55 protein-coding genes, 1 pseudogene and 1 riboswitch (2 of these 57 running past the window's edge) are annotated in these 57,113 nt (G+C 69.5%); of the genes and pseudogenes, 14 read left to right on the forward strand and 42 right to left on the reverse strand.

Features of this window, described 5'->3' with window-relative positions; genetic code table 11:
• Positions 1-859: the 3' portion of a TDT family transporter gene (locus CA951_RS19435; protein WP_087558398.1), read on the forward strand. It extends 185 nt beyond the left edge of the window; only the last 859 of its 1,044 coding nucleotides appear in the window; the start codon falls outside the window, past its left edge; it ends in the stop codon at positions 857-859.
• Positions 860-892: 33 nt separating this feature from the next.
• Here the strand turns inward: CA951_RS19435 and CA951_RS19440 are convergent, their stop codons facing one another.
• The 7 genes from CA951_RS19440 to CA951_RS19470 form a co-directional block, all read right to left on the reverse strand.
• Positions 893-1,201 (reverse strand): rhodanese-like domain-containing protein, encoded by a 309-nt coding sequence (locus tag CA951_RS19440; protein WP_087558399.1) that lies wholly within the window; start codon positions 1,199-1,201, stop codon positions 893-895.
• Entirely contained in the window at positions 1,198-2,091 is an 894-nt protein-coding gene (locus tag CA951_RS19445; RefSeq protein WP_087558400.1) for a DUF4349 domain-containing protein, read from the reverse strand. Before CA951_RS19445 ends, CA951_RS19440 begins: the two co-directional genes overlap by 4 nt.
• Before the next feature lie 25 nt (positions 2,092-2,116).
• Positions 2,117-5,371, reverse strand: coding sequence for an error-prone DNA polymerase (locus CA951_RS19450; RefSeq protein ID WP_087558401.1), 3,255 nt, complete (start codon positions 5,369-5,371; stop codon positions 2,117-2,119).
• A gap of 148 nt (positions 5,372-5,519) precedes the next feature.
• Positions 5,520-6,263 (reverse strand): (2Fe-2S)-binding protein, encoded by a 744-nt coding sequence (locus tag CA951_RS19455; protein ID WP_087558402.1) that lies wholly within the window; start codon positions 6,261-6,263, stop codon positions 5,520-5,522.
• A complete protein-coding gene (locus tag CA951_RS19460) occupies positions 6,256-7,032 on the reverse strand; it encodes an ABC transporter ATP-binding protein (RefSeq protein WP_087558403.1) in 777 nt (258 codons plus the stop codon). The genes CA951_RS19455 and CA951_RS19460 overlap by 8 nt, the downstream gene beginning before the upstream one ends.
• Positions 7,029-8,117 (reverse strand): iron ABC transporter permease, encoded by a 1,089-nt coding sequence (locus CA951_RS19465; protein ID WP_087558404.1) that lies wholly within the window; start codon positions 8,115-8,117, stop codon positions 7,029-7,031. The genes CA951_RS19460 and CA951_RS19465 overlap by 4 nt, the downstream gene beginning before the upstream one ends.
• Positions 8,114-9,109 carry an ABC transporter substrate-binding protein gene (locus CA951_RS19470; RefSeq protein ID WP_087558553.1) on the reverse strand — a complete coding sequence of 332 codons (996 nt, stop codon included), beginning with the start codon at positions 9,107-9,109 and terminating at the stop codon, positions 8,114-8,116. The genes CA951_RS19465 and CA951_RS19470 overlap by 4 nt, the downstream gene beginning before the upstream one ends.
• A gap of 98 nt (positions 9,110-9,207) precedes the next feature.
• A riboswitch (cobalamin riboswitch) is annotated at positions 9,208-9,350 on the reverse strand.
• Between the two features lie 92 nt (positions 9,351-9,442).
• Between CA951_RS19470 and CA951_RS19475 the strand changes: the two genes are divergently transcribed.
• Positions 9,443-11,563, forward strand: coding sequence for an MMPL family transporter (locus CA951_RS19475; RefSeq protein WP_087558405.1), 2,121 nt, complete (start codon positions 9,443-9,445; stop codon positions 11,561-11,563).
• Positions 11,564-11,595: 32 nt separating this feature from the next.
• Complete coding sequence (locus CA951_RS19480; RefSeq protein WP_087558406.1) at positions 11,596-13,590, forward strand: SDR family oxidoreductase; 1,995 nt, start codon at positions 11,596-11,598, stop codon at positions 13,588-13,590.
• A gap of 5 nt (positions 13,591-13,595) precedes the next feature.
• On the opposite strand, the gene CA951_RS19485 is transcribed toward CA951_RS19480, so the two are convergent.
• The 8 genes from CA951_RS19485 to CA951_RS44345 form a co-directional block, all read right to left on the reverse strand.
• Positions 13,596-14,474 (reverse strand): sucrase ferredoxin, encoded by an 879-nt coding sequence (locus CA951_RS19485; protein ID WP_087558407.1) that lies wholly within the window; start codon positions 14,472-14,474, stop codon positions 13,596-13,598.
• Positions 14,475-14,503: 29 nt separating this feature from the next.
• A complete protein-coding gene (locus CA951_RS19490) occupies positions 14,504-15,082 on the reverse strand; it encodes a YdeI family protein (RefSeq protein ID WP_087558408.1) in 579 nt (192 codons plus the stop codon).
• Positions 15,083-15,092: 10 nt separating this feature from the next.
• Entirely contained in the window at positions 15,093-15,605 is a 513-nt protein-coding gene (locus CA951_RS19495) for a hypothetical protein (protein WP_087558409.1), read from the reverse strand.
• Between the two features lie 35 nt (positions 15,606-15,640).
• Positions 15,641-16,615: a R2-like ligand-binding oxidase gene (locus tag CA951_RS19500; RefSeq protein ID WP_087558410.1), complete on the reverse strand. Its 975-nt coding sequence runs from the start codon at positions 16,613-16,615 to the stop codon at positions 15,641-15,643.
• Positions 16,616-16,707: 92 nt separating this feature from the next.
• Positions 16,708-17,487, reverse strand: coding sequence for an alpha/beta fold hydrolase (locus tag CA951_RS19505; RefSeq protein WP_087558411.1), 780 nt, complete (start codon positions 17,485-17,487; stop codon positions 16,708-16,710).
• Positions 17,488-17,527: 40 nt separating this feature from the next.
• Positions 17,528-17,911: a VOC family protein gene (locus tag CA951_RS19510; RefSeq protein WP_015889979.1), complete on the reverse strand. Its 384-nt coding sequence runs from the start codon at positions 17,909-17,911 to the stop codon at positions 17,528-17,530.
• 137 nt (positions 17,912-18,048) lie between these two features.
• A complete protein-coding gene (locus CA951_RS19515) occupies positions 18,049-19,602 on the reverse strand; it encodes a DNA polymerase Y family protein (RefSeq protein ID WP_087558413.1) in 1,554 nt (517 codons plus the stop codon).
• The gene (locus CA951_RS44345) at positions 19,599-20,438 is read right to left on the reverse strand and encodes a hypothetical protein (RefSeq protein ID WP_256974005.1); all 840 of its coding nucleotides are present in this window, start codon (positions 20,436-20,438) and stop codon (positions 19,599-19,601) included. Before CA951_RS44345 ends, CA951_RS19515 begins: the two co-directional genes overlap by 4 nt.
• Before the next feature lie 211 nt (positions 20,439-20,649).
• On the opposite strand from CA951_RS44345, the gene CA951_RS19525 reads away from it, so the two are divergent.
• On the forward strand, positions 20,650-21,861 hold the full coding sequence (locus CA951_RS19525) for a serine/threonine-protein kinase (protein ID WP_087558415.1): 1,212 nt from the start codon (positions 20,650-20,652) through the stop codon (positions 21,859-21,861).
• A gap of 12 nt (positions 21,862-21,873) precedes the next feature.
• On the opposite strand, the gene CA951_RS19530 is transcribed toward CA951_RS19525, so the two are convergent.
• The 6 genes from CA951_RS19530 to CA951_RS19555 all read right to left on the reverse strand — a co-directional run bounded on the left by CA951_RS19530 (position 21,874) and on the right by CA951_RS19555 (position 26,211).
• A complete protein-coding gene (locus tag CA951_RS19530) occupies positions 21,874-22,533 on the reverse strand; it encodes a response regulator transcription factor (RefSeq protein WP_015889975.1) in 660 nt (219 codons plus the stop codon).
• Positions 22,520-23,017: an RDD family protein gene (locus tag CA951_RS19535; RefSeq protein WP_087558416.1), complete on the reverse strand. Its 498-nt coding sequence runs from the start codon at positions 23,015-23,017 to the stop codon at positions 22,520-22,522. Before CA951_RS19535 ends, CA951_RS19530 begins: the two co-directional genes overlap by 14 nt.
• Entirely contained in the window at positions 23,014-23,871 is an 858-nt protein-coding gene (locus tag CA951_RS19540; RefSeq protein ID WP_087558417.1) for a hypothetical protein, read from the reverse strand. Before CA951_RS19540 ends, CA951_RS19535 begins: the two co-directional genes overlap by 4 nt.
• A complete protein-coding gene (locus CA951_RS19545) occupies positions 23,871-24,185 on the reverse strand; it encodes a WXG100 family type VII secretion target (RefSeq protein WP_087558418.1) in 315 nt (104 codons plus the stop codon). Before CA951_RS19545 ends, CA951_RS19540 begins: the two co-directional genes overlap by 1 nt.
• Positions 24,182-24,685 (reverse strand): YbaB/EbfC family nucleoid-associated protein, encoded by a 504-nt coding sequence (locus tag CA951_RS19550; protein ID WP_087558419.1) that lies wholly within the window; start codon positions 24,683-24,685, stop codon positions 24,182-24,184. The genes CA951_RS19545 and CA951_RS19550 overlap by 4 nt, the downstream gene beginning before the upstream one ends.
• Before the next feature lie 155 nt (positions 24,686-24,840).
• Positions 24,841-26,211, reverse strand: a complete 1,371-nt coding sequence (locus CA951_RS19555; protein WP_087558420.1) for an ATP-binding protein — start codon at positions 26,209-26,211, stop codon at positions 24,841-24,843.
• Positions 26,212-26,315: 104 nt separating this feature from the next.
• On the opposite strand from CA951_RS19555, the gene CA951_RS19560 reads away from it, so the two are divergent.
• Together CA951_RS19560 and CA951_RS19565 are read left to right on the forward strand one after the other, a co-directional pair.
• Positions 26,316-27,746, forward strand: coding sequence for a PspC domain-containing protein (locus tag CA951_RS19560; protein WP_373413962.1), 1,431 nt, complete (start codon positions 26,316-26,318; stop codon positions 27,744-27,746).
• Positions 27,739-27,966: a hypothetical protein gene (locus tag CA951_RS19565; protein ID WP_087558422.1), complete on the forward strand. Its 228-nt coding sequence runs from the start codon at positions 27,739-27,741 to the stop codon at positions 27,964-27,966. The genes CA951_RS19560 and CA951_RS19565 overlap by 8 nt, the downstream gene beginning before the upstream one ends.
• Positions 27,967-28,028: 62 nt before the next feature.
• On the opposite strand, the gene guaA is transcribed toward CA951_RS19565, so the two are convergent.
• The 4 genes from guaA to guaB all read right to left on the reverse strand — a co-directional run bounded on the left by guaA (position 28,029) and on the right by guaB (position 34,313).
• A complete protein-coding gene (gene guaA / locus CA951_RS19570) occupies positions 28,029-29,600 on the reverse strand; it encodes a glutamine-hydrolyzing GMP synthase (protein ID WP_087558423.1) in 1,572 nt (523 codons plus the stop codon).
• Positions 29,601-29,664: 64 nt separating this feature from the next.
• Entirely contained in the window at positions 29,665-31,407 is a 1,743-nt protein-coding gene (locus CA951_RS19575) for a GMC family oxidoreductase N-terminal domain-containing protein (RefSeq protein ID WP_087558424.1), read from the reverse strand.
• A 209-nt stretch (positions 31,408-31,616) separates the two neighbouring features.
• Entirely contained in the window at positions 31,617-32,756 is a 1,140-nt protein-coding gene (locus tag CA951_RS19580) for a GuaB3 family IMP dehydrogenase-related protein (protein WP_087558425.1), read from the reverse strand.
• A gap of 33 nt (positions 32,757-32,789) precedes the next feature.
• Positions 32,790-34,313 (reverse strand): IMP dehydrogenase, encoded by a 1,524-nt coding sequence (guaB, locus tag CA951_RS19585; RefSeq protein WP_005239781.1) that lies wholly within the window; start codon positions 34,311-34,313, stop codon positions 32,790-32,792.
• A gap of 230 nt (positions 34,314-34,543) precedes the next feature.
• Here guaB and CA951_RS19590 point away from each other — a divergent pair, with 230 nt between their 5' ends.
• The gene (locus CA951_RS19590) at positions 34,544-34,948 is read left to right on the forward strand and encodes a DUF5319 domain-containing protein (RefSeq protein WP_005239778.1); all 405 of its coding nucleotides are present in this window, start codon (positions 34,544-34,546) and stop codon (positions 34,946-34,948) included.
• Positions 34,949-35,064: 116 nt separating this feature from the next.
• Here the strand turns inward: CA951_RS19590 and CA951_RS19595 are convergent, their stop codons facing one another.
• The 5 genes and pseudogenes from CA951_RS19595 to CA951_RS44355 form a co-directional block, all read right to left on the reverse strand.
• The gene (locus tag CA951_RS19595; protein WP_087558426.1) at positions 35,065-36,105 is read right to left on the reverse strand and encodes an anti-sigma-D factor RsdA; all 1,041 of its coding nucleotides are present in this window, start codon (positions 36,103-36,105) and stop codon (positions 35,065-35,067) included.
• Positions 36,089-36,667, reverse strand: a complete 579-nt coding sequence (locus CA951_RS19600; protein WP_087558427.1) for a sigma-70 family RNA polymerase sigma factor — start codon at positions 36,665-36,667, stop codon at positions 36,089-36,091. The genes CA951_RS19595 and CA951_RS19600 overlap by 17 nt, the downstream gene beginning before the upstream one ends.
• Before the next feature lie 160 nt (positions 36,668-36,827).
• The gene (locus tag CA951_RS19605) at positions 36,828-37,661 is read right to left on the reverse strand and encodes a hypothetical protein (protein ID WP_087558554.1); all 834 of its coding nucleotides are present in this window, start codon (positions 37,659-37,661) and stop codon (positions 36,828-36,830) included.
• 34 nt (positions 37,662-37,695) lie between these two features.
• A complete protein-coding gene (locus CA951_RS44350) occupies positions 37,696-38,346 on the reverse strand; it encodes a transcriptional regulator (protein ID WP_256974006.1) in 651 nt (216 codons plus the stop codon).
• 120 nt (positions 38,347-38,466) lie between these two features.
• A pseudogene (locus tag CA951_RS44355) lies at positions 38,467-38,652 on the reverse strand (MerR family transcriptional regulator); the annotation flags it as partial.
• A gap of 306 nt (positions 38,653-38,958) precedes the next feature.
• On the opposite strand from CA951_RS44355, the gene CA951_RS19615 reads away from it, so the two are divergent.
• The 3 genes from CA951_RS19615 to CA951_RS19625 all read left to right on the forward strand — a co-directional run bounded on the left by CA951_RS19615 (position 38,959) and on the right by CA951_RS19625 (position 40,773).
• Positions 38,959-39,252: a WhiB family transcriptional regulator gene (locus CA951_RS19615; RefSeq protein ID WP_005239766.1), complete on the forward strand. Its 294-nt coding sequence runs from the start codon at positions 38,959-38,961 to the stop codon at positions 39,250-39,252.
• 130 nt (positions 39,253-39,382) lie between these two features.
• Complete coding sequence (locus tag CA951_RS19620) at positions 39,383-40,051, forward strand: sigma-70 family RNA polymerase sigma factor (RefSeq protein WP_087558429.1); 669 nt, start codon at positions 39,383-39,385, stop codon at positions 40,049-40,051.
• 2 nt (positions 40,052-40,053) lie between these two features.
• Entirely contained in the window at positions 40,054-40,773 is a 720-nt protein-coding gene (locus CA951_RS19625) for an anti-sigma factor domain-containing protein (protein WP_087558430.1), read from the forward strand.
• An 87-nt stretch (positions 40,774-40,860) separates the two neighbouring features.
• Here CA951_RS19625 and groL read toward each other — a convergent pair whose 3' ends face one another.
• Entirely contained in the window at positions 40,861-42,474 is a 1,614-nt protein-coding gene (groL, locus tag CA951_RS19630) for a chaperonin GroEL (protein WP_087558431.1), read from the reverse strand.
• A 92-nt stretch (positions 42,475-42,566) separates the two neighbouring features.
• The gene (gene groES, locus CA951_RS19635; protein WP_003940763.1) at positions 42,567-42,866 is read right to left on the reverse strand and encodes a co-chaperone GroES; all 300 of its coding nucleotides are present in this window, start codon (positions 42,864-42,866) and stop codon (positions 42,567-42,569) included.
• Positions 42,867-43,096: 230 nt separating this feature from the next.
• Between groES and CA951_RS19640 the strand changes: the two genes are divergently transcribed.
• Positions 43,097-44,815 carry a TIGR03767 family metallophosphoesterase gene (locus CA951_RS19640; protein WP_087558432.1) on the forward strand — a complete coding sequence of 573 codons (1,719 nt, stop codon included), beginning with the start codon at positions 43,097-43,099 and terminating at the stop codon, positions 44,813-44,815.
• Here CA951_RS19640 and CA951_RS19645 read toward each other — a convergent pair.
• Positions 44,812-45,348 carry a potassium channel family protein gene (locus CA951_RS19645; protein WP_087558433.1) on the reverse strand — a complete coding sequence of 179 codons (537 nt, stop codon included), beginning with the start codon at positions 45,346-45,348 and terminating at the stop codon, positions 44,812-44,814. The two genes, CA951_RS19640 and CA951_RS19645, sit on opposite strands and share 4 nt — an antisense overlap.
• A 205-nt stretch (positions 45,349-45,553) precedes the next feature.
• Here CA951_RS19645 and CA951_RS19650 point away from each other — a divergent pair, with 205 nt between their 5' ends.
• A complete protein-coding gene (locus CA951_RS19650; RefSeq protein ID WP_087558434.1) occupies positions 45,554-47,170 on the forward strand; it encodes an Hsp70 family protein in 1,617 nt (538 codons plus the stop codon).
• Here the strand turns inward: CA951_RS19650 and tsaD are convergent.
• From tsaD to CA951_RS19685, 7 genes are read right to left on the reverse strand one after another with little or no spacing between them, the layout of a single operon-like run.
• Positions 47,163-48,200 (reverse strand): tRNA (adenosine(37)-N6)-threonylcarbamoyltransferase complex transferase subunit TsaD, encoded by a 1,038-nt coding sequence (tsaD, locus tag CA951_RS19655; protein ID WP_087558435.1) that lies wholly within the window; start codon positions 48,198-48,200, stop codon positions 47,163-47,165. The genes CA951_RS19650 and tsaD overlap by 8 nt on opposite strands.
• Complete coding sequence (gene rimI, locus CA951_RS19660) at positions 48,197-48,676, reverse strand: ribosomal protein S18-alanine N-acetyltransferase (RefSeq protein WP_087558436.1); 480 nt, start codon at positions 48,674-48,676, stop codon at positions 48,197-48,199. The genes tsaD and rimI overlap by 4 nt, the downstream gene beginning before the upstream one ends.
• Positions 48,673-49,332: a tRNA (adenosine(37)-N6)-threonylcarbamoyltransferase complex dimerization subunit type 1 TsaB gene (gene tsaB, locus CA951_RS19665; protein WP_087558437.1), complete on the reverse strand. Its 660-nt coding sequence runs from the start codon at positions 49,330-49,332 to the stop codon at positions 48,673-48,675. Before tsaB ends, rimI begins: the two co-directional genes overlap by 4 nt.
• Positions 49,333-49,381: 49 nt before the next feature.
• Positions 49,382-49,870, reverse strand: a complete 489-nt coding sequence (gene tsaE / locus CA951_RS19670) for a tRNA (adenosine(37)-N6)-threonylcarbamoyltransferase complex ATPase subunit type 1 TsaE (protein WP_087558438.1) — start codon at positions 49,868-49,870, stop codon at positions 49,382-49,384.
• The gene (locus tag CA951_RS19675; protein WP_087558439.1) at positions 49,860-50,924 is read right to left on the reverse strand and encodes an alpha/beta fold hydrolase; all 1,065 of its coding nucleotides are present in this window, start codon (positions 50,922-50,924) and stop codon (positions 49,860-49,862) included. Before CA951_RS19675 ends, tsaE begins: the two co-directional genes overlap by 11 nt.
• 2 nt (positions 50,925-50,926) lie before the next feature.
• Positions 50,927-52,132, reverse strand: coding sequence for an alanine racemase (gene alr, locus CA951_RS19680; protein ID WP_087558440.1), 1,206 nt, complete (start codon positions 52,130-52,132; stop codon positions 50,927-50,929).
• 17 nt (positions 52,133-52,149) lie between these two features.
• Positions 52,150-53,631: an NAD(P)H-hydrate dehydratase gene (locus CA951_RS19685; protein ID WP_087558441.1), complete on the reverse strand. Its 1,482-nt coding sequence runs from the start codon at positions 53,629-53,631 to the stop codon at positions 52,150-52,152.
• 81 nt (positions 53,632-53,712) lie between these two features.
• On the opposite strand from CA951_RS19685, the gene CA951_RS19690 reads away from it, so the two are divergent.
• Positions 53,713-54,087, forward strand: a complete 375-nt coding sequence (locus CA951_RS19690) for a cupredoxin domain-containing protein (protein ID WP_087558442.1) — start codon at positions 53,713-53,715, stop codon at positions 54,085-54,087.
• 34 nt (positions 54,088-54,121) lie between these two features.
• Here CA951_RS19690 and glmS read toward each other — a convergent pair whose 3' ends face one another.
• The gene (gene glmS, locus CA951_RS19695) at positions 54,122-55,984 is read right to left on the reverse strand and encodes a glutamine--fructose-6-phosphate transaminase (isomerizing) (RefSeq protein WP_087558443.1); all 1,863 of its coding nucleotides are present in this window, start codon (positions 55,982-55,984) and stop codon (positions 54,122-54,124) included.
• A gap of 97 nt (positions 55,985-56,081) precedes the next feature.
• Here glmS and CA951_RS19700 point away from each other — a divergent pair, with 97 nt between their 5' ends.
• Positions 56,082-56,918 carry a hypothetical protein gene (locus tag CA951_RS19700; protein ID WP_087558444.1) on the forward strand — a complete coding sequence of 279 codons (837 nt, stop codon included), beginning with the start codon at positions 56,082-56,084 and terminating at the stop codon, positions 56,916-56,918.
• 9 nt (positions 56,919-56,927) lie between these two features.
• Here the strand turns inward: CA951_RS19700 and CA951_RS19705 are convergent, their stop codons facing one another.
• Positions 56,928-57,113, reverse strand: partial view of a hypothetical protein gene (locus CA951_RS19705; RefSeq protein ID WP_087558445.1) — the 3' portion only. 33 nt of this gene lie beyond the right edge of the window; 186 of the gene's 219 nt are visible here — the last part of the coding sequence; its start codon lies beyond the right edge, outside the window; its stop codon occupies positions 56,928-56,930.

Consider the following 57,113-nt stretch of genomic DNA (forward strand, 5'->3'; position numbering starts at 1 on the left):
CCTCGCCGACGCCCGCAGCCACACGATGTTCCCGTTCTACGGCGCCGTGTCGATGGCGGTGCTGACCGTCGGCGCCGGCACCGGATCAGCGGGTCGCGCGCTTCTCGGCGACGTCGCCGTCCCCGCCTCGGCCACGCTGTGGACGATCGGGACCGGCATCGGTCTCGTCACCTACGCCGTCATGGCCCGCAGGCTGACCCGGCCCCACCAGGTGACCCCGGTGCCGTCCTGGCTCATGCCCGTCGTGCCGCCCATGGTGTCGGCCGCCTCCGGAGCCGCACTGGTCAAGCACCTCCCCGAGGGCGCACCGCAGATCGCGATGCTGGTGGTCTGTTACTCGCTGTTCGCGCTGGCGCTGAGCGCCGCACTGACCGTCGCCGTCGTCGTCGGACGCCATCTGCTGAGCAACGGACTCCCCGCCACCCCGCTCGTGCCCACGCTCTGGATTCCGCTCGGCGTGATCGGGCAGTCGGTGGCGGCGATCAATCTGCTCGGCGCGGCGTCCGGCCACGCCTGGCTCCACAGTGTGGGCGTCGTCTACGGGACCACCGTCGGCGCGCTCGGCGTCCTCGCCCTCGCGACCGTGGTCACCGTGACCGCCAGGGCCTTTCGCCGCGGGCTGACGTTCACACCCGCCTGGTGGAGCTTCACGTTCCCCGTCGGCACCTGCGCACTGGGCGCGAACTCGCTCGGCCTGGCGACGGACTCCGTCGTGATCGTCGGCGCAGGCGTGGCCCTGTGGTGCGCGCTGGTCATCGTCTGGGGCACCGTCGCGGTCCACACGCTGCGGCACGCCGCCGGGCAACTGGGCGAACGCGGCACCCGGGACGGCGTCCTCGCCTACAGCGTCAGCCGCTGACCGGAATTACGCGCCGGACACAATAGCCACGAGTCACGCGCCGGACTCGATGGGGCGGCCGGACTGCATCCACGCGGACGTCCCGCCCGCCACCGACACGGCGTTGATCCCCCGCGCATTCAGGTACTCCGCCGCCTGCAGGCTCCGGCCGCCGACCGCGCAGATCACGTAGACGACGTCGGCATCCGGGATCTCGTCGACGCGCGCGACGAACTCGCTGAGCGGAATCAGCGTCACCCCGGGAACCCGGGCCTGGGCGTACTCGTCAGCCTCGCGCACGTCGATGACGGGGGCGCCCGACGCCAATGCGCCGTCCAGGGCATTCAGGTCGACTTCGATCATGGGGTCTTCGCCTCTTCTCGTTCCGGCGCCGGGCCCGACGGGGGGCTGGGCGGCCTGTTGTACATCCGGCGCAGACGGTACGCGCCGTACACGACCAGTGCGATGACGGCCACGAAACCGAACCAGGGAATCAGCGCCCCCACGACCACTGCGCCGGCCGCGATCGCCGACAGCAGGGCGTTCCAGCCCGCGACGACGCCTTCCCAGAAGTTGTCCGGACCGGTGCTCGGCCGTTCGGCATCGGTGGTGGTGACGTCGATCATGATCGTGGCCAGCGCCACCTGGTCGCTCAGCGATCGCTTCTGAGCGGTGAGGCTGTCCAGTTCGCCCTGCCGCTCGGACAACGCCTTCTCGGCCTCGATCAGATCCGCGGTGTTCGCGGCCGACGTGATGAGCCCCTGCAGGCGGGTGACGGACGCCGTCAACGCGCCGATCCGGGCGTCGAGATCCTGCGACTGCATCGTCACGTCGCTCTTCGTGACACTGACGCTGGTGACCTTGCCCAGCTCGCGCAGATCGTCCAGCGTCCGGGTGAGCGAGTCGGCGGGTACCCGGATGGTGAGGGAACTGCTCGCGTCCTGGCCGTCGGAGCCCGGCTGTTCGGTGAGTTGGTCGATGCGCCCGCCCAGATCGTCGACCTTGTCCACAATCTGCCTGCCGACGGCCACCGGGTCGCCCGCGGTGAGCGCGACCTGACCGGTGATGATCTCCTGGCGCTCGGTGGGCGCCTGGTCTTTCGCGGGTTGCTGTACCGCGCCACCGATTTCCATCCGGCTCGAGTCCCCCGGCGAGGGGGCGGGCGACGACTGGGAGGAGCCGCTGTTCGAACCCCCGCACCCCGCGAGCGCCAGCGTGGCCACGACGATCGCCGACAACACGTATCTCCTCATGACCAGATGCTAGCGGTGCGCGCGCTCATCGGAAGTCCCTCGATTTGGCGGACACCCGCAAATCCATCAGCTGCAACCGATCCGCCACCACCGTCACCGCGCCCTCCGCGTTCTGCACCTTGCCCCGGACCAGCAGTGCGGGTGCCGTGTTGGCGAGCTTGCGGTACTTCGCCCACAACCCGACCGAACAGACGACGTTGACCATCCCGGTCTCGTCCTCGAGGTTGATGAACGTGACCCCCGCCGCCGTCGCCGGGCGCTGCCGGTGCGTCACCGCCCCACCCACCAGAACCCGGTCGCCGTCGGGAACGTCGAGCAGGTGCGCCGCCGGAATCACCCCGAGCGCATCGAGTTGCGGGCGCAGGAACTCGGTGGGATACGTGTCCGGTGACACCCCGGTGGCCCACACGTCCGCCGCGGCCAGTTCGAGATCGCTCATCCCCGGCAGGGTCGGCGCGCGGGTGGACGCCCCGATTCCCGGCAACCGGTCGCGGCGCTCCCCCGCCGCGGCGCCCGCCGCCCACAACGCCTCCCGCCGGGACAACCCGAAACTGTCGAGAGCACCTGCGGTGGCCAGCGATTCGGCTTGCACCGTGCTCAGTTCCACCCGGCCGGTGAGGTCGAGGAACGACGTATACGGCCCGCCGTCGCCGCGGGATTCGACGATCCGCTCGGCCAGCGCGGTCCCGATGTGCCGCACCTCCCCGAGCCCGAGCCGCACCTCCGTCCCGCCCGCCTCGACTGTCGCGTGCGCGAGGCTCGCATTGACGTCCGCGCCGTGCACCCGCACCCCGTGCCTGCGGGCGTCCGCCACCAGCGACTGCGGCGAGTAGAACCCCATCGGCTGCGCCCGCAGCAGACCGGCGCAGAACGCCGCCGGGTGATGCAGCTTGAACCACGACGAATAGAACACCAGGGCCGCGAAACTCTGCGAATGACTTTCGGGGAAACCGAAATTCGCGAACGCGTACAGCTTCTCGTAGATCCGGTCGGCGACGTCCTCGCCGATCCCGTGCAGGTCCCGCATGCCCTGGTAGAGCCGCCCCCTCAGCCGTTCCATCTTCTCGGGCGACCGCTTGGACCCCATCGCCCGGCGCAGCTGGTCGGCCTCGGCCGGGCTGAAACCCGCCACGTCGACCGCCATCTGCATCAGCTGTTCCTGGAACAGCGGCACACCCAGCGTCCGCTTCAGCGCCTTCTCCAGGGACGGGTGGTCATAGGTCACCGGTTCGAGCTTGTTGCGGCGGCGGATGTACGGGTGCACCGATCCGCCCTGGATCGGGCCGGGGCGGATGAGCGCCACCTCCACCACCAGGTCGTAGAAGTTCCGCGGTTTCAGCCTCGGCAGGGTGGCCATCTGCGCCCGCGACTCCACCTGGAACACCCCCACCGAGTCCGCCCGCTGCAACATCTCGTAGACGGCCTCCTCGGACAGGTCCAGCTGCGCCAGATCCACCTCGATCCCCTTGTGCTCGGCCACGAGGTCGATCATGTAGTGCAGCGCGGAGAGCATGCCGAGGCCCAGCATGTCGAATTTCACCAGACCCACCGCGGCGCAATCGTCCTTGTCCCACTGCAGAACACTGCGGTTCGCCATGCGCGCCCACTCAACCGGGCACACGTCGGCGATCGGCCGGTCGCAGATCACCATGCCACCCGAGTGGATGCCGAGGTGCCGCGGAAACCCCTCGATCTGAGCGGCCAGTTCGAGGACGGCGGGCGGAATGTCGGTGCCGGCCTCCTTCCCGATCCCACCCCAGCGGCTGACCTGCTTGCTCCACGCGTCCTGCTGCCCCTGCGAGAAACCCAGTGCCCGGGCCATGTCCCGCACCGAGGACTTTCCGCGGTACGTGATGACGTTCGCCACCTGCGCCGCGTACTGGCGTCCGTACTTGGTGTAGACGTGCTGGATGGCCTCCTCCCGGCGGTCGGATTCGATGTCGACGTCGATGTCCGGGGGGCCGTCGCGTTCGGGCGAGAGGAAACGTTCGAACAGCAGCTTGTTGCGGACGGGATCCACGTTGGTGATGCCGATGGCGTAGCAGACGGCGGAGTTGGCCGCCGAACCCCTTCCCTGACAGAGGATGTCGTTGTTCTTGCAGAACGACACGATGTCGTGGACCACCAGGAAGTAGCCCGGGAAGTTCAGTTCGGTGATGATGTCCAGTTCGTGCTCGATCTGCCGGTAGGCCTCCGGCCGGTCCGCAGGCGCGCCGTAGCGGCGGCGGGCCCCGTCCATCGTGAGACTGCGCAGCCAGCTGGCCTCGGTGTGCCCGTCGGGAACGTCGAACGGGGGCAGTTGCGGCGCGATGAGCCGCAGGTCGAACGCACACTCCAGGCCGAGTTCCGCGGCACCGCGGACGGCGTCCGGGTACGCGGCGAACAGGTGCGCCATCTCCTCGCCGGACCGCAGGTGCGCTCCCCCGGCGGGCGCCAGGTGCCCGGCCGCGTCGTCGAGACTCTGCCGAGCCCGGACCGCGGCCATCGCCATGGCCAGCCTCCTTCGCGGCGGCCCCGCGAAGTGCGCCGCCGTGGACGCGATCACCCGAAGTCCGTGCCGCTGTGCGAGTTCGGCGAGGCAGGCGTTGCGCTCGGCGTCCTCCGCGACGCCGTGATGGGTGAGTTCCACCGTGACCCGGTCGGCCCCGAATCGGTCGATCAGTTCCCGGAGCCGGACGGCCGCGGCGTCCGGGCCGCCGCCGGCCAGCGCCTGACGCACATGCCCCTTCCGGCAGCCGGTCAGGATCTGCCAGTGCCCGCCGGCCGCATCGGCGAGGCCGTCGAGGTCGTAGCGCAGCCTGCCCTTCTCCCCTCCCGCGAGATGCGCCGCCGCGATCTCCCGGGAGAGCCGCCGGTACCCCTCCTGGCCTCGCGCCAGCACCAGCAGGTGCGCGTCGTCCAACGTCAGTTCGGACCCGAACACGGTGCGCATGTTCAGTTCCTTCGCCGCCTCGGCGAACCGGACCACACCGTAGAACCCGTCGTGGTCGGTGAGCGCGATGGCCTCCAGACCGAGCCGGACGGCCTCCTCCACCAATTCTTCCGGCGGGGAGGCGCCGTCGAGGAAGCTGAACGCCGAGTGCGCGTGCAGTTCGGCGTACGGCACAGTGGAACCGGGACGCTCCTGACGGCCCGCCCGGTACTCCCCCCGTTTGCGCGACCACGCGGGACTGTCGCCGCCGTCGCCCGGATACATCGACTCCGGGTCGACCCGCCCCGGCCTGCCCGACAGGACGCGTTCCATCTCGGACCACGTCGGCGGACCGTTTCCCCAACCCATCGGGCACACCTCTTCATGTCGTGCACGTGCCGTGCCTGAGCACGCCGTGCCTGAACACAGGGAAGATGCCGCCGGGGAAGACGCATCATTCGAACTGGAGTTCGACTACTTCAGTCTGCCATCCCACTCACGGGCCGGTCAACGCGGCTCACGTCACGAGCGCGGCCAGACCTCTCAGACGGTCCTCGGCAGGCCTGCGCGGGCAGCTCACGCACTTGCCCGAGCCGGGGGTCTCGTAGATCAGGCAGCACGACGCCCGCTGCGTGAACCGGCACGACAGCGTCCCGGCCCGGACGTCGACGAACCGCGGGTCCGGCAGCACGACACCGGCGTGGCGCAGTGCGTCCACCAGACCGCGGGCGAAGATGCTGCCGCGGACGCGGTCGCCGCACGCCGTTCCCGCGTCGAGGGCCCGGTTGGCGATCGAATCCGTCGCGATCGCCCACATCGCGGCGTGCCGCACCCCGGATGCGGCGGCAAGCGCATCGACGATCGGCGTCAGCGCCGCGGCCATCTCCGCCGCGAGTTCGGACAGCCCCTCGGTGACCGGCAGCCCCGACGACGCGGTGATGCCGCCGAGGTACCCATCGTCCCGCAGGAATGCCACGGCGTCGCCGAGCCCCGGGTGAGCGGCGACACCCGTGACGAGCGCGGTCGCGATCGGGATCCCGGTCAGCGTCGAACTGGCCGAGTACCACCACAGGGTGCCGTTGACCCGGGGGTCGTCGCTGCCCCACCGCGCCGCCGTGTCCGCCACCCGGTCCGCGAGCCAGCCGGGATCGGTCAGCAACGCGGCCGGGAACGACGCGGCGCCGGGGTGTGCGATCTGGTCGGCGATCATCGGGACGCGGCGGGCGGTCAGCTCGTACGCGCGCCGCAGTTGCTCATCCATCGGCCAGCCCCAGGATCTCCATCGACAGCCGCGGACTCGACCGCACGACGGCACGAATGCCGAACACCCCGCCGAGCACGGTGTCGTCCAGGACGTCGGCGGGCGGACCGGTGCTGATCACCCGTCCATCGTGCAGCACGGCCAGGGTGTCGCAGTACTCCACCGCCAGCCGGAGGTCGTGCATGGTCACGACGATCGCGAGACCGTCGCACGCGAGGTCGCGCAGCAGGGTCATCACCGTCAGCTGATGCCGCAGGTCGAGGTGGTTGGTGGGTTCGTCGAGCAGCAGGACCCGCGGCTGCTGCGCGAGAGCCCGGGCGATCGACACCCGCTGACGTTCCCCGCCGGACAGCGCCTGCACGTCGCGGCCGGCGAGTTCGGCCAGCCCCACCTGCCGGATGCACGTCTCCACGATCTCGCTGTCGACCCCGTTCGCCCGTTCGAACCAGCCCCGGTGCGGGACGCGTCCGAGCAACACGGATTCGCGCACGGTCAGTCCCGCGGACACCCGCGGTTCCTGGGTACTCGCGCCGATCGTGCGGGCGAGTTCTCGTCTGCCCAGATCGGCGCTGTCCGTTCCGTCGACGACGACGGCGCCCGCGGTCGGGGTGAGCGCGCGGTAGCAGCAGCGCAGCGCCGTGGTCTTCCCGGAACCGTTGGGCCCGACCAGCGCCAGCACCTCACCGGGGCGGACGGCGAGGTCGACGCCGCGCAGCACTTCCCGCGATCCGAGTTCGGCGCGCACCCGGTGCAGGCTCAGCGCGGTCACCGCTCGGCCCTCCCGTACTGCCGGTACAGCATCCACACGAAGATCGGTGCTCCCACCAGGGCGGTGACGACGCCCACGGGGACCTCGACGCTCCGCGCGACCGACCGCGCGGCCGTGTCCGCCGCGACCATCGCGATCGCGCCGAGGAACGCGGCGATCGGCAGCAACCGGACCGCGCGGGCCCCCACGACGTACCCGGCCAGGTGCGGCACGAGCAGGCCGATGAAGCCGATGCCGCCCGCGACGGACACGGCCGCCCCGGCCAGCATCGACACCCCGAGCAACTGCACGACGCGGAAGCGCCGCACGTTCATGCCGAGGGCGGCGGCGCCGTCGTCTCCCGCCTGCAGCAGGTCGATACGGCTCGCGCTCAGCATCATCGCCGCCCCCACCGTCGCGAGTGCGACAGCCGGGAAGATCGCCGTCGCCCAGCGCGAGTCGCCGAAACCGCCCGCCAGCCAGTGCATCACCGAACTCAGTTGGTGCTCGTCCGCGACGACCAGGATCGAGAACGTGATGAGAGCGGAGAACACCTGCGCCGACGCGACACCCACGAGGATGACGGCGGTCGGCTGCGGATACCGGCCGCCGATCGCCAGGGACAGGAACAGCGGCACCATCGCGCCCAGGAACGCCGCGGCGGGAATCGTGAACACGCCGAGCGCTCCCACCCCGAGCCCGAGCACCGTCACCACCACCACGCCGAAACCCGCACCCGAGGACACCCCGAGCAGATACGGGTCGGCCAGTGGATTCCGGGTCACCGCCTGCGCGACGGCGCCGGCCAGGGCGAGCGCCGCCCCGACGACCGCGGCGGTCAGCGCCCGCGGCAGCCGGGAGTCGAGGACGATCGATTCCCGCGCCTGCGACCACCAGGAGTCGAACGCGCCGGGCGCCACCCGGTGCGCGACGATCGCCCAGACGTCGCCGACCGGGATGCGCACCGAACCGAACGACACCGCGAGGCCGAGGACGAACAGCGTCGCCAGCACGAGCAGCATCATCACGCCCGCGAACCCGAGGCGGGCGCGGACCGGGTGCGGCGCCGCTACCGGGGGCGCCGCACGTTCAGCGGTCGTCGTCATCGGGCACCGACGGCGTCCGGATGCAGCGCCCGCGCGATCGTCTCGACCGACCGCACCAGCCGCGGGCTCTCGAAGAAGTCGTCGAGCGGCACCACCACGAAACGACCGGCCTTCACGGCGGGCGTCGTCGACATGATCGGATGCGACGTCAGGAAATCGATCTTCGCCTGCGCGCTCGTCGTGCCGTAGTCGAGGACGACGATCGCCTCCGGGGCGCGCTCACCGATGACCTCCCACGTGGACTGCGAATACGGTTTCTCCCCCTCGGCGAAGAGGTTGGCCGCACCCGCGTGGTCCGCGATGATTTGGCCGACACCCACACCGCCGATCGTCAGCGGAACGTCCTCGCCGGAATCGTAGAAGAACGTCGGAACCGGAGTGGTGCCTGCGATCTGGTCCCGCACGGCCTGCAGTCCGGATGTCACCCGGTCGGTGACGGCGCGGGCCTCGTCCGGGACGCCGAGGATCTCACCGAGCTGCGTGTAGTCGCTGCGCAACAGCCCGATGTCGGGGAAACCCTGCCCGCAGTACTCGGAGAACAGGAACGTCGGAATGCCCTGTTCGCCGAGGGATTCGCGCGAGCGCCCTTCCTTCTCGTCGAATGCGCTGCGCATGCCGCCGACCACCAGGTCGGGGTCGAGGTCGAGGAGCTGTTCCCGGGTCGGGTATTCCTTCCCGAGTTTCGGGATCTTCGCGAAGGCGTCCGCGAACTCCGGCAGCGGAGTCGCGTCGCCGTAACCCGTGCCGACGATGCGATCACCCGCCCCCATCTCGATCAGCACCTCGGTGACGTGATCGTTCATGCTGACGATGCGCTGGGGCGGCGCGTCGAACGTCTCCGTTCGCGCGCAGTTGGTGACGGACACCGGTTGGGCGAAGGATTCGGTGGAAGCGGTCTGCCCCACGGACTCCCCGCGTGAACATCCGGTGACCACCAGCGCGGCCGCGGCGAGCGTGACCAGCGCGGAACTTCGGAACAACTGACTATGCATGTAGACCTCATTGCGGCTCAGAGCCACGAATGAGAAGTCGGCAGACGCCCACGTGGAGGCGCGCCTGCGGGACTCCGCTTCGTAGACCACGACGAAAAGGATGTCGCACACCACACGCCGGGTAATCGGGCTCGCCACCGAAAAGCTCTGGTGGCCTACCGTTGCGGGTCAGCGCCGGATTCGGACCGGCTTCCCCCGTGCGTGTGACTGCAAGTGCACTGCCGAGTATGCACGATTCGCCGGGACCCGCGTCACACCCCCACCGGCATTCCCTCGATCCGCACTACAGTCGGCAGTCGCAGCCGACCGCCCCCGACCACCCGGAGTTGACGCATGACACGTTGGGCCTCGACCGTTGTTTCACGCAAATGGTGGGTCCTGACCCTCGCCGTGCTCGCCGTCCTGGTGAGCGGCGTGTGGGGCACCGGTGTGTTCGCGAAGCTCAGCTCGGGCGGATTCATCGACCCCGGTAGCGAATCCGCCGAGGTGGCGCGAATCGTCGAGGACAATCTGGGTCCGCAGACGCCGGACATCATCGCCATCTACACCGCACCCGACGGGAAGCCCCTCGACGACATCGGCCCCGAGGTCACCGCGAGCCTCGACCGGTTCGCCGCCGAGGTGCCGACGTATTCGGTGACGTCGTACTGGACGGCGGACGCGACGCGGAAGCAACTGATGGTGTCGGAGGACGGCACCAAGGCGTCGGCCGCGATCACCGTCGACCCGGATGCCGGGATCACCGCCGCCACGTTCAACGACCTGCTGCCGAAGCTCGAGGTGGAGGGCGTCGACACCGAGTTCGCGGGCAACTCGGTGGTGGGTGTGGCGTTCAACAACCGGCTGCAGCAGGACCTGGTGCGGGCCGAGGCGATCGCGCTGCCGATCACTCTCGTGTTGCTGGTCTTCATCTTCGGCGGACTGGTCGCCGCCGCCGTGCCGGTGTTCGTCGGGCTGCTCTCGATCTTCAGCGCCCTGGCGACCCTGCGCCTGCTGACCCTGTTCACCGACGTCAGTTCGTTCGCGATCAACGTGGCGTCCCTGCTCGGCCTGGGGCTCGCGATCGACTACGGACTGTTCATCGTCGGCCGTTTCCGCGAGGAACTCGAGTCCGGCGCCGACGTCGCCGAGGCGACCCGGCGGACCGTCCTGACCGCGGGCCGCACCGTACTGTTCTCCGGACTGCTTCTCGTGTGCGCGTTCTCGGGGATGCTGGTGTTTCCGCAGGACGTGATCAAGTCGCTCGGGTTCGGTGCGATGGCCGCCGTCGCGAGTGCGGCGCTGCTGTCCCTCACCGCGGTACCTGCGCTGCTCGCGATCCTCGGTCACCGCATCAACGCGCTGAGCTGGCGCAAGGACGCGGCGCAGCGCGGTGAGGTGCGCGCCCGCAAGTTCTGGGGCTCCGTCGTCACCGCGGTGATGCGGCGGCCGGTCGCCATCGCGGTCGGGATCGTCGCGGGCCTGATGGTCCTGGCCGCGCCTCTGCTCAGCGCCTCGCTCGGCGAGGTCACGTACACGGCGCTGCCCGAGAACGATCCCGCCCGTATCGCCACCGACACCCTCACCACCGAATTTCCCACCACCGGAAACGGCGCCACCCTCATCCTCCGGGGCACCGACGGCACCGCGCCCACCGCCGCCGACGGAGCCGCAGTAGCCCAGGCCGCAGGCCAGGTTCCGGGCATCGGCGCCGCCACCGTCGTCGCGGCGGGCGGCGAACTGGTGGCCGTGCAGGCCGTCTACTCCGAGGGAGTGACCACCGACGACCAGAGCGCGGCGGTGGAGGGTCTCCGCGCCATCTCCACCCCCGAGGGAACCGAACTCCTCGTCGGCGGCGGCCAGGCGACCGTCGACGACGGCAACACCGCGATCGTGCACTGGATGCCGGTCATGATCGCGATCATGGTGGGTTCGACGCTGGTGCTGCTGTTCCTGGCGTTCGGTTCGGTGGTGCTGCCGATCAAGGCGGTCGCGATGGCGGGACTGAGTCTCGCCGCCACGTTCGGGGTGCTGACCTGGATCTTCGAGCTGGGACACGGAGCGGGTCTGCTCGGGGTCAGTCCGGCACCGCTCGAGGCGACGTTCGTGGTCCTCATCCTCGCCGTCGTCTTCGGCCTGTCCACCGACTACGAGGTGTTCCTGATGTCGCGCATGGTCGAGGCGCACGAGGCGGGCGCGACGACGGAGGAGGCGGTGCGTTTCGGCACCGAGCGCACGGGCCGGATCGTGACGGCCGCCGCGCTGCTGCTCGTGGTGGTGACCGGGGCGTTCACCATCTCCGGTCTGTCGATCATGCGATTCCTCGGCGTGGGCATGATCGTCGCACTGCTGGTCGACGCGACAGTGGTCCGGATGCTCCTCGTTCCGTCCCTGGTGAAGCTGATGGGCGAGGCCAACTGGTGGGCTCCGGCCTGGATGAAGAAGGTGCACGCCAAGGTGGGTCTCGGCCACTAGTGCATTATCTTACTTTGGAGTAAGTTCGGGGCATGGCCACCTACCTCGTCACCGGCGGTACCGGATTCCTGGGCCGGCACGTGCTGCCCCTGATCCTCGACCGCGATGCATCAGCCGAGATCCACGTCCTCGTTCGGCGCGCGTCCGTCGCACGACTGGAGGCGCTCGTCGACGGCATGCCCGGCGGCGAACGGGTGCATCCGCTGATCGGTGACCTGACCGAGCCCGGCCTCGGACTCGAGTCCGCCCCCGCGGCCGACCACGTCCTGCACCTCGGCGCGATCTACGACCTCACGGCCGGCGACGAGCAGGCCGCCACGAACGTCGACGGCACCCGTTCCGCCATCGCGCTGGCCCGGGAACTGGATGCGACTCTCCACCACGTCTCCTCGATCGCCGTGGCGGGAGATCACGAAGGCCCGTTCAGGGAAACCGATTTCGATCTCGGCCAGGGCTTCCCCACCCCGTATCATCGCACCAAGTTCGAGGCGGAGAAACTGGTCCGCGACGCCGAGGGCCTGCGCACACGCATCTACCGCCCCGCCGCGGTGGTCGGCAGTTCCGTCACCGGCGAGATGGACAAGATCGACGGCCCGTACTACCTCTTCCCCGCCATCGCGGCACTCGCGAAACTCCCCGCCGCCCTGCCCGTGGCGGTCCCGCGGATCGGGGCGACCAACGTCGTGCCCGTCGACTACGTGGCGGCGGCCGTCGTGGAACTGATGACGGCACCGGGACGGGACGGCCAGACGTTCCACCTCGTCAATCCGCGCCCCCAGCCGGTCCGCGAGATCTACGCCGCGCTCGCCGAGGCGGCAGGCGCACCGCACCCCGCGATCGGCCTGCCTGGCGAACTCGTCCGCCCGTTCCTCACCCCCACCCCCGACTCCGCCCTCGACGCGGGACGCAAGGCCGTGCTCGACGCACTCGGCATCCCGTCGGTGCTCGTCGAGAACCTGACCCTGCCCACGGTGTTCGACGACCGCGACACCCGGGAGGCGCTGCGCGGCACCGGCATCGAGGTGCCCCCCTTCGCCTCGTACGCCGGCAGGCTGTGGACGTATTGGCGCGAGAACCTCGACCCCGACCGGGCTCGCAGGCCCCACCCCGCCGGACCGCTCGTGGGCAGGCACGTCGTGATCACCGGGGCGTCGTCCGGGATCGGCCGGAGTTCCGCGATCGCGACGGCCCGCAAGGGCGCGAAGGTCATCCTCCTCGCCCGGCGCACCGCGGAACTCGACGCCGTGGTCACCGAGATCCGCGCGGCGGGCGGCGAAGCGTACGGCTACCCCTGCGACATCACCGACGACGAGTCGGTCGAACACACCGTCAAAGCCGTTCTCGCCGAACACGATCACGTCGACATGCTCGTCAACAACGCGGGCCGCTCGATTCGCCGGGGCCTGTACCACTCGACGGACCGGTTCCACGACTTCGAACGGACCATGGCCGTCAACTACTTCGGCGCGGTCCGGCTGATTCTCGCCTTCCTCCCGCAGATGCGCGAGCGGCGGTTCGGCCACATCGTCAACATCAGCAGCGCCGGGGTCCAGGGCGCGACCCCGCGGTTCGCCGCCTACGTCGCCAGCAAATCGGCCCTCGACGGATTCACCGACGTCGCGGCATCCGAAACCCTCTCGGACGGAATCACGTTCACCACCATCCACATGCCGCTGGTCGAGACGCCGATGATCGCCCCCACCGGCCGGTACAACATCGGGCCGATCACGTCCCCGGAGAAGGCGGCCGCCATGGTCGTCCGGGCGCTGATCGAACGCCCCAAACGCATCGACGTCCCGACCGGCACGCTCGGTGAACTCGGCCACGTCTTCGCACCGGCGGTCAAGGATCGGGTGATGCACCAGATGTACCGCATGTTCCCCGATTCACCGGCCGCGGAGGGAACCAGCACGGACGACGCGGCACCGGCCCCTCGTCGCACGCCGGAACCCCGGCCCCACACGTCGTCGGTGCTCGGCCGCGCCGCCCGGAAGGTCGGAAGGCTGGTGCCCGGCACCCACTGGTGACCGCCTCAGGGGGCGAGGGCGCGGACTCCGGTGGCGACGACGGGTCGCACCGGCTTCGGCGCCGCCCCGCAACTCGCGGGCCGTGGCGGCAGTTCCCGCTCCTCGAGGTCGACGACCCAGCGACGCCCGTCGCGATGGGTGACAACCGAATTCGCGTCAACCGTCAGCTCGTCGGCGGCGGCGTCGACCAGATCGCGGACGGCGAGTTCCGCCACCTGCTGCGGGGTGTCCCAGCAACTGCGGCCGCGCAGCCCGCTCCGGTACACCTCGCCCCGGGCGGCGGCGCGGACCGCCTCGACGCTCTGCTGCGCCGACAGCCGGCCGTACGTGTAGCCCGTGGGCAGCAGGATCAGCGACGGCGCGAACCGATGCCCGCCCGTGTGCGAGCACTCCCACACCGCGTCGCCGAACTCCGCGGCCAGTCCGGCCGCGACCGGCCGGCCGAGCACGGCGCAGCACTGGTCCCTCTTCCCGTGCGCGCACACCAGGGCGACGGGGTCCGTCACCGGCGTGCCGAGACCGGGTGCCGGTCCCGCGACGAGACCGAAGTCCAGGTCGAGGAGGTCTTCCGGGTAGCCGATCTCCAGGCGCTCGCACCACGACCGCGCGGGATGCGACTGCGCCAGCAGCACCGTTCGCCGATCCGGCGACGCGGTGCCGCGGCCGGGCCGGCGGATGAACATGATCCGCACCCCGGCGGTGTCGGCGCGGACGTCGAGTTCGCGGGCCAGGTCCAGACCGAGCGCGGTGCCGTCAAGCACGTCCCGGCCCCACGCACCGGGGAATTCCAGGCACACCCAGCCCCTGACGTGCGCAGCGGTGCCCGCGAGGGGTTCGTCGGTCGCGGACAGCGCGGAACAGGTGGCGGTGATCGTGTCGGGCACGCTGCCATTGTGTCAGTAGCCGAAATCGGTCAGTCGTGGAACTTCCTGCGCTCGGCCAGCTGCTGGACGAACTTCTCGATGCGGCGGGCACGCGTCTCCGGGCGTTTGGCGTCCTGCAGGCGGTAGTAGACGGCGTACCGGTTGTGGCTGTCGAGTGTCGCGTAGAAGGCCTCGGCCTCGGGATTCCGCGCGAGGGCGTCCAGGAAGTCCTGCGGCATCTCCGCCGCCTTCTGTCCCGCGTACGCGCGGTCCCAGCGGCCGTCGGCCCGGGCCCGCTCGACTTCGGCCATGCCCGCGGGCTCGAGGAGACCGGCCTCGGCGAGTTTCTCCGCGAACTCGCGGTTCCGCTTCGACCACGGACTCCGCGACGAGCGTGGGGTGAACCGCTGCACGAAGAAGTCGTCGTCGACGCGGCGCACCTGGCTGTCTATCCAGCCGTAGCACAGCGCGACCTCCAGCGCCCGGTCGTAGTCGATCGACGAATGCGCCGACCCCTTCTTCGCCATCTTCAGCCAGATACCAGGCGAGGAGGCGTGATGAGCGGCGAGCCACTCCCGGAACTCGGCCTGGCCGGTGAAGTACTCGACGCTCAGCTCGGCAGCACCCATGCGCCTGAATCTAGCGGGAGAACAGCTTTCCCGCCCAGACCCTCACGAATCCCCGGGAAAGGTACCCGAGCGCACCGAGCGCGAGCACCCATTTGGTGACGCTGACCGCGCTGGTGGTCCGTACGGTCGCGTCGGTGATGTGCTCACGGTGGGACAGCAGATGCAGCCCGACGACGTTCTCGGCATAGTCGCCCGCCGCCGAGATCACCGGCGCCACCGCCAGCACCCTCTGCGTTCTCGGCGACAGCGGGGTCAGTTCCGCCAACCGCCGGGCACCCGTGCGCAACGCGACGGCGTAGATCAGCGGGTGGACGAAGTCCGGGTAGTAGTGGCTGCGGTAGCGCGCCGTGTCGGAGGCGGTCATCCCGTCGAGGATCGCCGTGTAGTCCCGCGCGGAGCGGGCAGTCTGGATCTCGGCGAGCCGGGGTGCCACGGGACCGAGCAGGCGGATGATGTTCGCCTGCGAGATCACGAATGCTGCGGACCAGCCGAGGAGTCTGCGGTCGAGTGCGGTGAGCGCCATGAGCAGATCCTGCCATTGCCACCGCGGAGTGTGTCTCAGCCGGCAGCCTCGGACATCGCCTCGGCGTCCTCCTCGCCGAACTTCTCCTCGAGCGCCTCGGGCGAGTAGTCCAGGTCGATCTCCTCGACCGGGCGTCCGCGCGCGGACTCGATCGCGCCCAGCCTGCGCTGCGCCCGGTCCGCGGCGTACGCGATGAACTCCTGTTCGTCGAGCCCGTACGGCTGAACCTCGAATTGCTTGTTGACCCAGTCGATCATGCCCAGTGCCAACGGCATCAACTCCGCCATCCGCTCCTGGACCACGCCCCAGTTGCCGTCGTCGGCGGCGACGTGCCGGCGACACGTGAACGTCCCCCACGCCATGTGGCGTCGTTCGTCGTCGCCGATCCTGCGGACGAGTTCCTGCATTCCCGGCAGGATTCCGCGCGTCGTGCACACCTTCTGCCACGCGTAGTACCCGGTGAGCGCGAGGCTGCCCTCGATGACGTGGTTGTAGGTGACGCTGGCCCGCACCTGATTGGCCGGGCTGGGATCGGTCTCGAGGACCTTCAGCGATCCCGGCAATTCCTCGTAGAACAACTGCCGGTAGAACGGGTTGTCGGCGACGAACGGGTGCAGGTCCCGGGTCAGGCCGACCGCGTCCATCCACAACCGGAACACCTGGGTGTGCTTGGCCTCCTCGAAACAGAACTGCGTCAGGTACATCTCGTCGCCGAAGCGGCCCTCGGCGGCCATCGCCTTCATGAACGGCTGGATGTCTTCGGTGACCGCTTCCTCACCGGCGATGAATTGTGCGACCAGATACGTGGAGTTCCGCTGCTGCTCCGAGTTCAGCCCCTCCCAGTCCTCCGCGTCCCGGCTGAAGTCGAGGTCCGTGGGGTTCCAGAATTTGGCGTTGCCCTTCGTGAACAGCCGCAACGGGAACGCGTCCCAGTTGAGTCCCCCGTCGCGGAGCGAGCTGAACCCTTGCCTGCCGGGCGCGTAGGGACGTCCTGGCGTGAGTGTCGACATCGTGGGTCCTTCTTCCTCGTTCCGAGCCCCCTCTTTCCGCTTCCACGCTAGTCCTGTCGAGGCCGCCGCGGTTTACATTTCCGGACTTTTTGTCAGCTTGCCCGAGGCTGCATCAGAAACGGCAGGACCTCCGCCGCGAACTCGTCGTACCGGTCGCGGTGAATGCTGTGCCCGCCGGGAAACACCACCACCCGGCACCTCGGTATCGCCGCGACCGCGGATTCGAGCTTGCGCGGGTCGACCATCCCGCCCGGTCCGCCGCGCAGGATGAGCGTATCGGCCTCGATGTCCGGCAATCGGTCCCACCACAACGGATCCGGGCGGCGGAACTGCTCGAGCGCGGAGCCCGTCATCGACCGGTCGAAGGCGAACACGGCCCGCGGATGCCGGACGACGCTCGTCGTCGCGTGCCACAGTTCCGGCAGCGACGGCAACCGGTTCGCGAACACCTGTTCCGGGTCACCGGGACGCAACGGGAGCGGGGCCTCCTCGATCACCAGCCGGCGGACCAGCCCCGGTCGGGCCTGCGCCGCGAGCGACGCGGCATGACCACCGAGCGAATGCCCGACGAGATCCACCCTCGTCAGCCCCAGGTTGTCGCACACCTCCACCACGTCGGCGCCGAACTCCTCGAACCGATACGACCCGGCCCGGGCACTGCGACCGTGTCCCCGCAGATCCGGGACGAGCACGCGTCTCCCCTGTGCGACGAGTGCGCGGGCCAACCGGTCCCAGGTGCCGCCGTCACCGCCCATCCCGTGCACCAGCACCACCGGCACGGGACAGACGTCCGCCGACACCGACGGCTCACCGCTGTCCCGATAGGCGATCTCGATGCCGGTACGCGTCGGGGTAGTCCGGGTCGTGTCCACGACAATCCAGACTAGCGAGCACCGGCACCCCGGCCGCGGACTACCGGCCCGACCCGTACGGGCGGGTGATGATCTCCAGGTAGTGGCCGGACGGGTCGAGGAAGTAGACGCCCCGGCCGCCGTCGTTGGTGTTGATGGTGCCCGGCAGCGTCTGCCGCGGATCCGCCCAGTGGTCGAGACCCCACTCGACGATCAGGCCGTAGATCCGGTCGAAGTCGTCTTCCCCGACGAGGAACGCGTAATGCTGCGGCTGGAATTCGATCGGCGGTTCCGCGAAGTCGAGGGACACCCCGTTGTCGAGGGCGACCGCCAGGAAATGTCCGGCGGGCACGGCGTCCGGCAGCCCGAACAGCGTGGTGAAGAACGTCGCCGACTCCTGCTTGTCCTTGGCGGCGACTATCGTGTGGTTGAAGGAAATGGTCACAGTCGACCCTTTCGAGGTATGCCACGAGCCGACGACGCGGCCGTGGCTGGCCTCCATGCCTGACGCTGTCCGCCACCGGCACGCGACCCTCTGCACAGCAAAGCATTTCGGACGGCCGGTCCGCAAGGCGGGGTCCGTCACTCATAGATTCCCTCCACCGACCAGCGGCCTGCCGTGCAGATCACCAGCAGCGCCCGCGACTCCTCCAGCAGCACCTGCGCCCTGGCCGCCGTCCGCGCTGCCGGAGGGTCCCACCACCGCTCGTCCACCGGCCACGGTCCGGCCCATCCGCACACCGCCCACTCTCGACTCCCCCACCGCAGCCGCGCGGGAGGCGCGCTGAACACACCACGTTCCGTGACCGTCACAGCCGTACCCCGCTCGTCCGACATCCACACCTCCGGATACGCGGTCAGCACCGCGGCGGGCGCCGGTTCCGGCAACGTGCCCGGCCACGGCTCCGAGGGATCGTTGCGAGGAATCAACTCGTCGCCCAACGGCAGCAACGTGATGCGCTCCGCCGGTCCCCGACCGCCGCTGAGGACCCCCACCTGCACGGCTTCCCCGCCGAGCAGGCCCTGCACCCGCACCAGGGCCCGCCGGGCCCGTTCGTCCTGATCGCCGACCCCACCCCACAGCCCCAGCTGCAGGGCGCCTGCCGCCACCACTTCCACCGGCTCGAGCCGCAGGACGGCGATACCGGCGGTGGGCCGCTTCTCGCTGCGACCGGTCAGCCACCCGTCCAGCTGCCACCGCACCCGGTCCGCCGTCGCCTCCGGGGTCAGCGGTTCCGCGCACCTCCAGATCCGGGACAGTTGTTCACCGTTGCCGGTGCTCGCCGAGATCGACAGCCGGGTGCAGGCCACCGCGGCATCCGACAGTGTGCGATGAAGCTTCTCCGCCAACGCCCGTCCCGCGAAGGCGGCGGCGTCGACCCGTTCGATGACGGGATCGCACCGTTCCTCGACCTCCAGGTCCGGAGGCAGCGACCGCCCCGACGGCGGACGCTCCGGCTCACCCCGTGCGGCCCGGTGCGCCAGCACCGCATCGGTTCCGAACCGCGACGCCACATCACCCGCCGACAGTGCGGCGAAACTGCCGATCGTGCGCAGCCCGAGCCGGCGCAGCAGGTCGACCAGCTCCCCGCGATGCGGCGCCGCGAGGCTCGGCTCCGCGGCCAATTCCCGCATCGGAAGCGGCGCCAGGAAGGCCGCCCCCTCACCGGGTGGCACGAGAGTTGCTCTGCGCGCGGCGATCACGGCCGTGGACAGCTGATCGGCGATACCGACCTGACATTCCACCCCCACCGCCGACACCTGGTCCACCAGCCGTTCCGCGGCGGCTTCCTCCGAACCGAAATACCGGGCGACGCCGCGAGCGGACAGCACCACGAGACCGGGCCGCAACACCTCGACGCCGGGCGCCACCGCGTCGACGGCGGAGGCGACCGGCTCGAACAGCCGCGCGTCGCGGTCGGGATCGGCTGCCACCACGTGCAACCGGGGACACCGGGCCTGGGACTCGCGGCGGCGCAGACCCCGCCGCACCCCGTCCGCGCGGGCCGGTGCCGAGCAGGCGATCACCCGGTTGCCCGACGTCACCGCCACCGGATGGGTGGGCGGAAGATCCGCGGCGGCGGCCGCCGCGACCGCGGGCCAGTCGGGGCACCACAGTGCCAGCACCCGGCTCACAGGCCCACCACCTCCACCGGTTCCGGGAAGGGGACGTTCCCGAGAGGCACCACCGGTTCCGGAGCGCCCACCCATTCCACCCGGCCCTCCGCCGACCGCACGTCCAGCCGGGTGGTGCGCGGCTGGAACGACCGCCCCCGGGCGCACACCGCCAGGCTGAGGGACCGCAACCGCCCGCAGCCCCGGTCCTGAGATCCGTTGCCCAGCCCGGCATAACCGTGCACCCGCGCCTCCAGCCGCATCTCCGCGCCGTCCCAGTGCCCGTCCGTGACGACCAGGGTCGCCCCCTTGCTCCGGGCGCGGGCCACCACCGCACGCGCACGGGACGGCGCCACCGACGCCCCTCCCAGCCCGAGCACCACCAGATCCATTCCGTCCAGCAGCACCGCGGCGATCTCCACCGGATCGGCGCCCGGGTCCGGGATCAGGGCCAGCCGTTCCAGCTGCGCGCCCATCTCGACCGCGGCCAGCACCCCGAGCCGGGGATGCCCGATCACCGCGACGTGACCGCCGCCCGCGGTCACGGACGCGACCAACCCCAGCAGGAGTGAGGTGGCCCCCGACACCGACACCACCGAACCGCGCACCAGCCCGCCCCGGGGAAGAAGGCCGGCCAGCGCGGCCGGAACCGGAAGCACCCCGGCGGCATGGGAATCGGGAGCCGTGGACGTGCCCGTCGCAGGAAACCCGCCGTCCACCGGGGCCCGGACCGCCACCGATTCACCGCGCGCGGGAACAGCGGCCATCCGCCGCCGGAGATAGTCCAGACGCTCCTGCCGGGACAGCCCGGACAACTCGGGAGACCCCGGCACCGGAAACCCCGGCTCGCCGGCCACTTCAGCCAACTCGACACCCCTGACACTCGACACCAACAGCGGTCGGCAACCACGGGGAAGACGCGGCTCGAACAGACGCTTTGTTCGAACGTATTTTCGAACCCGTTTCCAGTAAAGCCGGTCTGCGAATGCCCGTCAAGTGGACCCAGAACGACCAGGTCAGGACGGCCGCGCATCCCGTGTCCGCACAATCCTCTAACCTGAACGCGTGATGGAGCAGGAGCAGAGCGAAAGGGGCATCGGACCCGAATACCTGGTGGCCGGAAGGTACCGCCTGCGGTCCAAACTGGGCGGCGGCGGAATGGGCGCGGTCTGGCTCGCACGGGACACCCTGCTGCACCGCGACGTCGCCATCAAACAGGTCACCACGACGGCCGGACTCGACCCCGACGAGGCCCGCCGGGTCCGCGACCGCACCATGAGGGAAGGCCGCAACGCCGCCAAACTCGCGCACCGTCATTCCATCGCGATGTACGACGTGGCGCTCGAGGCCGGGGAACCCTGGCTGGTCATGGAGTACCTGCCGTCCCGCAGTCTCGCCCAGGCGATGAACATCGCCGACACCCTGCCTCCGCTCGAGGTCGCCCAGATCGGCGCGCAGGTGGCCGACGCACTCACCGCCGCCCACGCCGCGGGGATCGTGCACCGGGACATCAAGCCGGGCAACATCCTCGTCGCCGACCGCGGCCGGGAACTCGGCACCGTCAAGATCAGCGACTTCGGTATCGCCCGGGCCAAGGGCGATTCCGCGGACACCGCGAACGGGGTCATCACCGGCACGCCGGCGTACTTCTCCCCCGAGGTCGCCCGCGGTCAGGACCCCACCGAGGCCAGCGACGTCTTCTCGCTCGGGTCCACGCTGTACACCGTCGTCGAAGGACAGCCGCCGTTCGGGATCGACTCCGATTCCATCGCACTCCTGCACCGCGTCGCGAAGGCCGAGATCTACCGTCCGAGCAAGGCCGGACCGCTCACCGACACGCTGCTGCACCTCCTCGAACCCGACCCGGCGCGTCGCCCGACGATGGCCGAGGCCCGCGACGCCCTGGCCCGGGTGGCCATGGCCGGGGACGGCAACGTCGCGCACCTCGTCGGTTCGCCCGTCTATTCCGCTGACGGCACCATCCCCGCGTGGGCTCACCGTTCGACACCGTTGCCCGACTCACGGCGCCGCAGCAAACTGGTCGGTTCCACGCAGGCCGGGCTGCCCGCCGTCCATCAGAGCACGCCGTTGAAGAACGTGCCGCGTCCGCTCGGCCGGTTGCAGTGGCCTCCGCGCCCGGCGAAACCCGCTCCGGGTTCGCCGGCTCCCACGGTCCGCGACCAGGTGGTCGCGTGGGCGCCGATCGCCATGGGTGTCATGGTCGCGATCCTGATCCTGGCCGTGCTCGTGGCCGTGATCGTCCTGCTCGCGCAGCCCTGACCCCCGGGGACGTCAGTCGATGCGCCTGCGGTGCGCCCACCGCGTGAGCGCATTCCGGTTGGACTGCTGCGTCTTCCGCAGCACGTTCGACGCATGCGTTTCGACCGTCTTCACCGAGATCACCAGTTCCTCGGCGATCTCGCGGTACGTGTAACCGCGGGCGAGGAGGCGCAGCACTTCCAGTTCCCGCGGTGTCAGCGAATCCAGCTCCGGATCCAGCTGCGGCTCAGGAGCATTGGAACGTCCGGTGAAGGAGTCCAGCACGAAACCCGCGAGCCGCGGACTGAACACGGCGTCACCGCCGGCGACCCGGCGGACGCCGTCGGCCAGCTCGGCGCCCGAGATCGTCTTGGTGACATACCCGCGGGCGCCCGCGCGAATCACGGCGATCACGTCCTCGGCGGCGTCGGACACACTCAGCGCCAGGCACACCGGACCCGACTCGATGCCCCGCAGCACGGCGACACCGCCGCCGTCGGGCATGTGGACGTCGAGCAGCACGACGTGCGGCGAGGTGGCGTTGATCCCGGACACCGCCTCCGCGACACCGCCCGCCTCGCCGACCACCTCCATGTCCGCTTCCCTGCCCAGCTCGGCGCGGACACCGGAGCGGAACACGGCATGATCGTCGACGAGAAAGACACGGTACGGGGGTGTTTCAGGCAAAGTCACTGCGGCTGTTCCTCGGCGTGGGCGGTAGTGTCACCCCACTGTAGAGCGTGTCGCACGATTCACCAGGTCGCCGCACCACCGCAGGCATCCCGTCTTCGCCGTCCGTGGCGATGTCCGATTCGACGATGGCATAGACACTTCGGAACCAGGCCTTGACCAGATATCCGAAGCTCGGCCACGTTCCGTCCTCCGGCCGCACGACACACAGACCCGTCATCCATTTGCCGAACGTCGCATGGAATCGCGCCTGGAGTGCGGTCCGGTGGACGAACGAGGCGACGATCCACGCCGGTATCGTGGCGAGTCCCGCCGTCCCTTCGGCCACAATCGACTGCACCGAGCCTCCATCCGTCTGCAGCACGTACACGACGACGCCGACCAGCGCGGCGATCAGTACATGCAGCGCGAGGTCCAGCGCCAGCGCGAGACCTCGCCGCAGGAAACCGGCGGGCTGGGGCCGCCGGTCCGCACCGGTTCTGGTCACGGCAGCCGCCCGTCGATCTCTTCGCGGGCGCGCCGGACCTCGTCGTCGAGTCCGGTCCGGTCCAGGACCTCGTCGACGACGGCGTCGGAGAACCTCGGTGTGCCGACGGTCTCCTCCTGCACGTAGGAGCCGAGCATGCCCCCGACTCGAGAACGCGGGTCCGCGAATTTCAGCCCGAATGCACCGTTGACCGCTCCCTTCACCACGCCCTGGACCGCGCCCTTGCCGCCTGCCTCCGCGACGTTGCCCCAGTCCACGGTGTCGCGCCGGCCCACGTGTATCTCATACCTCTGAAACGCAGCCTCGAGTCCGGCCTGCGTTGCGGCGCCACCTGCCGCCCCCTTGGCCGCGCCGACGGCGGCGCGTCGGAGGAGCGAGGTGATCAGCTGCCGCATGATCATCCGCACGGTGACCTGGGTGGCCGCCTCCGCCGCGAACGCGGCCGGACTCGCCGCACCGAACGTCATCGCGCTCGCCACCGCCACCGCGACCAGTTCGGCCGCCAACGCCACCAGCGCCGCGATGATCGACAGCTTCGCGACCCGGATGTCGTCGGCCGACCAGTCCAGGGTGTCACCGAGTTCGTGGAACAACTCCGACAGCTCATGCAACGCACCGTCCGTACCGATCCGCGCCCACTCCTGCGCCATCGCGGTCTCGACGTCACCACCGACCCCGGACAACGCCGACCGGATCGCGGCATCGGCCTCGTCGATGATGTCGTCGAGCGAGGCGCCGGCGTCCTTCCACCCCTGCCCGAGCCGTTCCATCGCCGTCTCGTCCGCATCGGGCCAGTCCGCCCCGACCACCTTCTCCGCCAACCAGCGGACCCCGCCCGGAACCTCGATGCCCATCAGAACAGCCCGGCGAGGCTGGACGCGGTGCCGCGGTCGGTGTCGTCGAACGAGTCGGCGGTACTCCGCAGCTTCGACCCGACCGCGGCCAGCGCGGCGACGGCGAAGCCCAGCGAGTGTTCGGCCGCGGCCGCGGACGGCAGATACCCGCTCGCGAACGTCGTCCCGGTCTCGTCGGCGCCCCAGCACTCGCCCTCACCGTCGAGGGTCGCGGTCAAGGTGGCGGCGACCTCCGCCATCCGCTGCGACAGGGCATCGAAACGGGGTGCGACGCCGCGCAGATGCGCCGGGTCCACCCACAGCTGCGCGCTCACTGCCACCCGTCCCGCAGCAGCGGCCGATTCCACGACCCGTCGCCGTGATCGTCCGGGGCCGGTTCCGGATCGGCCGGGGTGTCGCCGCCCTCGGGGGTCAGCGGCGGGAGGAAGTCCCGCAGGCTCGGCGCGCCGGGAACGAGGTCCGGTAGATCCGGCAGGGTCTCGGTCGCGGACACGATCGATCCCATGATGCGCATCGACTCGGCGTGCGCGGCCTCGCCGGCGCGGCGGGCGGCGTCGGTCATCGCGCGTCCCAGCGAGTCGGGGGTCGACCGCCGGAACGCGTCCGGTGCCAGGTGCACCTCGACCACCCCGCCGACCGAGTTCACCACCACCTGCACCAGCCCGTCGGCGGACTCACCCGTCACCCGTAGCCGTGCCACCTGTTGCTGAGCGGCATGCAGATCGTGCGTCTGCCGGTCGAGTGTGGCCAGCATCGAATCGATCTGACCCTGCAGTTCCTGCTCACGGACCCGCAGGCTGTCGCGGTCGAACATGAATCCCCCCTTGATGTCTCGCGTCGCACCCCGCCTCGGCACGGTGTGACCGCACGACCCCCACAGTCGCGTCGCGGGCGAACATTACCCCCTCACGGGGACAGGATGCGAGCAGGCGCTGCGCATCAGATGAACCGACACGACGAAAGTGGTGTTCATGCGCCCTGACTGAACGGCACGTCCTCCACGCCGGTGTCCGCGCTCTCGGCGGCCCCCGCGCGCGCCCGGCCGTTCCGCGGCATGTGGATTCGCACCTCGGTGCCCTTGCCGGGCGTGGACCGCACGTCGACGTGCCCGCCTCTGCGTTCGATCCGCCCGCGGATCGACTTCGTCAGCCCCTGCCGGTCCGGGGACACCTCGTCGGCGTCGAATCCGACGCCGCGGTCGCGGACGAACACACTGACTTGCTCGCGCTCGGCCTCGGCGAACAGGTTGATGTCGGTCTCCCCGGAATGCTTGGCGGCGTTGACCAGAGCCTCCCGCGTCGCGCCGAGCACCGCCGTGAAACTCTCCTTCGACAGTCCCTCGCCGGTGCCGTCGACGTCGAGCGCCACGTCGCCGACCGTCACCGGCCGCACAGTGACGCCGTGGTGGTCCTCGACCTCGCCCGCGATGATGCGCAACGCCTCCGCCAGGCTGGAATGGTCGGTGTCTCCCCCACCGAACAACCACTTGCGCAGTTCCCGTTCCTGCCCCCGCGCGAGCCGCGCGACCTCCTGTGGATGGTCGGCCTGTTTCTGGATCAGCGCCAGGGTCTGCAGGACGGAGTCGTGCAGGTGCGACGCGATCTCCTCACGCTCGTCGTTGCGGATCCGGGCGGCACGCTCCGCCCCCAGCGCCCGCCACAGCCGCAGCCACAGGGGCACGGTCAGCAGACCGGCGCCGACCAGGGTGACCACGACGGCCAGCAACGACGAACGCAGCGCGGCGAAGTCGACCTGCGCGAGGATCACCACCCCGAGACCGGACACGATGAGCGTCACGCCGCCGAGAACCCGAGCCCAGGTGAGGACGGTGGGGCGCTGCGGCAACCCGATGACGGTGCGCGGTCCCTCCGAATCGAATTCGCGCCACACGAGGGCCGCGCCGACCGCCACCACGATGATCGGTGCGATCACCGAGCCGACCCGGCCGCTGAACAACCACGACAACGCGGATGCGCCGGCCAGGCCGATCGCGATCAGCCCGTACGCTCTGCGCCGCTCGGACGCACTGGGTTTCTCGGTGTCCGAACCCGCGGCCGTGAAGATCCACAACAGCCCGTAGCCGACGATGCCCGCGCCGGCGAGCGCGGCGAGACAGGCGAACGCGACCCGCACCTTCATCACGTCGATATCCAGCTGGTCGGCGATACCACCTGCGACGCCGCCGACGATGCGGCCACCGGTCCGGCGTTCGAGCCGCGGCATGGGAAGACCGCCGGGCGGTACCGGCGCGGTCACGGCGCCCGCGTACTGGGCGCCGCCCGCGGACGTGTTCACAGGTTGCACACCTTCGATACTGGCACGATCCCGGGGCCGCGGCATCAGGGTCCGACCCTGACTTCGGGCCGCGTTCCGGCCCACCCCGACCGGAAAGATCAGGGTACTTCCCGATGTACGCGAAACGCGGCGACCGGAACGATGGTCGTATGAGCAATGGGAGCTTCCAAGAGCAGATACAGGATCCGTGGCGGACCCGACCGGTGCGGTTGCCCGGCCGTGGCCACGTCGCCGGTGTCTGTGCGGGAATCGGCTACCGCTACGGCGTCGATCCCGTACTGATACGAGTCGCGTTCGTCGTGTCCACCATTTTCGGCGGCGCCGGTGTGCTCCTCTACCTGGCGTGCTGGCTCGCCCTCACGAAGTCGGGCGACCCGGCCTCCCCCGCGGAGTCGCTGATGGGACGCGGTCACAGTTCCGACTCGGGCACCAAGACCGTCGTCCTTCTCGTCGCACTGGCGATCGCGGTGAGCACCGTCGGACCGTTCGGCGTCGGCCTCGGCGGCTCAGGGCTGATCAGCATGGCGCTGATGCTCGGCGGCCTGTGGCTGCTGTACCAGCGGCAGCCGATCCCCCCGCCGTCACCCGTCGGAGCCGTCGCCCCCGGTGTCGGCACCGGTTATCCCGGGACGAGTTTCTCGCCGGGACAGTTCGGCGCCAACCCGTTCGGCCCGGGCACGTACGGTTCGGGTGCGTACGGTCCGTACACAAAGCTTCCCGACTCCTACACGCCGAGTGCACCTCCCACGACTGGGCAGTCGGCGGACGCGACCGGCGAGGCCCCGACCGAGGCACTGAAACCCGAAACCCCTGCCCCCCAGGCCGATCCGGTGTCGTTCGAGAAGTCCCCGACCGCCGGTCCACGGGTCGACGCACCGTCGGCACCGTTCGCGCCGCTCGAGCCGCGACCACCGGCATGGGATCCGCTCGGAGTCGCGCCGTTCGCGTGGGATCTGCCCGAACCGGCCAGGACCACCACTCCCGCAGTACAACCGGAGCGCACGCATTCCCGCCTGACCACCATGGTGATCGGACTGGCCATCCTCGCGGCCGCGGCAGCGACGGCGCTGGCGGTCGCCACCGGATCCGACTGGCTGAACCCCGGTCGGATCGGCGCGGTCGCGCTCGCCGTCATCGGAGTGGGGCTGCTGATCGGCGGCTTCCTGCGCAAGGGCTACGGGCTTCTCGTCGTCGCAGGCCCCCTCGCCGGTTTCGTGATCCTCGCCTCGCTCGTCGGGTCACTCGACCTGAACAGCGAAAACATGGGCGACCGGACCTGGGTGCCCCTGACGGCGGCCGACATCGACCCCGCCTACTCCGGTGGGTTCGGCAATTTCACGCTCGACCTCCGGAACGTCACGCTCACCGAGGACAAGACTGTCGACGTCAGCGGTCAGTTCGGTGAGGTCGTGGTGCTTCTGCCGCCCGGCATGAACGTCGAGAACCACTGCACCGCACAGTTCGGCGACGCGCAGTGTCTCCCCGACGGTCTCGACGGCGGCACCGACGGCACGGACGGTCACGTCCTCACCCTCAATGCAGATATCCGGTTCGGAAGTATGGAGGTGCGCCGTGGATGACGTCGACGACACTCAGGACGGCCAGCAGACCCGGACGCGCAAGCGCACGTCACCGCTCCTGCTCCTCGCGGGGGTGGCAGCACTGCTGGTGAGTGGATGGGCGCTCGCGGGACCGTTCTCGCTGCAACCGCTCGCGAACGTCGAATTCCGCTGGCTGTTCGTGGTGGTCGCGGTGCTGGTCGGCGTGGTACTCGTGTTCGCGCCCAACCGGCGACGATAGGCGCTCACCGCGCACTGTGCGCGGTGAGCGAGTCGGACGACTCGCTCACCGCGCACAGTGCGTCACTCCCACTCGATGGTGCCCGGCGGCTTGCTCGTGATGTCCAGCACGACTCGGTTGACGTCGTGAACCTCGTTGGTGATCCGGGTGGAGATCCGCTCGAGAACGTCGTAGGGCAGTCGCGTCCAGTCCGCGGTCATCGCGTCCTCGCTGGACACGGGGCGGAGCACGATCGGGTGCCCGTAGGTGCGTCCGTCGCCCTGCACGCCGACGCTGCGGACGTCGGCGAGCAGCACCACCGGGCACTGCCAGATCTGGCCGTCGAGCCCGGCGGCCGTCAACTCTTCGCGTGCAATGGAATCCGCGTGACGCAGCAGGTCGAGCCGCTCCTGGGTGACCTCGCCGATGATGCGGATGCCGAGCCCGGGGCCGGGGAACGGCTGGCGTCCCACGATCTCCTCGGGCAGACCCAGCTCGCGTCCCACCGCGCGGACCTCGTCCTTGAACAGCAGGCGCAGCGGTTCCACGAGCGTGAACTGCAGGTCTTCGGGCAGGCCGCCGACGTTGTGGTGGCTCTTGATGTTGGCCGTGCCGGTGCCACCGCCCGATTCCACGACGTCCGGGTACAGCGTGCCCTGCACGAGGAATTCGACCGTGTCGCCGTGCGCGGCGTTCTCGCCGAGGACGTCGCTGACGGCACCCTCGAAGCTGCGGATGAACTCGCGGCCGATGATCTTGCGCTTGGTCTCCGGGTCGGACACCCCGGCCAGCTCACCGATGAAGGTGTCGGCGGCGTCGACCGTGATGAGCCGGGCGCCGGTGGCGGCGACGAAATCCTGCTCGACCTGCGCACGCTCCCCGGCCCGCATCAGACCGTGGTCGACGAACACACACGTCAGGTTGTCGCCGATCGCGCGCTGCACGAGCGCCGCCGCGACAGCGGAGTCCACACCGCCCGACAGTCCGCAGATGGCTTTGCCGTCGCCGACCTGCTCGCGGACCTGCTCGACGAGGGCGTCGGCGATGTTCGCGGCCGTCCACGCGGGGGGAATGCCGGCGATCTCGTGCAGGAACCGGCTGAGCACCTGCTGGCCGTGCGGCGAGTGCAGAACCTCCGGGTGGTACTGCACACCCGCGAGCCTGCGGGCCCGGTCCTCGAATGCGGCGACGGGTGCGCCCTCGCTCGTGGCCGTCACCGTGAAACCTTCGGGGGCCTCGGTGACCGCGTCGCCGTGGCTCATCCACACGGGCTGACTCGACGGCAGCCCCTCGTGCAGCAAACCGCCCTGCACCTTCAGGTCGGTACGACCGTACTCACGGGTGCCGGTGTGGGCGACCGTCCCACCCAGCGCACCGGCCATGGCCTGGAATCCGTAGCAGATGCCGAACACCGGAACGTCCAGATCGAACAGGGCCGGATCGAGCTGGGGCGCCCCGTCGGCGTATACGCTCGACGGCCCGCCGGACAGCACCACTGCGAGCGGGTTCTTGGCCGCGATCTCCTCGACGGTCGCGGTGTGCGGGACCACCTCGGAATAGACCTTGGCCTCACGCACCCGCCGGGCGATCAGCTGCGCGTACTGCGCGCCGAAGTCGACGACGAGGACCGGTCTCTGTTGCTCGATATCTGCCACCGGGTCAGTCTAATCGGCGCAGCTCTGTGGTCTGCGCGACCCCACGACCCGGCCCTTGCCGGTGCTATGCAACGCCGTGCTTCCGCGTGTCCGGCAGCACCGAGCCGTTTCGGATCTCGACGATCGGCAGCACCAGCGCGGCGGGCGCGCCTTCCGGGACGACCGGCTTGATCGGCGCGATCGGGTTCAGCCGCCGGTATCCCTCCCCCTGCGCAGGACGCAGGTCCGCTTCACCCTTGTTGGGCCACAGCGACGCCGCACGCTCGGCCTGCGCCGAGATCGTCAGCGACGGGTTGACGCCCAGGTTCGCGGACACGGCCGAGCCGTCGACCACGCTCAGCGTCGGGTAACCCCACACCCGGTGGTACGGGTCGATGACGCCGTGCGACGGGTCCGAGGCGATCGTGCAGCCGCCGAGGAAGTGCGCGGTGAGCGGGATGTTGAACACATCGCCCCAGGTGCCGCCTGCGCGACCGTCGATCTTCTCCGCGATCCGCCGGGTCGCCTCGTTGCCCGCCGGGATCCAGCTGGGGTTCGGCTGACCGTGGCCCTGCTTGCTGGTGACCTTGCGCCGGCCGAACAGGCCCTTCTTCGTGTACGTGGTGATGGAGTTGTCGAGGTTCTGCATCACCAGCGCGATGATGGTGCGCTCGCTCCACTTGTACGGGGTGAGGACCTTCAGTGCCGTCGGATCCTTCACGAGTTCCCGGAGGAATGTCATCCACCGCCTGCCGCCGCCGTCGGTCAGCAGCGTCTGCAGCATGGCCATCGAGTTCGACCCCTTGCCGTAGCGCACCGGCTCCACGTGGGTGTCGGACGTCGGGTGGAACGACGACGTGATCGCGACGCCCTTCGTGAGCTCGAGCGCGGGGTCCACCTTGTTCTTGGCGGCGCCGAGGATCGACTCCGAGTTGGTGCGGGTCAGCACACCCAGCCGGTCGGAGATCTTGGGCAGCGCGCCCGACTCCTTCTGGTCGAACAGCAGATGCTGAGTGCCCCACGTGCCGGCGGCCAGGACCACGTTCGCCGCGGTGTACGTCTTGCGATTCCGGTTCTTCCGCGGCCCGCTGCGCCGGGTGAAGACGTCCCAGGTGCCGTCGGACGCCTCACGCAGCCCGCTGACCGTCGTCATCGGGATGATCTCCGCGCCGAACTTCTCCGCAAGTCCGAGGTAGTTCTTGAGCAGGGTGTTCTTGGCGCCGTGCCGGCATCCGGTCATGCATTCGCCGCATTCGATGCATCCGGTGCGGTCGGGGCCGACGCCGCCGAAGTACGGGTCGGGCACGGTCTTGCCCGCCTCGCCGAAGAAGACGCCGACCGGGGTCTGGATGAACGTGTCGCCCACGCCCATGTCCTCGGCGACCGACTTGATGATCTCGTCCGCGGGGGTCATGTGCGGATTCTGGACGACGCCGAGCATCTTGCGGGCCTGCTCGTAGTACGGCGTGAGCTCGTCGTGCCAGTCGGTGATGTGCGACCACTGCTTGTCCTGGAAAAAGGAGGCAGGCGGCTTGTAGAGGGTGTTCGCGTAGTTGAGCGAACCGCCACCGACGCCGGCGCCGGCGAGGATGAGGCAGTCGCGGAGCAGGTGCACGCGCTGGATGCCGAAGAAACCGAGGGCGGGCGCCCAGAGGAACTTCGCGAGATCCCAGCTGGTCTTCGCGAAGTCCGCGTCGGCGTAGCGGCGGCCCGCCTCGAGGATGCCGACCTTGTACCCCTTCTCGACCAACCGGAGCGCGGTGACACTGCCACCGAATCCGGAACCGACGATGAGGACGTCGTAATCCGTTGTGCGCTGCTTGCTCATCACTCGACCTCCAACGAACCTGAGTTTATTACTCGCCAGTATGCACCCGGCAGTTGTGACAACTGCCACAAGGGTCACCTTAACTGTAACGAGAGGTATCAGGAACGGTCGCGATACCCGCAAACGCACGTCGCCCGATGCCGCACCGGCGCAGTTGAACTGCACCGATGCGGCATCGGGCGACGAGAGAAGCAGTGGCGGCGTTCGCCTCAGGCGCGAACCGTCAGGCCCACCTTCTGGAATTCCTTCAGATCGGAGTACCCCGCCTTCGCCATCGAGCGGCGCAGTCCGCCGACCAGGTTCAGGGAGCCGAACGGGTCGTCCGACGGGCCGGTCAGGACCCGGTCCAGCGACGGGCGGTCACCGAACGAGACCGGCAGCATCGTGCCGCGCGGCACCGACGGGTGCGCGGCAGCCGACGGCCAGTACCAGCCGCCGCCGGGAGCCTCCGCGGCAACGGCCAGAGGCGCGCCCAGAACTGCGGCGTCCGCGCCACAGGCGATCGCCTTCGCGAGGTCGCCCGACGACGTGATGTCGCCGTCCGCGATGACGTGGACGTAGCGGCCGCCCGTCTCGTCGAGGTAGTCGCGGCGGGCGGCGGCGGCGTCCGCGATGGCCGTCGCCATCGGGAGACCGATGCCCAGCACCTCACCGGTGGTCGTGGCGCCCTCGGTGGAGCCGTACCCGACGATCACCCCGGCCGCGCCCGTGCGCATCAGGTGCAGTGCGGTGCGGTGGTCGCTCACCCCACCGGCCACGACCGGAACGTCGAGTTCGGAGATGAACGTCTTCAGGTTCAGCGGCTCGCTGTCGCCGTGGACGACGTGCTCGGCGGAAATGATCGTGCCGTGCACCACCAGCAGGTCGATGCCCGCCTCCAGCAGTTGCGGGGTCAGCGCCCGCGCGTTCTGCGGACTGACCCGCACCGCGGTCGTGACACCCGCGTCGCGGACCTGCGCCACCGCGGCGGCCAGGAGACCCGGCTGCAACGGCGCCGCATGCAGTTCCTGCAGCTTCTTGATCGGCGCCTCGACGTCGACGTCCGACTCCGCCAGCGCGACGAGTTCGGCGAGCTTGGCCTCGACGTCCGCGTGCCGGCCCCACAGACCCTCACCGTTGATGACCCCGAGGCCACCGCGCTTGCCGAGTTCGATCGCGAACGACGGCGACACGAGCGCGTCCGTCGGATGCGCCAGCACCGGAATGTCGAACCGGTACGCGTCGAGCTGCCAGGACGTCGACACCTCCTTGGAGGAGCGGGTCCGGCGGGAGGGGACGATGTCGATGTCGTCCAGCTCATAGGTTCGTCGGGCTGTTCGGCCCATGCCGATCTCAACGAGGTCGCGCACGCGCGCCCCTTTCTCGTGAATCGTGACTGGTTGCTAGCGAGCGGTGTAGTTGGGAGCTTCGACCGTCATCGTGATGTCGTGCGGGTGGCTCTCCTTCAGACCCGCAGCGGTGATCTGCACGAACTGCGCGTTCTGCAGTTCCTCGATCGACGACGCTCCCGTGTAGCCCATGGCGGCCCGCAGACCACCGGTGAGCTGATGCGTGACCTGGGACAGCGGACCGCGGAACGCGACCCGGCCCTCGATGCCCTCCGGGACCAGCTTGTCCTCGGACAGCACGTCGTCCTGGAAGTAGCGGTCCTTGGAATACGACTTCGCGGCCCCGCGGCTCTGCATCGCACCGAGCGAACCCATGCCGCGGTAGCTCTTGTATTGCTTGCCGTTGACCAGGATCAGCTCACCCGGCGACTCCGCGGTACCTGCGAGCAGCGAACCGAGCATCGCCGTCGACGCGCCTGCCGCGAGGGCCTTGGCGATGTCGCCGGAGAACTGCAGTCCACCGTCGGCGATGACCGGCACACCGTGCGGCTTGGCCGCGGCGACCGCTTCGAGGATCGCGGTGATCTGGGGGGCGCCGACACCGGCGATGACACGGGTGGTGCAGATGGAACCCGGACCGACACCGACCTTGACCGCGTCCACACCGGCCTCGATGAGGGCGGCCGCACCACTGCGGGTGGCGACGTTGCCGCCGATGATCTGCACGCGCTCGTCGACCTCGGCCTTGAGCTTCGAGATCATGTCCAGCACACCGGCCGAGTGACCGTGCGCACTGTCGACGACGAGAACGTCGACCCCGGCGTCGGTGAGAGCCATTGCGCGGCTCCACGCCTCGTCGCCCACACCCACGGCGGCACCGACCAGGAGCCGGCCGTCGCGGTCCTTGGTGGCGTCCGGGTGCTGCTCGGTCTTCACGAAGTCCTTGACCGTGATGAGACCGGTGAGCTTGCCCTGCCCGTCCACGATCGGCAGCTTCTCGATCTTGTGACGGCGCAGCAGTCCCAGCGCCACCTCGGCGGTGACACCCTCCTGGGCGGTGATCAGCGGCGCCTTCGTCATGACCTCGGACACGGCCCGATTCTGGTCGACCTCGAAACGCATGTCGCGGTTGGTGATGATGCCGACGAGCTGCCCGGCCGCGTCGGTGACCGGAAGTCCGGAGATCCGGAACCGGGCGCACTTGGCGTCGACCTCGGCGAGGGTGTCGGACGGCTTGCAGGTGACCGGGTCGGTGACCATTCCGGCCTCGGACCGCTTGACCGTCTCCACCTGACCGGCCTGCGCCTCGACGGACAGGTTGCGGTGCAGCACGCCCATGCCGCCCGCGCGGGCCATGGCGATGGCCATCCGCGCCTCGGTGACGGTGTCCATCGCGGAACTGACGAGCGGCACCCGCAGCCGGATGTCCCTGGTCAGCTGACTGGACGTGTCGACCTGGCCGGGGATGACATTCGACGCCGCCGGCAAGAGCAGGACGTCGTCGTACGTGAGACCCAGCATCGCGACCTTGTTCGGGTCGTCACCGCCGGTGTGTACATGCCCTGCTGAACTTGTCATGCGGTTCGGGCCCTCCATGGAACATAGGTGCAGCGCCGGTGGCGCCGTCTGCGGACATCAGATCTGAAACTGCGGGAACACGGATACAGGGAAAAGTCCGGAGCGACGATCGATATTCCCAGCTCCGCAAACCATGATATCGGCTCGACGCGATCGCCACGGAGCCCACCCACGCTGGGCGTACGCCGAACGGCTGGCGCAGACCGGGCTGACCTGCGTACCGTGGTGCTGTGCGCGATCAACTGCCTCCAGGTCTGCCCCCGGACCCCTTCGCCGGCGACCCCGCCGACCCGTCCGCAGCTCTCGATGCGATCGAACCGGGCCAGCCACTCGACCCCCACGAGCGTCTCGCCGTGGAGGAAGACCTGGCCGACCTCGCCGTGTACGAGGCGCTGCTGGCGCATCGTGGGATCCGCGGTCTCGTCGTCTGCTGCGAAGACTGCCAGCAAGATCACTACCACGATTGGGACATGCTCCGTGCCAACCTCCTCCAGCTTCTGGTCGACGGCACCGTGCGCCCCCACGAGCCCGCCTACGACCCGACACCCGAGGCCTACGTCACCTGGGATTACTGCCGCGGCTACGCGGACGCCTCGATGAACGACGCTCTGCACGGAGACGGTTTCGACGCCTGATCCGGCACAACCCGGTACAAACCCTGTTTTCACAGACAACTGAATTCACAGACAACTGTGGCCCGACACGCGAAGTGTCGGGCCACAGTGGTCTGTGCGGGTGGGCCGCCGAGCCGCTAGCTGGTGGGCGGCAGCACCGGGACGGGGGTCGTGGTGGTCGGTAGCGGCACCGTCGAGGGCTGCTGAGACGGCTGCTGCTGAGTGGGCGGCTGCGTGGTCGGATTGTCCGGCGGCAGTATCGGCAACTGCATGATCGTCGGGTCCGGGCTCGTGGACGGCATCGTCTCGGGAGGAAGCGGCGGCTGCGGCGGGATGGTGGGGAGCTGCGGCAGCGGAATCGGCGGCAACCCCGGAATCTGCAGATCCGTGGGCAGCTGAGCTCCCGGCAGCAGTTCGGCTCCCGGCACCGTCGTCGAGCCGGGTGTTCCCGGAACGGTGGCCGGCAACGAGGTGGCCTGCGACGGCGCGTCGGTGGTGGTGGTACCCGGCGTCATGGTCGCGGCCGGCGGTGTGGTCGGGGCGATCTTCTCTACCTCCGCGGCCAGCTTCGCCCGCCACACGTCGAGTTCGTTGCGCATGTCGTCGTCGCGTACCCCGCCCGCGCGGTCGGCGGCACCGTCGAGCAGATCCTTCGCCGACTCCGCGTCGCCCGCGGCGATCAGCCGTTCGGCCTCCTGCAGCTGCGACGTGGTGTCGATCTGCGCGACGGTCGAATCGGCCTGCTGGCTGAACACGACCGACTTGACGCTCCACAGCGGATCGCCGGGTTCGGCGTTGTACGAGAAGATGGTGGCACCGCCCATGACAACCGCGATCGCGGCGGCAGCGCCTGCGATGGGCCGCAACAGGCGGAGCTTGCCGCGGGCGGCGCTGCGTGCGGAACGGACGTTGTCCGAGGCGTCGATCGCCGCGATCACGTCGTCGAGCAGCGGCCCGGTCGGCATCGGCGTCGACACGATGTCGGCACGCCAATTGGTCAGCAGAAGCGCGAGCTCGTATTGCTCCGGCGAATCCGTTGCGACGGGACCGCCACCGGCGATCGCGTCGATCAGCGCGTCGTCGCGGCGCACAGCCGAAACGTCCACCGGTGCGTCGTCTCCTGGGAGATCGGCATTGGGATTGCCGTTGCGCTTGATGCCCCTAGCCAAACCTCTCACCTGCCCTCGTCACTTCTTTCTTCAGTTTCGCGATGGCTCGGTGTTGAGCCACGCGGACAGCTCCCGCGGTACTTCCCACGGCCGCGGCCGTCTCCTCCGCTGACATACCGACCACGAGCCGGAGGATCAAGATCTCCCGGTGCTTCTCCGGCAGCGTGCTCAGCAGTTCGTTCATCTGCCTGCTCGCTTCCGAGTCCAGCGCCCGTTGTTCGGGTCCGTCATCGTTGGCTACGACATCCGGTACTTCGGCGACGGGCTCCGACTTGTTACGTGCGGAGTTCCGATGCGCGTCGGCAACCTTGTGCGCGGCGATCCCGTAGACGAATGCCATGAACGGCCGGCCCTGATCCTCGTAACGAGGCAAGGCCGTCATCACGGCGAGGCACACTTCTTGTGCCACGTCGTCCGCGGAGAGTTGTCCCCTCTCCGCAGCACCGACCCTGGCTCTGCAGTAACGCACAACCAGGGGCCGAATATTTTCCAGGACCAGAGCTAAAGCGGCCCGGTCACCCTGCGTTGCAGCGGCGACTGCGGAGTCCAACTCCTCGCTCGTGTTAATCATCGTTGCTGAATATCCTGGCGTTACAGTGGCACCTCCCCCGATGGGTGTGCTCCCGCTCTCAGCGGAACACTCCAAGAGTAACGGTGCGGACCGAACGGTATTCGCCCGGATTCGCACCGATTCGTGAACAACCCGGCCCCACGGCGCCCCACCAGCGGAGTCAGATTCGGAAGCGCCCACCTCGTGCCCTGATGAGGGCTTCGCACTCCTTGCACACCGCCTCCGCACGTGAGTCGGACGTCACACCACCGAGCAACATCGCAGCCGCCCACTTCAGAGGTATCAGGCCGTACCGATCGCAACGGTCGAGCACATCCGCGGCGAGCCGTGCCGCCGGCCCGGAATCGGAGTCCCCCGTCATCGACGCGCTCCGCAGCAGATCCGATTTGACGTGGTGCCGCACCGATCCGGCGGCCTCCGAAATTTCTGCCGCGGTCTCGGCGTGGCGGCGCGCCGAGGCGAAGTCCCCGGCCGCGAGAAGCAACTCCGCGCTCACCCAGTGCCTCCGGACGTGCTGCCGCCACAGTTCGCCGGGGGCGTGGGCGTCCAGGTGCTCGGCGCACCGATCGAGCAGCCGCCTGCCCAGTGCGAGCCGGCCGCACCCCAGTGCGTCGGCGGCCAGTCCCGTCAGTGCGTCGCACCGCGCCTGCACGGTGAGAACACCGTCTGCGCCTCCGGGACCCGTCACGGCGACGGCCAGGGCCCGGCCGTCGAATCTCGACGCCACGGCGTGCCAGCCGAGTTGCCGCAGTAGCGACGCCTGCGTGCTCCAGGCGAGCGAGACGACCGCGGGTTCTGCAAACCCTCCGCGCGTCAGGGCGTCCAGTTCGGCGCGGGATCGGCTGTAGTGCCCCCGGGCGCCCCACGCCACCGCCCGCATCCAGCGTTCGACGGGAACGTCCGACTCCGGCAGGGGGCCGGTACCCGGATCGGCGCCGAACGCCGCGCGGATCAGTGAATTGGTGACGTCGGATCGGAGCGAGGAGTCGGGCACGCCGAGATCATCGCATCGCCTGGCCGTGCGGCGGTCAGGTGACCGCAGCGACGGCGTCCACGGCCGCATCCAGGGCGCCCAGGGCCGCGATCGTCCGCGGTAGTGACTGTGTCCGGCCACCGGGACCGCCCGCGAGCATCGTCAGCCCGGTGCGCCTGCGGCGGATCGCCCGCAGCAGGGACGCGACGTCGCATCCGGCGGCAGGCAACCAGAGGACGATCACGTCCGGTTCGGCGTTGGTCACGGCGGCGAGCAGCGCCGACCGGCACAGCGGCAGCGCGATCCGCGTGTCCACCGAGGCGGTGGCCAGGGCGGCGCCCAGAGCACGGAACTCGAGACCGTACGGGTCGGCGGGAATCGCGCCCGGCGTGTCGGCGGGCGGCTGCACGAGCAGGACCCGGCCGCCGCCGCCGATCGGTGCATCCAGTGTCATCGTGGACAGAATCCCCGCGACGCACTCCGCGAAGACGCGGACGCTCGCGGCGGCGGCGGCGTCGGAGTTCCTGCCCTCGTCCGCCCACTCGAGCACCGGAGCGACCACCGTCGTCCACATCGAGCTGAATCCTCGCTCCGCGACGGCTCGCACGACGATCCGGCGGATGGTCACGACGTCCCGCGCGAGCAATGCGCCCGACAGATTGCGGACGGCGGCGTCGGCGTCGACGAGGCCGGAAAAGGATGACAAAAGGTTCGAGGAGCCTGTTTTCGTCCCGTTCACCGAGTTGTCATCCAGATTTTCGCCACCCGGCCGGAGGCCGCTTTCTGACGAATATGTAGCCATTGCGTTAATCGCATATCTCGCGGCCTCCGCGGAGTTTGCACCGCCGTCCAGAGCCTGTTGCATGCATTCGAGCCGGGCGACGTCGCGCGGCGTGTACCGCCGGTGACTTCCCTGCGGGTGGACGGACGGGCCGATGCCGTAGCGGCGGTCCCAGGTGCGAAGCGTCGACGGGGCCACCCCGAGCCTTCTGGCCAGCGCAGATACCGACATAGTGGGTCCCTCGTCCGGAGATTCGGAGGGGGTCTGCGTTTCAGACTCCACGGGCTGGGGCACCCGCACATCGTTACCCCTTACCCAAGGTCTTTCAACCCGAAACGGAAACACGGAACCGCGGGAAAGTAAATATTTTCCAGGTTAACTTTCAGCTCGTGGGATATGTAAATTCCCACTGTGAACAACTATTGACGCGATTTCCGAACCGACTCTACGGTTAGCAACGTGAATGATTCAGCGGCTTGAACGTCGAGCCCACGGTCCGCTCGCCGCCCGAGGCGAGCTTGCAGCTAAGGAGTCCACATGCCTGCACCCAACCACCTTCCCGGCCCGAACGCCGATATCTGGGATTGGCAGATGCACGGACTGTGCCGCGGAGTCGACTCCTCGATGTTCTTCCATCCCGACGGGGAGCGCGGGCGTGCCCGCGCTCAGCGGGAAACCCGTGCGAAGGAAATGTGCCGGCGCTGCCCGGTCCTCGCCCAGTGCCGCAATCACGCGCTGAGCGTGTCCGAGCCGTACGGGATCTGGGGTGGAATGTCCGAAACGGAACGTGAGATGCACGCCCGGCACAGACGCGGCCGGATCGCCGTTTGACCGCTCGCCCACACTCACCGGGGAACCCTCGCCGCCGTGCGGGGGTTCCTCGCGTCACCTCGATCCCCTCGCCACCCATCCACGGCGACGCGGTCTCCGAATGCCTACCGGCTGGAGGAGATGAGCGGACATGCACGCTACCGTGGTTCTCGATGAAGCGAGACGAGCGCTGGTGACGAACCACGAGGGCAACACCCCGGCAGAAGACGTGTGCTCGCCGGACGCGGCGGGGGCACACAGCGTCCGAGCCACCGAATCCGCGGAACTCCACGACATCATGGCGCGCGTGGCGAACGGGGACGCCGACGCGTTCGCCGAACTGTACGACCGGACGAGCGCCCGAGTCCACGGCATGGTCCTGCGGGTCCTGCGCGACCCCGGGTACGCGGAGGAGACGACGCAGGAAGTCTTTCTCCAGGCTTGGCGCACCGTGTCGAACTTCGACCCGGCAAAGGGTTCCGTGCTGTCATGGCTGATGACACTCGCGCACCGCCGGGCCGTCGACCGCGTGCGCTCGGAGCAGGCAGGCACCGATCGCGAATCCCTCTACGAGACCACCAATATCGCGGGACCGTTCGACCACGTCACCGAGGAGGTGACCCGCCGGCTCGAGCATCAATCGGTGCTCGCCTGCCTCGACTCGCTCACGGACATGCAGCGTGAGTCCGTTGCGATGGCGTATTACGACGGCCGCACCTACAAGGAGGTCGCGTCCCAGCTGGGGGTCGCCCTGTCGACGGTGAAGACGCGCATCCGTGACGGACTGACGCGTCTTCGCGGCTGCCTGGGAGGTCTCTGACCATGAACGACGAACTCGTGGGCATGGCCTACCCGTACGCCCTCGACGCGCTCGACGACAGCGAGCGCCGCGAACTCGACACCGATCTCGCAGGCACCGACGAGGACACCCGCTCGACGTTCACGGACGAGGTCCGGCGGATTCGCGAAGCGTTCGCAGTGGTGAGCGCGGTGGGCGCCGTCGAACCGCCACCGCGGGTGCGGACCCGGGTCCTCGACGAGATCAGGCGTCCCGCGCCCGCGCCGACATCGCTCGCCGAACGACGCTCCCGCAGGCGGCGCTGGCAGATCGCCGTCGCCGCCGCCGCGGCCGTCGGTGTGCTCGCCGGCGGAACGGTGATCGTCCGGCAACTCACGGAAGGCCCGCCGCCCACCGTGGCCGAGCAGGTGCTCGACGCCGCCGACATGCACTCGTCGACGAGTGCGATCGCGGCAGGCGGGTCCGCGACCGCCAACTACTCGAAGTCGCAGGACGCTGTGGTGTTCGTGATGGACGGAGTCGCCCCGCCCAGCGCGGACACCGTGTACCAGCTGTGGTTGATGCCCGAATCCGGGGACGCGCCCGTGCCCGCCGGAACCGTGTCGGCCGGCGACGTGCAGCCGACCACGACGATCGTCCTCGACGACGTGGGGTCGATGTCGAAGCTGGCCGTCACCGTCGAACCGCCCGGCGGGTCACCCCAGCCGACGTCGGAACCGTTCGCAGTGCTGCAACTGAGCTGATCCGGCCGCCGCCGGACAGAGAAAACCCCCGTGCGATGATCCGCACGGGGGTTTCTCGTTCGAACGATCGGCCGCCGTCGGCAGAGCCTAGTGGCTGTGCCCGTGACCGGCCGGCTGCTCTTCCTCTTCCGCGGGCTTCTCGACCACGGCGCTCTCGGTGGTGAGGATCATCCGCGCGACCGAAGCCGCGTTGACGACCGCGGAGCGGGTGACCTTCACGGGGTCGACGACACCGTCGGCGAGCAGGTCGCCGTAGGTGAGGGTCGCGGCGTTGAAACCGTGCCCCTTGGGCTGCTCGGCAACCTTGCTGGTGACGACGGCCCCGTCGAGACCGGCGTTGCTGGCGATCCAGAACAGCGGCGCCAGCAGGGCTTCGCGCACGACCTTGACGCCCGTGGCCTCGTCACCGGTCAGACCGAGGTTGTCGGCCAGCTCGGTGCTCGCCTGAACGAGGGCGGAACCGCCACCGGGGACGATGCCCTCGGCGACTGCGGCCTTCGCGGCGTTGACGGCGTCCTCGACACGGAACTTGCGCTCCTTGAGGTCCGTCTCCGTGGCCGCACCGACCCGGATGACGGCGACGCCGCCGGCCAGCTTCGCCAGACGCTCTTCGAGCTTCTCGCGATCCCAGTCGGAGTCGGTGTTCTCGATCTCGCGGCGCAACTGAGCGACGCGACCCTTGATGTCGTCGTCGGTTCCGGCGCCGTCGACGATCGTGGTCTCGTCCTTGCTGACCACGACGCGGCGGGCGCTGCCGAGCAGGTCCAGTCCGGCGTCCTTCAGCGTGAGGCCGACGTCGGAGTTGATGACCGTGCCACCGGTGACGACTGCGAGGTCGTCGAGGAACGCCTTCCGGCGGTCACCGAAGAACGGCGCCTTGACGGCGACGGCCTTGATGGTCTTCCGGATGGAGTTGACCACGAGCGTCGAGAGAACCTCGCCCTCGATGTCCTCCGCGATGATGAGGAGGGGCTTGCCGCTCTCGGCAACCTTCTCCAGCAGCGGCAGGAAGTCGGGCAGGGACGTGATCTTCTCGCGGTACAGCAGCACGAGTGCGTCCTCGTACACGGCCTTCTGTGCGTCGAGGTCCGTGACGAAGTACGGCGACAGGTAGCCCTTGTCGAACTGGACGCCCTCGGTGATCACGAGCTCGGTCGCCAGGGTCGAGGATTCCTCCACCGTCACGACGCCGTCGGTGCCGACGCGGGTGAGCGCCTCGCCGACCATCTCGCCGATCTCCTCGTCACGCGAGGAGACGGTCGCGACCTGGGCGATGGAGTTCTTGCCCTCGACCGGCTTCGCGACGGCGAGCAGTGCCTCGACGACCTTGTCGGCCGCGGCGTTGATGCCGATGCCGAGTGCCATCGGGTTCGCACCCGCGGCGATGTTCTTCAGACCGCCCCGCACGATGGCCTGGGCCAGCACGGTCGCGGTGGTGGTGCCGTCGCCTGCGACGTCGTTGGTCTTGGTGGCGACACTCTTGACGAGCTGCGCACCGAGGTTCTCGAACGGGTCCTCGAGTTCGATTTCCCGGGCGATGCTGACACCGTCGTTGGTGACGGTCGGGCCGCCGAAGGCCTTCGCCAGCACTACGTGGCGGCCACGCGGACCCAAGGTCACCTTGACCGCGTCGGCAAGCTTGTCGACTCCACGCTCGAGAGACCGGCGTGCGATCTCGTTGAACTCAATCTGCTTGGACATGTGTTCTGTCTTCTCCTGGATCTCAGGGTTACGCGCGTGAACGCACTCCGCCCCGGGATCCTGTGGGGACTCCGGGGCGGATCACGTATGGCTTACTTGGAGACGACAGCCAGCACGTCGCGTGCCGACAGGATCAGGTACTCCTGGCCGGCGTACTTGATCTCGGTTCCGCCGTACTTGGAGTAGATGACCGTGTCACCCTCCTTGACGTCGACCGGGATGCGGTTGCCCTGCTCGTTGACGCGGCCTTCGCCGACTGCGACGACAGTGCCCTCCTGGGGCTTCTCCTTGGCCGTGTCGGGAATGACCAGGCCGGAGGCAGTCGTCGTCTCAGCCTCGTTGGCCTGGACGAGGATCTTGTCCTCGAGCGGCTTGATGTTGACGCTCGCCACGATGAGCCCTCCACTTTGGGGTATGCGGATCCGGAGACTTCTCCGGACTCCTGTTTGAGTGTTCCGTTTACGGCACTTCACACAGCCCCGTCGTCGCGGGTGCCGGAGCTCGATCGGCGCCACTTGGCACTCTATACGTGAGAGTGCCAACCCTCAAGGAGAAGGGGGTGGTAGATCGCGCCGCGCCGAATATCGTCCTGTCTCAGGGGCCGTCACCTAAGGTTCCTCTGGTGTCTGACATGAATAGGCGTAAATTCCTCACGTTTGCCGGGCTCGGGGCGATCGGGACGGTGGGGTTCGGAGCACGCCCGTGGGGGTTGCAGTACGCGGGCGCGGCCCCGCTCCCGACCTCCGGGGCAGGCACCACCCTCGAAGCGGTGGCCGTTCCCCTCGGAAGCTCCGGCTACCGCAGGCTCGGCGCGGGACCGGGGTGGCCGACGATCGTCCGCACCGAACTCGCCGAGGCCCGCAGCGGGCGCGAAGACCGGCGCACCGCACTCGCCTCCCTCGTCCAGCTCACCGACGTCCACCTCGTCGACGCCCAGTCCCCGATGCGCTTCGAATACGTACACCCCTTCACCGGTTCCGCGTTCCGCCCGCACGAGACTCTCACCGCGCAGGGTCTCGTCGCCCTGGTCGCCCGCGTCAACGCGCTCGCGTCCGGCCCGCACACCCGGCGCGCGTTCGATGCGGTCGTGAGTACCGGCGACAACACCGACAACAAGGAGTTCGCCGAACTCGGCTGGTTCCTCACCGCGCTCAACGGCGGCACCATCGTCCCCAACACGGGCGCCCCCGACCGCTACGAAGGCGTGCAGAACTCGGGGGCGGACCTGTACTGGAACCCGGAGTCCTCCATCCAGGACATGTACAAGAAGGCCGGGTTCCCCGAGATTCCCGGCCTGCTCGGCGCGGCGATCGCCCCCGTCACGAGCCCCGGCCTGAACACCCCCTGGTACTGCGTCTTCGGCAACCACGACGACTCGGTGGAGGGCACCGTCCCGAGCGGCATTCCCCCGCTCGAAGCCATGTACACCGGGTCGCTGAAGTTCGAGGTCCCCGGGTCTCCGGAGCAGGCGAAGGCGGTGGACATCGCCACCAAGTTCGACCCCGGCGCCATTCCCGCTGCGCTGTCCGCGTTCACCACGCCACCACGGGTCGTCACGCCCGACCCCGCGCGGGCACCGTTCACTCCCCGCCAGTTCATCGCCGCACACCTGGACCCGGCCAACACCGGTCCCGGACCGGCCGGTCACGGCTTCGCACCCGACGCCGGTGAGACCGGAATCGGCTACTACTCGTTCGAGATCGCACCCGGTGTCGTCGGAATCAGCATGGATTCCACCAACCGGGCCGGGTTCGTCGACGGCTCGCTCGGCGCCGCGCAGTTCCGGTGGATCGAGGACACCCTGGCGGCAGGCAGCAGCCGGTACTACGACACTTCGGGCAACCCGGTGTCGCAGGCACGCAGCGACACCTGGTTCGTCCTGTTCAGCCACCACACCAGCGGCAGTATGGACAACGTCGTCCCCGACCCCGCCGCCCCGGCGGAACCCCGGATCCGGGGTTCGCGACTGGTGGACCTGCTGCACCGATTCCCGAACGTCCTCGCCTGGGTGAACGGACACACCCACGAGAACCGGATCACCCCGTGGCCCGGATCCACTCCGGAGCAGTCGTTCTGGGAGATCAACACGGCCTCGCACATCGACTTCCCCCAGCACGGGCGGATCATCGAGGTGGTCGACAACGTCGACGGAACAGTGTCGCTGCTCACCACGCTGTTCGAGGCCGACAGCCCGTACGCCGTGGACCACACCGACCTCTCACCGCTCGGGCTGGCGTCGCTGTACCGGGAGTTGTCGTTCAACGACATTCACGCCGAACCGGACCTGGGCGACGGGACAGCCGACCGGAACGTCGAACTGGTGCTGGCGTCGGGTCGTTAGACCCGGCGCTTGCGGGCCCAGTCGACGGCCGCGACGACCGCACGGATGCCGACGCCGAGCAGGATCAGATTTCCGATGATCTGCACACTCACGACGGCTCGGGACGCATCGGTCGTCGCGGCGATGTCGCCGAACCCGACGGTGGAGAACACGGTGAGCGAGAAGTACAGCGCACCCATGCGCGTGAGAGGTTCGGTGAAATAGCCCGGATCGCTTTCGGACATCAGGCAATATCCTGCCGAGAACCCGAGCAGGTAGAGCGGCAGGATCAGGGAGAGTGCCTCGATCGCCTGGAGCGCAGGCACGTCGGACCGGAAGATCCGGCGGATCTGCCAGACCGCCGCCGAGCCGACGACCAGCAGTCCGCCGACCAGGAAGAGCAGAGCGGACATGTTCCCGATCGAGGTCCACGGCAGGGCGAAGTAGACCACCACGCACAGGGTGACGGTGCCCAGCGGGCGCACGCATGCGCGCACCAGAAGGCGTCGGCGCTCGCGTCTCGTGAGCTGGCGAAAATCGCTGGCGTGTCCCATGAGATTCCTTTGGACAACTGTGCAGGTGAGACCGGATATCGAGCGCCATCTTCGTCTTCGGGGGCCGGAAGTCGGGAGCGAAATCCGTTTGTTTTCTGTAACGTTCAGATAACAGTCGCCGATTCAACGGGCAGGGAATCCCCGCTGAACAGGGCGTTCCGGCAGAGACAGCAGGTCACGCGTCGAAAACGTGAGGGGGTGTGTGATGGGTATGTCCCTGGGGATGTCGACCGGCGCGGCCGGTGTGAGTTCCGCGCTCGTCACCACCGCCTCCAACGGCGCGCAGAACGTCGAGTTCCGTTACCTGTCCGCCGATCAGGCCCACACCGACCTCGGCGACCTGGTCCGGTCGTCGATCTCGCTCATGACCACCCAGGTTCCCGCCGACCCCACCACCCCCGACGCGTTCGCCGTCGCGTACCGGACGCAGGAGCAGGCCCACTCGATCCGCAGCGCCGTCAGCAGGCAGCGCCATCGTGTGCACCTCGTGCCCGAGACCGCGGCCACCCTGACCTACCTGCGGCACACCGGCGAGGTCGCGCAGCATGCCACCGTCGCGATCGTCGACTTCGGCGAGTCCGGGTTGTCCGTCGCCGTCGTCGATCAGGTGGACGGCACCGTCCTGCACGCCGACCGCACGAGCCACGTCAGCGGCACCGGAATCGACGACCTGATCTTCCACCACGTCGTCGGCAGCCTCACCACCCCGCATCCCCTGCGGCACCTGGACCGGGATCTGCTCTCGGCGCGGTGCCGCGTCGCCAAGGAGCAGTTGTCCTCGGAGCCGAAGTCGCACGTCGACATCGATCTGCAGGGCATCCGCCCGATCGAGATCAGCCGCACCGGGTTCGACGAGATCGCCGCACCGACCGTCCGGGTCGCGGTGGAGTTCATCCGTGCCACGATCGCCGACTCCCCGCGCCGACCCGAGGCCCTCGCCCTTGTCGGTGGCGGCGCGAACATTCCCGCGATCACCGCTGCCGTGACCGGTGCCTTCACCGCGCGGGTCATCACGGTGCCCGAACCCGACACGGCGACCGCGAAGGGTGCGGCGCTGCTCGCCGTGTCCTCGGCCATCCGCGACTACCCGGCCACCGAGTCGAACCGCCCCGGTTCCGCCGCGAAGGTGTCGGGGGCTCTCGTCGGCGCGCTCGTGGTCGGCGGCCTCGTTCTCGGTTACGGCGTCAAGGAACTCGCGCCCGCACCCGACCCCAACGTCTCCCCCGCGGGAACCGACGTGCTCCAGACCACCGAGCAGGTCGCGACCACGACGACCGACGAGCCTCCCGCCACGCGGATCCCGTCGTACGACCCGACGCCGACGTCGGAGTACTACCCGAAACAGGTCGCCCCGCCCACGACCGCACCGCAGGCGGATCGGACTCCCGCGCAGGCGCCGGATTCGACGACCGAGACGACGCCCCCGCGTACCACCACCCCCCTGCCGACCCCCACGGCTCCTGCACGTCCGACGCTGCCCGGAACCGAGGCGCCGCAGCCTTCGTGGCCGCACATCGAGTGGCCCGCGATTCCGCCGCTGTGGCCGCAGGTTCCCGGCGAGTCGACGCCGAACGAGCCGAGCCCCGTCGCGCCGGCACCCGGCGGGCCCGAAGTGGCACCGCCGCCGACGGGGGCACCCACTGCACCCGCGGCACCGACCGCGCCTGCGGATTCCGCCCAACCCGAAGGGCTCTTCCCGATAGTCCCGGCGCCGGGCACAGTGGCTCCGAGTCCTCCCGCCGGGGCGCAGCCGAGCGGCACTCAGCCCGGTGAGGCGCTGACTCCCCCGGCCACGCAGACCATCACCATTCCGGTCAGCTGAACACCTGACTGGTCGCCACCGACAGTCCGGGATCGCTGGCCACGGTCAGCAGGGAAGGCGCAGCGCCGCCGGCGATCAAATGCGCGCCGAGCGAGGCGATCATCACTCCGTTGTCGGTGCACAGCCGCGGCTTCGGAACCCGCAGGGTCAGACCGGCTTCGGCGCAGCGTTCCTCGGCGAGCGCACGGATACGCGAGTTGGCGGTGGCGCCGCCACCGAGCACCAGAGTGTCCACGCCGACGTCGCGGGCGGCGCGTACCGCTTTCATCGTCAGCACGTCGGCCACGGCCTCCTGAAAGCTCGCGGAGATATCCGGCACCGAGCACGCCTCCCCGGCCCGCTCCTTCGATTCCACGTACCGCGCGACGGCCGTCTTCAACCCGGAGAACGAGAAGTCGTGCCGTGCGTCCCGGGGCCCGGTCATGCCGCGCGGGAACGGAATCGCGTTCCGGTCACCGTCCTGCGCCGCGGCGTCGAGGGCGGGGCCACCGGGGAATCCGAGTCCGAGGAGGCGGGCGACCTTGTCGAACGCTTCGCCTGCCGCGTCGTCCACGGTGGTGCCCAGTTCCACGATGGGCTTCGCGAGGTCCTCGACGTGCAGCAGGTGAGTGTGCCCACCGGACACGAGCAGAGCCACGCAAGGCGGCATCGGTCCGTGCTCGAGGGTGTCCACCGAGACGTGCCCGCCGAGGTGGTTCACCGCGTAGAACGGGACGTCCCACGCCGCCGCATACGCTTTCGCGGCCGCGACGCCGACGAGCAGGGCCCCGGCCAGACCAGGACCGATGGTGACGGCGAGTGCGTCCGGCTTGACGATCCCGGCGGCAGCGAGGGCCCGCCGCATCGTCGGGACGATCGCCTCGAGATGCGCGCGGGACGCGACCTCCGGCACCACGCCGCCGTAGCGTGCGTGCTGGTCGACGCTGGATGCGACCTCGTCCGCGAGGAGCTCGCAGGTTCCGTCGCCGTTCCACCGGACGATGCCGACTCCGGTCTCGTCACAAGAGCTTTCGATCCCCATGACGATCATTGCACCGGCTCCTCACCCGTTCCGGGGCGACGCATCGTGAAGGCGTCCGCACCGCTCGGTTGGTAGTACTTCTTACGGGTTCCCACGATCTCGAATCCTTCACGTCGGTACAGGGCGATCGCCGCGTCGTTGTCGGTCCGCACCTCGAGAAACACGGGACCGCCCCTTGTGTCGGCCACCCGCAGCAGCTCGTCGAGAAGGGCCCCGCCGATCCCCCGCCGCTGGCACGCCGGGTCGGTCCCGATCGTGTGGATCTCGGATTCGGGGTGCGAACCGTTGCCCAGCAGGGCGATTCCGGCGTACCCGACGACGTGGCCGGTGTCGTCCCGCGCCACGGCATAGTGCACGTGCGGGGCGGCGAGTTCCGCCCTGAACGCGCGTGCGCTCCAGGGCCCGTCACCGGCGAAAAGGAGGGTCTCGAGCTCCGCGCACCGTTCGGCGTCGGCGGCCGCCATCGGTTCGATGCGGAAAGTCATTTCTTCCGGTCCGCCAGTTCCACCGCATCCGGGCGTCGCAGGTAGAGCGGGACGAGCGCCGCCGGGGCCGCACCTCCGAACAGCGCATCCGCGGCCACCGCGACCAGCCCCGCGGGCGACGGCGTTTCCACCGGTTCGACCGGCAGATCGAAGAAGTCGACGTGTGAGGGCGATCCCGCCACCACCTCGGACGGCATGGGCTCGAGCTCGCGCGGCTTCACCACCGCGGGACCCTCCACCCGGACTCCCGCCGAATAGCGTGCCCAGTACACCTCACGCCGGCGGGCGTCCGTGACGACGAGCAGATTCCGGTCACCGTCCACCTGCGCCGCGATGGCGTCGAGGCTGCACACCCCGTGCACCGGAATACCGAGGGCGTCGGCGAACGCGGCAGCGGTGGCCATCCCCACGCGCAGTCCCGTGAACGGACCCGGCCCGGCCCCGACGACCACCGCGTCGAGGTCGGCGGGGACGTGCCGCGCCTCGGCGAGGCACTCGAGGATGTGCGGGGTGAGCACTTCCGCGTGCGCGCGCGGGTTGACCGTCACCCGCACCGCGAGCGTGTGGACCGACTCCACCGATGCGGAGCCGGCCGAAAGCCGGACGACTCCGGCGGTCACGGCAGGCGTGGACGTGTCGATGGCGAGAACAAGCACGGTAACTGAGGGTACTCGCACGTCAGAACCGCTCCCGACACCCGACCCGTCAGGAAATCCACTCCCAGTGGGCCGTGCGGACATCCGACTCCGGTTCGCGGCGCAGGCGTACCCGCAGGTGACGATCGACCAGCTGCTCGACGATGCCCTCACCCCATTCGACGACGACAACGGCTGCGGCCAGGTCGGTGTCGAGGTCGAGTGCGTCGAGTTCGTCCAGCGCGTGCGGGCCGCTTCCGCCCAGTCGGTACGCGTCCACGTGCACCATCCCGACCGGCGCACCCCCGCCGGGCCGGGTCCCCGCCCGGTGCTCCCGCGCGATGACGAATGTGGGCGAAGTCACTCTCCCCTGCACGCCGAGCCCGGCCCCGATTCCCTTCGTCAGTGCGGTCTTCCCCGCACCGAGAGGTCCGTCGAGCACCACGAGATCACCGGCGACGAGTCCCCGGGCCAGGTTCCGCCCGAACTCCTCGGTGTCCTCCGCCGTCGCCAGCACCACGGTCCCGCTCACGGGCAGTACTCCCTCCTCAGCCGACATCGGACTGCTCACGCGATTCGAATGTGGCCAGGCCACGATGCAACAACCGGTCGACCGCGTCCGACACCACGGACGGGAACTCGAGCTGCACCAGGTGACCGGCGCCGCGCACCCGCACCAGTTCGGACTCCGGCAGGTCCGCCGCCAGTTTCCGGGAACTGCCGAACGGGATCGTCATGTCGCTGTCGCCGCACACCACGACGGACGGGGTGTGTTCGAGCGCCGCGAGTGACGCGGACTCGTCGTGCAATTCGAGCGTGCGCAGGAAGTTCACGATGGTGACCACCGACGTCCGGTCCAGCATGGAGTCGGAGAACCTGTGCAGCCGCGGACTCACGTCCGTGCCGTACGACGCCGCCCGCAGGATGGGGGTGATCAGGACGCGGGCCGCGCCGCGCGCGTGCTGGACGAGTTCGGGCGAGGTCCGGACAGCGAGCCGGAAGCCGTCGATGACCGGGTTCTGCAGGTTCCGCGTCAGTCCGGTCTCGCTGAGCCCTGCCGCGGCCGTCGCCACCAGACCGGCACCGATCACCCGCTGCGCCACCAGCTCGGGCCGCTGCCCGGCGAAGGCGAGCACCGTCATCCCACCCATCGAATGCCCCACCAGCACAATCGGTCCGGTGGGCGCCTTCGCCTCGACGACGGTCGCGAGATCGGCGCCCAGCTGAGCGATGGTGCAGCTCGCCGCGGACGGCACACCCGAATCGCCGTGCCCGCGTTGGTCGTAGAACACCATCCGGACGTCGTCGCCCCACCGCTCGGCGAGCTGACGGCGCTGGAAGTGCCACGACGTCATGTCCAGGCAGTACCCGTGTACGAACACCGCCGTCACCGGGGCGTTCTCCGGGCCCACCTCGCGGACGGCGAGCGCGACGCCGTCCTCTGCGACCACCACGCTGCGCCGGTCTCCCGACATCAGGGTGAAGTCCTCGTCGCCGTAGATCTCACGGCCGGGCCGGGTCGCGCTGCGCACCGCGTTGACTCCGGCCACCGAGCCGAGCGCCAGCGCACTCAGCAGACCGCCGACGAGTCCCAGCCGCTTCGACACACCCATGCCTACGTGCCCGTCCCACCGACGTAGCTGCGCACCGTGCGTCCGCGCACCCCCGTCACCACCTCGTAGTGGATGGTGTCGAGCTTGTCGGCCCACTCCTGTGCGATCGGCTCGCCGAGGTCCCCGTTGCCGAAGAACACCGCGGTGTCGCCTTCTCGGACTCCGCCGCCGTCCGGCCCGAGATCGACGACCACCTGGTCCATGCAGACACGTCCGATCCCCGGACGTCGCTCCGCACCCAGCTGGACCTCGAATCGGCCGCTCAGCGACCGCGGGAGCCCGTCGGCGTACCCGAACGGCAGCAACGCCACCGTCGTGTCCCGGGGGGCCACCCACTGGTGCCCGTAGGACACGCCTTCACCTGCCGCCACCTTCTTCACCAGAGCCACCCTCGATCGCAGTGTCATCGCCGGGCGCAACCCGAACTGACCGAGTTCGGGAACGGGCGACAAACCGTATATCGCTATTCCCGGGCGAACCATGTCAAACCGCAGGTCGGGGCGGGTCAGGGTGGCCGCGGAATTGGACAGGTGCACCACTTCGGGGACCAGTCCGTGACGCTTGGCGTCCGCGATCGCGTCGACCAGTCGATCCCGCTGGGAATCGATCCAGGCGTGGTGCGGTTCGTCGGCGTGGGCCAGATGCGAGAAGATGCCGCGCAGCCGCACCGAACCCTCGGCCTGCGCGCGCGCCAGGTCGACGAGGACCTGCGCCAGTTCGTCGGGCGCCACCCCGTTGCGGTTCAAGCCGGTGTCGACCTTCATCGTGACGATCGCCGTGGTGCCGACGCTCCGCGCCGCAGCCACCACCGAGGCGAGGTGGCGTGGCGAGGAGACGCCGAGTTCGACGCCGGCCGCGATCGCGGGGGCGAAATCGGCGTCGACGGTGTGCAGCCACGCGAGGACGGGCGCGTCGATCCCCGCCCGACGCAGCGTCAGCGCCTCCGACACCGTCGTCACACCCAGTTCCGACGCTCCCGCGGCCAGCGCCGCGCGGGCCACGGCTACCGCGCCGTGGTTGTAGCCGTCCGCCTTCACGACGGCCATCATCGCCGCGCCCCGAGCGCTGTCGCGCAGGATCCCGACGTTGTGCGCGATCGCGTCCAGATCCACCACTGCCTCGGCCTGCGGTGCCGGCGCCGCCTGCGCGGGCGCTGCGGGTTCGCGGTGTCCGTGGTCGTCGGCCGGTACTGCTTCAGCAAGCGTCATATGTTCGATCCTGCCATTCACGAGGTGGCCGGCATTTCCTCGGGTGACACCCCCGCACGGAGAACCCTGATCGACTCCCTGAGGTGGGCGAGCAGCGTCCCGGCGGAGATCGGTGCTGTTCCGCGCCCTGCCGAGAGGTCGGCGCCGCCGCCTCGCGCCGCCAGGTTCGCAGCCAGTGAGTGCGCGCGCGCACCCACCGCGGCGGCCCGGTCCGGGGTGAGGCCTGCGGCCATGAGTGCGCCGATGATCCCGGCGAGCACGTCGCCCGCCCCCGCCGTGGCGGACCACGAACCGCCCGCCTCGTTGACGAAGACCCGGCCACCGGGTTCGGCGATCACCGTGGCACGTCCCTTGAGCAGCACGTGCGCGTTCCAGTCGGCCGCGAGCGTGCGCACCGACGCCACCCGGTCGGGACCCGGATCCTTCCCCGTCAGCCGGGCGAACTCCCCGGCGTGCGGTGTCAGCAGCGTCGCCGCCGTCCGCGAGCGCACCAGGTCGGGGTCCTCGGCGAGCAGGGTCAATCCGTCCGCGTCGACCAGTACGGGCACGTCGGCGTCGAGTACCGTGCGCAACGTCCGGCGGGCGGCGTCGTCGGTGCCCATGCCCGGCCCGACCACCCACGACTGGACGCGTCCGGCCTTCGCGAGTTCGGCGGTCGCGATCACCTCCGGCGCATGGGCGAGCACCTCGCCCGTGCACGGTCCGGCGTAGCGGACGAGCCCCGACGTGGCGGTGACCGCCGCCCCCGTGCACAGGACCCCGGCTCCGGGGTAGCCGTCACTGCCCGCGACCACCCCCACCACGCCCTGTGAGTACTTGTCGTCCTCGGCTCCCGGCACCGGCCACGCCGCGCCGACGTCGCCGGCGTCGAGAGCGGTGATCCCGGCATCGCCGAGCGACAGTCCGATGCACACCAGCTCGACCCGGCCGCAATGCACCGCGCCGAGCGCGTGAACCGGTTTGAGAGCGCCGAACGCCACGGTGACGGCGGCGCGCACGGCGGGCCCGTCGACAGCGCCCGTGTCCGGGTCCACACCACTCGGCAGGTCTGCCGACACGATCGGCGCCTCGATCCGGTCGACCAGCGCAGCGGCATCGGTCCGCAGCGGTCCCCGGCCGGAGATTCCGACGATCCCGTCGATCACCAGATCGGGCAGACCGAGGTCGTCGGACGGGGCGGCAACCCGTCCGCCGGCCGTTGTGAACGCCGCCAGGCCCGCCGCGTGCGTCTTCTCCGGTTTCAGCAGGACCGCGGTGGCGGCGACACCGCGCTTCCGCAGCATCGCCCCCGCCCACAACGCGTCCCCGCCGTTGTCGCCGGAACCCACCAGAACAGTGATGGTGCGACCGGCGACACCCCCGGTCCGCGCCCGCAGTTCCGCCGCCACCACCGTGGCGAGCCCGTGTGCTGCGCGTCGCATCAGTGCGCCGTCGGGAAGGGACGCCAGCAAGGGCGCCTCCGCGGCTCGAACCTCGTCAGCGGTGTAGTAGCCCCGCATGGGAACTCCTCGTCGAGCCGGCGCCACGGCCGGCCGCTGTGCGTTGAAGGGTCGGTACCGGGCCAGACTACGCTCGACGTCATGCGTGTACGTGGAACCTCGTGGATCGCCGGAGTGGCTCTCGCCGCGAGCATTTCGATGACGGCCGTCGTATCCGGGTGCGCCTCGCCCGCCGACGAGGCGCCCGAGGCACCGACCGGACCCGTCGTGCAGGTCGCGAACATGGCCTATGCGCCGTCGACGATCACCGTCCGGGCCGGCGACACCGTCACCTGGAATTTCGACGACCGGGGAGTCACCCACGACGTGGTGGGTGTCGGGGCCGCGAAGGGCGTGCTGCGGAGCCGGCTGATGCCGACCGGCACGTTCACGTACACGTTCACCGAACCGGGCACCTACGAGTACACGTGTTCGCTGCACCCGGACATGACAGGCACCGTCGTCGTCACTCCGTAGGGGCGCGGCCGGGCCGCGCCCCTCGACGTCACTGCTATTCGACGGTGACGGACTTGGCGAGGTTACGCGGCTTGTCGACGTCGTAGCCCCGTGTCTGCGCGACCTCCGCCGCGAAGACCTGCAACGGCACCGTCGACAGCAGCGGCTGCAGCAGCGTCGGCGCCGCCGGGATCTCGATCAGGTGGTCGGCGAACGGCCGCACCGCCTCGTCGCCTTCCTCCGCGATCACGACGGTCCGCGCACCGCGGGCCTGGATCTCCCGGATGTTGCTGAGCAACTTCGAGTGCAGCACCGCACGCCCCTTCGGCGACGGCATCACCACGATCACCGGCAACCCGTCCTCGATCAGCGCGATCGGCCCGTGCTTGAGTTCGCCGGCCGCGAAGCCCTCGGCATGCATGTACGCCAGCTCCTTGAGCTTGAGCGCACCCTCGAGCGCCACCGGGTAGCCCACGTGGCGGCCCAGGAACAGCACCGTCGACGACGACGCCAGCTCCCGCGCCAGCGCCCGCACCGGTTCCACCGTCTCGAGAACCCGGCTCACCAGAGCGGGCATGGCCTCGAGATCGGCGTACTCGCGTGCCACCTCGTCCGGATACTTGGTGCCGCGGGCCTGCGCGAGTGCCAGTCCGACCAGGTAGTTCGCCGTGACCTGCGCGAGGAACGCCTTGGTCGACGCGACACCGATCTCCGGACCGGCCCGGGTGTAGAGGACGGCGTCGGCCTCGCGGGGAATCTGCGCACCGTTCGTGTTGCAGACGGCGAGCACCCGCGCCTTCTGATCCTTGGCGTGGCGCACCGCCTCGAGGGTGTCGGCCGTCTCACCGGACTGCGAGATGGCGACGACCAGCGTCGACCGGTCCAGGACCGGGTCGCGGTAGCGGAACTCGCTGGCCAGCTCCACCTCGACGGGCAACCGGGTCCAGTGCTCGATGGCGTACTTCGCGAGCAGCCCCGAGTGGTAGGCGCTGCCGCAGGCGACGACGAAGACCTTGTCGACGTCGCGCAGCTCCTGATCCGACAGTCGCTGCTCGTCGAGAACGATCTTCCCGTCCGCGAAGTGACCGAGCAGGGTGTCCGCGACCGCGCCCGGCTGCTCCTCGATCTCCTTGAGCATGAAGTAGTCGTGGCCGCCCTTCTCGGCGGCGGCGAGGTCCCAGTCGATGCGGAACGGGCGGCCCTGCGCTTCGGACCCGTCGAAGTTCAGAATCGAGTACCCGTCCGCGGTGATCACCACGACCTGGTCCTGCCCCAGCTCTACCGCGTCGCGGGTGTGCTCGATGAACGCCGCGACATCGGACCCGAGGAACGTCTCGCCCTCGCCGACACCGATGACCAGCGGCGTCGAGCGACGCGCCGCGACGATGGTGTCCGGGTGGTCGGAGTGCGTGAAGACGAGGGTGAACGCGCCCTCCAGCCGGCGCAGCACGCTCAGTGCGCTCGCGACGAAGTCGCCCGCCGTCTCACCCGAGGCGTAGGCCCGCGCGACGAGGTGCACCGCGACCTCGGTGTCGGTGTCACTGGCGAAGTCGATTCCGTCGTGCTCGAGTTCGGCCCGCAGCGGGGCGAAGTTCTCGATGATGCCGTTGTGGACGACGGCGACCGTGTTTCCCGCATCGCGGTGTGGGTGCGCGTTGCGGTCGGTGGGCCTGCCGTGGGTCGCCCACCGGGTGTGCCCGATCCCCGTGCTCCCGGTGAAGTGCTCGGCCCCGACCTCGTCGAGTTCGGCCTCCAGATTCGCGAGACGCCCCGCCTTCCGCTCGACCGCCATCCCGCCCTGCCCGTCGAGCACGGCGATGCCGGCAGAGTCGTATCCGCGGTATTCCATTCGCCGCAAGGCCTCCACCACAACAGTCAGAGCCTGCCGGTGGCCGACGTATCCCACGATTCCGCACATGGTTCATCAGGGTACTTGGACCGGGCGACGCCGCGAAGTCGGAGTGTGGGCCGCATCGGCTCTCTCGCCGGCCCGCGAATCGGATAACGTTCTCCCCGTGGCGCCGAAACCGAAGACCCTGGCCCGTGAACTGTCCAAGCGGGGACCGCACCGCGTGCTGCGCGGTGACCTCGCCCTCGCCGGACAGCCGGGCGTCGTATACACGCCCGAATCAGGCTTCAACCTGCCCGCTGTCGCGTTCGCGCACAGCTGGATGGCGGGTGCCGACCACTACCGGAAGACGCTCGAGCATCTGGCGTCGTGGGGAATCGTCGTGGCCGCCCCCAACAGCGAACGCGGTCCCGTGCCCTCTCACCTGGGCCTCGCCACCGACCTGCGGGCCTCCCTCGACATCTGTGTCGGTGTGCGTCTCGGTCCGGGACAGATCAGCGTGCGGCCCGACCGCGTCGCTTTCGCAGGCCACGGCATGGGTGCGGGTGCGGCAGTGCTCGCCGCCGCCCAGCAGGACGTGGCTGCGGTCGCCGCCCTGTTCCCGGCGCCGACAGCGCCGAAGGCCGAGAGGTATGCGTCCAAGATCACAGCGCCGGGACTCGTCGTGGCCGGTGCCGACATCGACACCATGAACAGCAACGCCAAGGCGCTGGCCGAGGCGTGGGGCGGGGAGCACATCCTGCGCGCCGTCAACGGCGCCTCGGAGTCCGGGCTCACCGAGGGTCGCCGCCTGCTGGGCGCGCTCGGCATCGGCGGTTCGGAACGCAAGACGCAGCAGATCACCCGCGCACTGCTGACCGGCTTCCTGCTCTACCACCTCACCGAGGACAAGAAGTACGACGTGTTCGCGAAAGCGGACGCCGAACTTCCCCACACCACCCTCGTCGATCCGCACGAGGAGCACACCAAAGCCGGTTTCCAGGGCGCGCTCCCGCACATCTGAGGCCGTCGGTCACACCAGCCAGCTGCGGGGACGATAGAACTCGTCGTCATCGTCGACTGTTCTCTGCTGCGGCGGCAACACCGGCGACACTGCAGCCGCCGGCTCGCCGCGATTCGCTGCGGCCGCCTCGTCCCGGGCTCTGCGTTCGTCGATCCGCTCCCGGAACAGTTCCAGGTCGGCGCGCATCTCTGCCCG

Source organism: Rhodococcus sp. NCIMB 12038 (assembly GCF_002165735.1).
Lineage (GTDB): Bacteria > Actinomycetota > Actinomycetes > Mycobacteriales > Mycobacteriaceae > Rhodococcus_F.

What these genes read in the sequence shown, in the direction of transcription:
- CA951_RS19490 (WP_087558408.1), bottom strand. Translation starts at nt 15,082, where the DNA reads ATGGGTGCTGCCGAGCTGAGCGTCGAGTACTTCACCGGCCAGGCCGAG.
- CA951_RS19555 (WP_087558420.1), bottom strand. Translation starts at nt 26,211, where the DNA reads ATGCCGCGGCCCCGGGATCGTGCCAGTATCGAAGGTGTGCAACCTGTG.
- tsaD (WP_087558435.1), bottom strand. Translation starts at nt 48,200, where the DNA reads ATGATCGTCATGGGGATCGAAAGCTCTTGTGACGAGACCGGAGTCGGC.
- CA951_RS19675 (WP_087558439.1), bottom strand. Translation starts at nt 50,924, where the DNA reads ATGGGTGTGTCGAAGCGGCTGGGACTCGTCGGCGGTCTGCTGAGTGCG.
- CA951_RS19600 (WP_087558427.1), bottom strand. Translation starts at nt 36,667, where the DNA reads ATGATTAACACGAGCGAGGAGTTGGACTCCGCAGTCGCCGCTGCAACG.
- CA951_RS19540 (WP_087558417.1), bottom strand. Translation starts at nt 23,871, where the DNA reads ATGGGCATCGAGGTTCCGGGCGGGGTCCGCTGGTTGGCGGAGAAGGTG.
- CA951_RS19500 (WP_087558410.1), bottom strand. Translation starts at nt 16,615, where the DNA reads ATGTCGACACTCACGCCAGGACGTCCCTACGCGCCCGGCAGGCAAGGG.
- CA951_RS19450 (WP_087558401.1), bottom strand. Translation starts at nt 5,371, where the DNA reads ATGGGTTGGGGAAACGGTCCGCCGACGTGGTCCGAGATGGAACGCGTC.
- CA951_RS19470 (WP_087558553.1), bottom strand. Translation starts at nt 9,109, where the DNA reads ATGCATAGTCAGTTGTTCCGAAGTTCCGCGCTGGTCACGCTCGCCGCG.
- CA951_RS19465 (WP_087558404.1), bottom strand. Translation starts at nt 8,117, where the DNA reads ATGACGACGACCGCTGAACGTGCGGCGCCCCCGGTAGCGGCGCCGCAC.
- CA951_RS19455 (WP_087558402.1), bottom strand. Translation starts at nt 6,263, where the DNA reads ATGGATGAGCAACTGCGGCGCGCGTACGAGCTGACCGCCCGCCGCGTC.
- CA951_RS19480 (WP_087558406.1), top strand. Translation starts at nt 11,596, where the DNA reads ATGGCCACCTACCTCGTCACCGGCGGTACCGGATTCCTGGGCCGGCAC.
- tsaE (WP_087558438.1), bottom strand. Translation starts at nt 49,870, where the DNA reads ATGTCGGCTGAGGAGGGAGTACTGCCCGTGAGCGGGACCGTGGTGCTG.
- rimI (WP_087558436.1), bottom strand. Translation starts at nt 48,676, where the DNA reads ATGACTTTCCGCATCGAACCGATGGCGGCCGCCGACGCCGAACGGTGC.
- CA951_RS19445 (WP_087558400.1), bottom strand. Translation starts at nt 2,091, where the DNA reads ATGAGGAGATACGTGTTGTCGGCGATCGTCGTGGCCACGCTGGCGCTC.
- CA951_RS19495 (WP_087558409.1), bottom strand. Translation starts at nt 15,605, where the DNA reads ATGGCGCTCACCGCACTCGACCGCAGACTCCTCGGCTGGTCCGCAGCA.
- CA951_RS19620 (WP_087558429.1), top strand. Translation starts at nt 39,383, where the DNA reads ATGCACGCTACCGTGGTTCTCGATGAAGCGAGACGAGCGCTGGTGACG.
- glmS (WP_087558443.1), bottom strand. Translation starts at nt 55,984, where the DNA reads ATGTGCGGAATCGTGGGATACGTCGGCCACCGGCAGGCTCTGACTGTT.
- CA951_RS19685 (WP_087558441.1), bottom strand. Translation starts at nt 53,631, where the DNA reads ATGCGGGGCTACTACACCGCTGACGAGGTTCGAGCCGCGGAGGCGCCC.
- CA951_RS19625 (WP_087558430.1), top strand. Translation starts at nt 40,054, where the DNA reads ATGAACGACGAACTCGTGGGCATGGCCTACCCGTACGCCCTCGACGCG.
- CA951_RS19645 (WP_087558433.1), bottom strand. Translation starts at nt 45,348, where the DNA reads ATGGGACACGCCAGCGATTTTCGCCAGCTCACGAGACGCGAGCGCCGA.
- CA951_RS19575 (WP_087558424.1), bottom strand. Translation starts at nt 31,407, where the DNA reads ATGAGCAAGCAGCGCACAACGGATTACGACGTCCTCATCGTCGGTTCC.
- CA951_RS19650 (WP_087558434.1), top strand. Translation starts at nt 45,554, where the DNA reads ATGGGTATGTCCCTGGGGATGTCGACCGGCGCGGCCGGTGTGAGTTCC.
- CA951_RS19550 (WP_087558419.1), bottom strand. Translation starts at nt 24,685, where the DNA reads ATGTTCGACCGCGACAGCCTGCGGGTCCGTGAGCAGGAACTGCAGGGT.
- guaB (WP_005239781.1), bottom strand. Translation starts at nt 34,313, where the DNA reads ATGACAAGTTCAGCAGGGCATGTACACACCGGCGGTGACGACCCGAAC.
- CA951_RS19475 (WP_087558405.1), top strand. Translation starts at nt 9,443, where the DNA reads ATGACACGTTGGGCCTCGACCGTTGTTTCACGCAAATGGTGGGTCCTG.
- CA951_RS19440 (WP_087558399.1), bottom strand. Translation starts at nt 1,201, where the DNA reads ATGATCGAAGTCGACCTGAATGCCCTGGACGGCGCATTGGCGTCGGGC.
- CA951_RS19690 (WP_087558442.1), top strand. Translation starts at nt 53,713, where the DNA reads ATGCGTGTACGTGGAACCTCGTGGATCGCCGGAGTGGCTCTCGCCGCG.
- CA951_RS19525 (WP_087558415.1), top strand. Translation starts at nt 20,650, where the DNA reads ATGGAGCAGGAGCAGAGCGAAAGGGGCATCGGACCCGAATACCTGGTG.
- CA951_RS19615 (WP_005239766.1), top strand. Translation starts at nt 38,959, where the DNA reads ATGCCTGCACCCAACCACCTTCCCGGCCCGAACGCCGATATCTGGGAT.
- CA951_RS19560 (WP_373413962.1), top strand. Translation starts at nt 26,316, where the DNA reads ATGAGCAATGGGAGCTTCCAAGAGCAGATACAGGATCCGTGGCGGACC.
- groL (WP_087558431.1), bottom strand. Translation starts at nt 42,474, where the DNA reads ATGTCCAAGCAGATTGAGTTCAACGAGATCGCACGCCGGTCTCTCGAG.
- alr (WP_087558440.1), bottom strand. Translation starts at nt 52,132, where the DNA reads ATGACGCTTGCTGAAGCAGTACCGGCCGACGACCACGGACACCGCGAA.